General features: G+C 70.1%; 54 protein-coding genes, 2 pseudogenes and 1 riboswitch (1 of these 57 cut by a window edge). Of the genes and pseudogenes, 25 read left to right on the top strand and 31 right to left on the bottom strand.

The genetic code is table 11. The features are described 5' to 3' along the window. From AC07EJ_RS37585 to AC07EJ_RS37565, 5 genes and pseudogenes are all read left to right on the top strand, one after another. Positions 1-256, top strand: the final stretch of a protein-coding gene (locus AC07EJ_RS37585) for a sulfatase (RefSeq protein ID WP_478885940.1). The gene continues 1,511 nt to the left of window position 1, outside the view; 256 of the gene's 1,767 nt are visible here — the last part of the coding sequence; its start codon lies off the left edge, out of view; its stop codon occupies positions 254-256. 112 nt (positions 257-368) lie between these two features. Then, the gene (locus AC07EJ_RS37580; RefSeq protein WP_389486706.1) at positions 369-1,709 is read left to right on the top strand and encodes an MFS transporter; all 1,341 of its coding nucleotides are present in this window, start codon (positions 369-371) and stop codon (positions 1,707-1,709) included. A 41-nt stretch (positions 1,710-1,750) separates the two neighbouring features. Beyond that, a pseudogene (locus AC07EJ_RS37575) lies at positions 1,751-2,601 on the top strand (formylglycine-generating enzyme family protein). A 38-nt stretch (positions 2,602-2,639) separates the two neighbouring features. Next, the gene (locus AC07EJ_RS37570; protein WP_478885939.1) at positions 2,640-2,957 is read left to right on the top strand and encodes a hypothetical protein; all 318 of its coding nucleotides are present in this window, start codon (positions 2,640-2,642) and stop codon (positions 2,955-2,957) included. Further along, positions 2,840-3,469 carry an SGNH/GDSL hydrolase family protein gene (locus tag AC07EJ_RS37565; protein ID WP_478885958.1) on the top strand — a complete coding sequence of 210 codons (630 nt, stop codon included), beginning with the start codon at positions 2,840-2,842 and terminating at the stop codon, positions 3,467-3,469. The genes AC07EJ_RS37570 and AC07EJ_RS37565 overlap by 118 nt, the downstream gene beginning before the upstream one ends. Before the next feature lie 19 nt (positions 3,470-3,488). Here the strand turns inward: AC07EJ_RS37565 and AC07EJ_RS37560 are convergent, their stop codons facing one another. The 7 genes from AC07EJ_RS37560 to AC07EJ_RS37530 form a co-directional block, all read right to left on the bottom strand. Next, a complete protein-coding gene (locus tag AC07EJ_RS37560; RefSeq protein WP_478885938.1) occupies positions 3,489-4,664 on the bottom strand; it encodes an alpha/beta hydrolase in 1,176 nt (391 codons plus the stop codon). A gap of 26 nt (positions 4,665-4,690) precedes the next feature. Next, positions 4,691-5,653, bottom strand: coding sequence for an alpha/beta hydrolase (locus tag AC07EJ_RS37555; protein ID WP_389486701.1), 963 nt, complete (start codon positions 5,651-5,653; stop codon positions 4,691-4,693). A gap of 96 nt (positions 5,654-5,749) precedes the next feature. Next, the gene (locus AC07EJ_RS37550; RefSeq protein ID WP_478885937.1) at positions 5,750-6,991 is read right to left on the bottom strand and encodes an amidohydrolase; all 1,242 of its coding nucleotides are present in this window, start codon (positions 6,989-6,991) and stop codon (positions 5,750-5,752) included. After that, the gene (locus AC07EJ_RS37545; protein ID WP_389486697.1) at positions 6,988-7,779 is read right to left on the bottom strand and encodes an ATP-binding cassette domain-containing protein; all 792 of its coding nucleotides are present in this window, start codon (positions 7,777-7,779) and stop codon (positions 6,988-6,990) included. Before AC07EJ_RS37545 ends, AC07EJ_RS37550 begins: the two co-directional genes overlap by 4 nt. Further along, the gene (locus tag AC07EJ_RS37540) at positions 7,776-9,617 is read right to left on the bottom strand and encodes a dipeptide/oligopeptide/nickel ABC transporter permease/ATP-binding protein (protein ID WP_478885936.1); all 1,842 of its coding nucleotides are present in this window, start codon (positions 9,615-9,617) and stop codon (positions 7,776-7,778) included. The genes AC07EJ_RS37545 and AC07EJ_RS37540 overlap by 4 nt, the downstream gene beginning before the upstream one ends. Then, positions 9,617-10,612 (bottom strand): ABC transporter permease, encoded by a 996-nt coding sequence (locus AC07EJ_RS37535; protein WP_389486693.1) that lies wholly within the window; start codon positions 10,610-10,612, stop codon positions 9,617-9,619. Before AC07EJ_RS37535 ends, AC07EJ_RS37540 begins: the two co-directional genes overlap by 1 nt. After that, positions 10,612-12,180: an ABC transporter substrate-binding protein gene (locus tag AC07EJ_RS37530; protein WP_478885935.1), complete on the bottom strand. Its 1,569-nt coding sequence runs from the start codon at positions 12,178-12,180 to the stop codon at positions 10,612-10,614. Before AC07EJ_RS37530 ends, AC07EJ_RS37535 begins: the two co-directional genes overlap by 1 nt. Before the next feature lie 111 nt (positions 12,181-12,291). Between AC07EJ_RS37530 and AC07EJ_RS37525 the strand changes: the two genes are divergently transcribed. After that, positions 12,292-13,356 carry an Lrp/AsnC family transcriptional regulator gene (locus AC07EJ_RS37525; protein ID WP_389486690.1) on the top strand — a complete coding sequence of 355 codons (1,065 nt, stop codon included), beginning with the start codon at positions 12,292-12,294 and terminating at the stop codon, positions 13,354-13,356. Positions 13,357-13,514: 158 nt separating this feature from the next. Then, positions 13,515-14,966 (top strand): amidase, encoded by a 1,452-nt coding sequence (locus AC07EJ_RS37520; RefSeq protein ID WP_389486688.1) that lies wholly within the window; start codon positions 13,515-13,517, stop codon positions 14,964-14,966. Positions 14,967-15,206: 240 nt separating this feature from the next. Here AC07EJ_RS37520 and AC07EJ_RS37515 read toward each other — a convergent pair whose 3' ends face one another. Further along, entirely contained in the window at positions 15,207-15,449 is a 243-nt protein-coding gene (locus tag AC07EJ_RS37515) for a hypothetical protein (RefSeq protein ID WP_478885934.1), read from the bottom strand. Positions 15,450-16,010: 561 nt separating this feature from the next. Beyond that, entirely contained in the window at positions 16,011-16,646 is a 636-nt protein-coding gene (locus tag AC07EJ_RS37510) for a TetR/AcrR family transcriptional regulator (RefSeq protein WP_389486684.1), read from the bottom strand. Between the two features lie 238 nt (positions 16,647-16,884). Between AC07EJ_RS37510 and AC07EJ_RS37505 the strand changes: the two genes are divergently transcribed. The 6 genes from AC07EJ_RS37505 (at position 16,885) to AC07EJ_RS37480 (ending at position 21,873) form a co-directional block, all read left to right on the top strand. Then, entirely contained in the window at positions 16,885-17,988 is a 1,104-nt protein-coding gene (locus tag AC07EJ_RS37505; protein ID WP_389486682.1) for an alpha/beta hydrolase fold domain-containing protein, read from the top strand. A 107-nt stretch (positions 17,989-18,095) separates the two neighbouring features. Continuing rightward, on the top strand, positions 18,096-18,218 hold the full coding sequence (ykgO, locus tag AC07EJ_RS37500) for a type B 50S ribosomal protein L36 (protein ID WP_389486680.1): 123 nt from the start codon (positions 18,096-18,098) through the stop codon (positions 18,216-18,218). A 393-nt stretch (positions 18,219-18,611) separates the two neighbouring features. Beyond that, entirely contained in the window at positions 18,612-19,082 is a 471-nt protein-coding gene (locus AC07EJ_RS37495) for a tautomerase family protein (protein WP_389486678.1), read from the top strand. Between the two features lie 118 nt (positions 19,083-19,200). Next, entirely contained in the window at positions 19,201-19,584 is a 384-nt protein-coding gene (locus tag AC07EJ_RS37490) for a nuclear transport factor 2 family protein (RefSeq protein ID WP_478885933.1), read from the top strand. Between the two features lie 168 nt (positions 19,585-19,752). Next, positions 19,753-20,856, top strand: a complete 1,104-nt coding sequence (locus AC07EJ_RS37485; protein ID WP_389486674.1) for an alpha/beta hydrolase fold domain-containing protein — start codon at positions 19,753-19,755, stop codon at positions 20,854-20,856. 132 nt (positions 20,857-20,988) lie between these two features. Continuing rightward, on the top strand, positions 20,989-21,873 hold the full coding sequence (locus tag AC07EJ_RS37480) for an MBL fold metallo-hydrolase (RefSeq protein WP_389486672.1): 885 nt from the start codon (positions 20,989-20,991) through the stop codon (positions 21,871-21,873). A gap of 87 nt (positions 21,874-21,960) precedes the next feature. On the opposite strand, the gene AC07EJ_RS37475 is transcribed toward AC07EJ_RS37480, so the two are convergent. After that, the gene (locus AC07EJ_RS37475) at positions 21,961-22,356 is read right to left on the bottom strand and encodes a nuclear transport factor 2 family protein (RefSeq protein WP_389486670.1); all 396 of its coding nucleotides are present in this window, start codon (positions 22,354-22,356) and stop codon (positions 21,961-21,963) included. A 637-nt stretch (positions 22,357-22,993) separates the two neighbouring features. On the opposite strand from AC07EJ_RS37475, the gene AC07EJ_RS37470 reads away from it, so the two are divergent. Continuing rightward, positions 22,994-23,962, top strand: coding sequence for a recombinase family protein (locus AC07EJ_RS37470; RefSeq protein ID WP_478885932.1), 969 nt, complete (start codon positions 22,994-22,996; stop codon positions 23,960-23,962). Positions 23,963-24,187: 225 nt separating this feature from the next. Here AC07EJ_RS37470 and AC07EJ_RS37465 read toward each other — a convergent pair. Beyond that, positions 24,188-24,292 (bottom strand): annotated as a pseudogene (locus AC07EJ_RS37465) (HipA family kinase); the annotation flags it as partial. Between the two features lie 120 nt (positions 24,293-24,412). On the opposite strand from AC07EJ_RS37465, the gene AC07EJ_RS37460 reads away from it, so the two are divergent. After that, complete coding sequence (locus AC07EJ_RS37460) at positions 24,413-24,886, top strand: Rieske (2Fe-2S) protein (protein WP_389486666.1); 474 nt, start codon at positions 24,413-24,415, stop codon at positions 24,884-24,886. A gap of 9 nt (positions 24,887-24,895) precedes the next feature. Here AC07EJ_RS37460 and AC07EJ_RS37455 read toward each other — a convergent pair whose 3' ends face one another. Then, positions 24,896-25,540, bottom strand: coding sequence for a cysteine hydrolase family protein (locus AC07EJ_RS37455; protein ID WP_389486664.1), 645 nt, complete (start codon positions 25,538-25,540; stop codon positions 24,896-24,898). Positions 25,541-25,664: 124 nt separating this feature from the next. Between AC07EJ_RS37455 and AC07EJ_RS37450 the strand changes: the two genes are divergently transcribed. Further along, entirely contained in the window at positions 25,665-26,132 is a 468-nt protein-coding gene (locus AC07EJ_RS37450) for a pyridoxamine 5'-phosphate oxidase family protein (protein WP_362909932.1), read from the top strand. Here AC07EJ_RS37450 and AC07EJ_RS37445 read toward each other — a convergent pair. Then, a complete protein-coding gene (locus tag AC07EJ_RS37445) occupies positions 26,129-27,091 on the bottom strand; it encodes a LysR family transcriptional regulator (RefSeq protein ID WP_478885931.1) in 963 nt (320 codons plus the stop codon). The two genes, AC07EJ_RS37450 and AC07EJ_RS37445, sit on opposite strands and share 4 nt — an antisense overlap. 75 nt (positions 27,092-27,166) lie before the next feature. Here AC07EJ_RS37445 and AC07EJ_RS37440 point away from each other — a divergent pair, with 75 nt between their 5' ends. Then, a complete protein-coding gene (locus AC07EJ_RS37440; RefSeq protein ID WP_478885930.1) occupies positions 27,167-28,198 on the top strand; it encodes a DMT family transporter in 1,032 nt (343 codons plus the stop codon). Between the two features lie 66 nt (positions 28,199-28,264). Here the strand turns inward: AC07EJ_RS37440 and AC07EJ_RS37435 are convergent, their stop codons facing one another. Next, entirely contained in the window at positions 28,265-29,596 is a 1,332-nt protein-coding gene (locus AC07EJ_RS37435; protein ID WP_389486658.1) for an aminotransferase class I/II-fold pyridoxal phosphate-dependent enzyme, read from the bottom strand. Between the two features lie 35 nt (positions 29,597-29,631). On the opposite strand from AC07EJ_RS37435, the gene AC07EJ_RS37430 reads away from it, so the two are divergent. After that, positions 29,632-30,330, top strand: a complete 699-nt coding sequence (locus AC07EJ_RS37430) for a pyridoxamine 5'-phosphate oxidase family protein (RefSeq protein ID WP_389486656.1) — start codon at positions 29,632-29,634, stop codon at positions 30,328-30,330. A 77-nt stretch (positions 30,331-30,407) separates the two neighbouring features. Here the strand turns inward: AC07EJ_RS37430 and AC07EJ_RS37425 are convergent, their stop codons facing one another. The 3 genes from AC07EJ_RS37425 to AC07EJ_RS37415 all read right to left on the bottom strand — a co-directional run bounded on the left by AC07EJ_RS37425 (position 30,408) and on the right by AC07EJ_RS37415 (position 33,431). Beyond that, a complete protein-coding gene (locus AC07EJ_RS37425) occupies positions 30,408-31,340 on the bottom strand; it encodes a DMT family transporter (protein WP_389486763.1) in 933 nt (310 codons plus the stop codon). Between the two features lie 256 nt (positions 31,341-31,596). Further along, positions 31,597-32,697 carry an EamA family transporter gene (locus AC07EJ_RS37420; protein ID WP_478885929.1) on the bottom strand — a complete coding sequence of 367 codons (1,101 nt, stop codon included), beginning with the start codon at positions 32,695-32,697 and terminating at the stop codon, positions 31,597-31,599. Between the two features lie 221 nt (positions 32,698-32,918). Next, positions 32,919-33,431 carry a peptidase gene (locus tag AC07EJ_RS37415; protein WP_478885928.1) on the bottom strand — a complete coding sequence of 171 codons (513 nt, stop codon included), beginning with the start codon at positions 33,429-33,431 and terminating at the stop codon, positions 32,919-32,921. A gap of 219 nt (positions 33,432-33,650) precedes the next feature. On the opposite strand from AC07EJ_RS37415, the gene AC07EJ_RS37410 reads away from it, so the two are divergent. Then, positions 33,651-33,818, top strand: coding sequence for a hypothetical protein (locus AC07EJ_RS37410; protein WP_165914282.1), 168 nt, complete (start codon positions 33,651-33,653; stop codon positions 33,816-33,818). A gap of 120 nt (positions 33,819-33,938) precedes the next feature. Continuing rightward, positions 33,939-34,367, top strand: coding sequence for a type II toxin-antitoxin system Rv0910 family toxin (locus tag AC07EJ_RS37405; RefSeq protein ID WP_389486650.1), 429 nt, complete (start codon positions 33,939-33,941; stop codon positions 34,365-34,367). Between the two features lie 88 nt (positions 34,368-34,455). Here AC07EJ_RS37405 and AC07EJ_RS37400 read toward each other — a convergent pair whose 3' ends face one another. After that, the gene (locus AC07EJ_RS37400) at positions 34,456-35,076 is read right to left on the bottom strand and encodes a PadR family transcriptional regulator (RefSeq protein ID WP_389486648.1); all 621 of its coding nucleotides are present in this window, start codon (positions 35,074-35,076) and stop codon (positions 34,456-34,458) included. 139 nt (positions 35,077-35,215) lie between these two features. Here AC07EJ_RS37400 and AC07EJ_RS37395 point away from each other — a divergent pair, with 139 nt between their 5' ends. Further along, positions 35,216-36,025 carry a PhzF family phenazine biosynthesis protein gene (locus AC07EJ_RS37395; RefSeq protein ID WP_478885927.1) on the top strand — a complete coding sequence of 270 codons (810 nt, stop codon included), beginning with the start codon at positions 35,216-35,218 and terminating at the stop codon, positions 36,023-36,025. An 88-nt stretch (positions 36,026-36,113) separates the two neighbouring features. Here the strand turns inward: AC07EJ_RS37395 and AC07EJ_RS37390 are convergent, their stop codons facing one another. Next, positions 36,114-36,914 carry a CPBP family intramembrane glutamic endopeptidase gene (locus AC07EJ_RS37390; RefSeq protein ID WP_478885926.1) on the bottom strand — a complete coding sequence of 267 codons (801 nt, stop codon included), beginning with the start codon at positions 36,912-36,914 and terminating at the stop codon, positions 36,114-36,116. Positions 36,915-37,077: 163 nt separating this feature from the next. On the opposite strand from AC07EJ_RS37390, the gene AC07EJ_RS37385 reads away from it, so the two are divergent. Then, positions 37,078-38,847, top strand: coding sequence for a substrate-binding and VWA domain-containing protein (locus AC07EJ_RS37385; RefSeq protein ID WP_478885925.1), 1,770 nt, complete (start codon positions 37,078-37,080; stop codon positions 38,845-38,847). Positions 38,848-38,913: 66 nt separating this feature from the next. Here AC07EJ_RS37385 and AC07EJ_RS37380 read toward each other — a convergent pair whose 3' ends face one another. Beyond that, the gene (locus AC07EJ_RS37380) at positions 38,914-40,434 is read right to left on the bottom strand and encodes a glutamate-cysteine ligase family protein (RefSeq protein ID WP_478885924.1); all 1,521 of its coding nucleotides are present in this window, start codon (positions 40,432-40,434) and stop codon (positions 38,914-38,916) included. A 491-nt stretch (positions 40,435-40,925) separates the two neighbouring features. Between AC07EJ_RS37380 and AC07EJ_RS37375 the strand changes: the two genes are divergently transcribed. Continuing rightward, complete coding sequence (locus AC07EJ_RS37375) at positions 40,926-41,513, top strand: hypothetical protein (protein WP_362909905.1); 588 nt, start codon at positions 40,926-40,928, stop codon at positions 41,511-41,513. Positions 41,514-41,854: 341 nt separating this feature from the next. Then, complete coding sequence (locus tag AC07EJ_RS37370; RefSeq protein WP_165914281.1) at positions 41,855-42,052, top strand: DUF5999 family protein; 198 nt, start codon at positions 41,855-41,857, stop codon at positions 42,050-42,052. 89 nt (positions 42,053-42,141) lie between these two features. Here AC07EJ_RS37370 and gcvP read toward each other — a convergent pair whose 3' ends face one another. After that, positions 42,142-45,027 carry an aminomethyl-transferring glycine dehydrogenase gene (gene gcvP / locus AC07EJ_RS37365; protein WP_478885923.1) on the bottom strand — a complete coding sequence of 962 codons (2,886 nt, stop codon included), beginning with the start codon at positions 45,025-45,027 and terminating at the stop codon, positions 42,142-42,144. 184 nt (positions 45,028-45,211) lie between these two features. Then, positions 45,212-45,308, bottom strand: a riboswitch (glycine riboswitch). 114 nt (positions 45,309-45,422) lie between these two features. On the opposite strand from gcvP, the gene AC07EJ_RS37360 reads away from it, so the two are divergent. Further along, the gene (locus AC07EJ_RS37360) at positions 45,423-45,806 is read left to right on the top strand and encodes a PRC-barrel domain-containing protein (protein WP_389486761.1); all 384 of its coding nucleotides are present in this window, start codon (positions 45,423-45,425) and stop codon (positions 45,804-45,806) included. Here the strand turns inward: AC07EJ_RS37360 and AC07EJ_RS37355 are convergent. The 10 genes from AC07EJ_RS37355 to clsA all read right to left on the bottom strand — a co-directional run bounded on the left by AC07EJ_RS37355 (position 45,792) and on the right by clsA (position 55,909). Then, positions 45,792-47,222: a DNA polymerase IV gene (locus AC07EJ_RS37355; RefSeq protein ID WP_478885922.1), complete on the bottom strand. Its 1,431-nt coding sequence runs from the start codon at positions 47,220-47,222 to the stop codon at positions 45,792-45,794. The two genes, AC07EJ_RS37360 and AC07EJ_RS37355, sit on opposite strands and share 15 nt — an antisense overlap. A 55-nt stretch (positions 47,223-47,277) precedes the next feature. Then, on the bottom strand, positions 47,278-47,922 hold the full coding sequence (locus AC07EJ_RS37350) for a MerR family transcriptional regulator (protein ID WP_389486634.1): 645 nt from the start codon (positions 47,920-47,922) through the stop codon (positions 47,278-47,280). 194 nt (positions 47,923-48,116) lie between these two features. Continuing rightward, entirely contained in the window at positions 48,117-48,590 is a 474-nt protein-coding gene (locus AC07EJ_RS37345; RefSeq protein WP_100597640.1) for a bifunctional nuclease family protein, read from the bottom strand. Between the two features lie 86 nt (positions 48,591-48,676). Next, positions 48,677-49,420 carry a transcriptional regulator FtsR gene (ftsR, locus tag AC07EJ_RS37340; protein WP_478885921.1) on the bottom strand — a complete coding sequence of 248 codons (744 nt, stop codon included), beginning with the start codon at positions 49,418-49,420 and terminating at the stop codon, positions 48,677-48,679. A 16-nt stretch (positions 49,421-49,436) separates the two neighbouring features. Further along, the gene (locus AC07EJ_RS37335; protein ID WP_389486759.1) at positions 49,437-50,399 is read right to left on the bottom strand and encodes an FHA domain-containing protein; all 963 of its coding nucleotides are present in this window, start codon (positions 50,397-50,399) and stop codon (positions 49,437-49,439) included. A gap of 82 nt (positions 50,400-50,481) precedes the next feature. Continuing rightward, entirely contained in the window at positions 50,482-51,357 is an 876-nt protein-coding gene (locus AC07EJ_RS37330; RefSeq protein ID WP_393584304.1) for a DUF881 domain-containing protein, read from the bottom strand. A 5-nt stretch (positions 51,358-51,362) separates the two neighbouring features. After that, positions 51,363-51,695: a small basic family protein gene (locus tag AC07EJ_RS37325; RefSeq protein ID WP_100597644.1), complete on the bottom strand. Its 333-nt coding sequence runs from the start codon at positions 51,693-51,695 to the stop codon at positions 51,363-51,365. Next, positions 51,692-52,600 carry a DUF881 domain-containing protein gene (locus tag AC07EJ_RS37320; RefSeq protein WP_389486628.1) on the bottom strand — a complete coding sequence of 303 codons (909 nt, stop codon included), beginning with the start codon at positions 52,598-52,600 and terminating at the stop codon, positions 51,692-51,694. Before AC07EJ_RS37320 ends, AC07EJ_RS37325 begins: the two co-directional genes overlap by 4 nt. 89 nt (positions 52,601-52,689) lie before the next feature. Then, positions 52,690-55,185 carry a sugar phosphate nucleotidyltransferase gene (locus tag AC07EJ_RS37315; protein ID WP_389486626.1) on the bottom strand — a complete coding sequence of 832 codons (2,496 nt, stop codon included), beginning with the start codon at positions 55,183-55,185 and terminating at the stop codon, positions 52,690-52,692. A gap of 115 nt (positions 55,186-55,300) precedes the next feature. Continuing rightward, entirely contained in the window at positions 55,301-55,909 is a 609-nt protein-coding gene (gene clsA, locus AC07EJ_RS37310; RefSeq protein WP_389486624.1) for a cardiolipin synthase ClsA, read from the bottom strand. Between the last annotated feature and the right edge of the window lie 207 nt (positions 55,910-56,116).

Raw genomic sequence — 56,116 nt, 5'->3', positions numbered from 1 at the left:
CGAACGTGCCGTGGAGCCGTTGCCGCGCCTTGAGGAGTTTCCCGAGGGGCGGGTGTCGGTGCGGACACCGATGCGGACGCTGATGTCCGACCCGGTCACCGCCGTCGTACTACGCCGGCATCTGCCCAGCCTGTTCGACTCGGAACTGCTCCAGCTCCTGGGGCCCATGCCACTGATCGACGTAGCGGCGGTGGCGGCCGGGGCCATGCCCCGCGACGCGCTCATGGCGGTCGCCGAGGAACTCGTCGCGCTCTGAGCCGCAACCGGAATGGCCGGTGACGGGGTTGCCGCCCCGTCACCGGCCGTCACACCCCTTTCCCCGTGCATCTCCAGCGAAGAGACCACACACATAGAGGAAGCGAGGCGCCATGCCCGAGCTTATCCACGATCCCGGCAAGACCAGGCAGACCCCGAACACCGGCGTTCCCGGCAGGTGGCGGCAGCTGTCGCTCCTGGGCGGCGCCATGCTCGTCGACAACACCGAGGCCGGCGTGATCGGCGGGCTGTTCCCGGTGATCCGGCAGGCCCTCGGGCTCTCTCTCGGTGCCCTGGGCGTCCTGACCGCCGCGGGCAAGCTGATCGGCGTGATCACCGCACCGCTGTGGGTGTGGGCCGCCCACCGCTGGTCCCGCAAGACGGTGCTCGTCGTATGCACGGGCATGTGGGGCATCTGGGGTGTGGCCGCCGGCTTCGCCCAGAACTTCACCCAGCTCCTGCTGCTCTCGACTCTGCTCGCCGCGGGATACGCCGGGGCCCACCCGATCATCACTACCTTCGTCGGTGACCTGTTCGACAGCCCGTCCCGGGGCCGGGCCATAGGCATGCTGTTCGGGGCGACCGCGCTCGCCTCCTCGGTCTTCGCCGCGCTCAAGGGCCAGCTGGCGGGCGTCGAGGACGGCTGGCGCTGGGGCCTGTGGGCGATCGGCGCGTTCAGCATCCTCTTCGGCCTCGTGCTCTGGCGGTTCCTGCGCGACCCGGGCCGGGGCGCCGCCGAGCCCCAGCTCGCCGACCTCGACCGCGCCTCCCGGGACACCTCCGGACTGGTGAACCGGCGCCAGGTGGCCTCCCTGCTGAAGATCCCGACCCTGGTGGTCCTTCTGGTCTCCAGGCTGCTCTCCGGTCACCTGCTCGTCTTCTCCTTCGCCGTGGTCTTCCTCGTCGAGGACTACGGCTTCACCACCCAGACCGCGTCGGTCGTCCTGATGCCGATCGGCATCGGCTACTTCGCCGGGACGATCCTCGGCGGTCTGGCCGCCGACTGGGCCGCCCGGCTCAGTCCCCGCCACGGGCTGCCCGCCGTGCTCCAGGCCGCCCAGGTCCTCTTCGCCGTCCTCGCCTTCTTCGGCACCCAGTTCCACTACAGCGGCATCGGCCTGTACGCCCTGTTCTTCGGCCTCATGGGCGTCGCCCAGGGCGTCAACCCCGGTATCAACCGGCCGATGATCATGGCTGTGGTCCCGCCCGAGCTGCGTCCCGCGGCCTTCACCCTCTACGTCTCCGTCTTCGAGGCGATTGCCTGGGCCGTTTTCGGACTCGGCGCCGGTTTCCTCGGCGACGCGATCGGGCTGCGCCCCGTCTTCCTGTGGGTCCTGGTCATCCTGATGCTGGTCAACGGGGCGTTCCTGACCCTGCTGCACCGCACGTACGCCCGCGACACCGCCCGCATGCAGGCCGAGCTCGACCAGCGGCGCGAGAAGGCCCTGTCATGAAGTTGGGGCCTCTCGCGCGCGAGCAGGGCGACGAGGCGACGATGCACGTCCCCGGAGCGCCCGCCGCCTGTTGCACCCCCGCACGGTCGCCCGGCCCGTCCGCAGCACCTCTGCGGCTGCTCTCCTCACCACGGCCCCTCCGCGACACCTCGGCCGCCGGGATGGTGCTGCTGCCCGGCGGCGAGTGCCTCATGGGCACGGACGACGCGGAAGGCTTTCCCGGCGACGGTGAGGGACCCGTCAGGACGGTGCGGCTGAAGCCGTTCCTCATCGACACCTGCGCCGTCACCAACGACGCCTTCGCCCGGTTCGTCGCCGACACCGGTCATGTCACCGATGCCGAACGCTTCGACTGGTCGTACGTGTTCGCAGGGTTCCTGCCCGCCGCGGGGCGCCGGGGTGCCTCGCGCCCCGAGCGGACGCCGTGGTGGTGCCTGGGCCGGCAAACGTCTGCCCACCGAGGCCGAGTGGGAGTACGCCGCCCGCGGAGGACTGGAGCAGAAGCGCTATCCCTGGGGCGACGAGCTCGATCCCGACGGCACCTACCGCTGCAACATCTGGCGCGGGACCTTCCCCACCAAGAACACCGCCGACGACGGCTTTCGTGGCACCGCCCCGGTCGACGCCTTCGAACCGAACGGATACGGCCTGTACAACACCTCGGGCAACGTATGGGAGTGGTGCGCCGACTGGTGGACCACCGACCATCCCACTCAGCACCCACTGGTCGATCCGACAGGCCCCACCAGCGGAAATCGCGAAGGTCATCCGCGGCGGCTCCCATCTCTGCCACCGCTCGTACTGCAACCGCTACCGCGTCGGCGCCCGCACCGCGAACACCCCCGACAGCACCAGCGGCCACGCCGGATTCCGCTGCGCCCGCAGCGTCTGACCATCCCCTCACCCGCACGCACCCGCCCGGAGACCACCATGCGCAAGAGCCGTACCCTCGGCGTGCCCAGCACCCGCATCCACGCCCTCGCCGCCGCCCTCGCCGCGCTGACGACGGCGGCCCTCGGCCTCACCACCCCCGGCTCCGCACACGCCGCCCCCGCCGCGGAAGTCCACTACGTGGCCCTCGGTGACTCCTACTCCGCCGGCGGCGGCTCCTCCACCACGTACCTCAACGACTGCAACCAGAGCGTCAACTCCTACCCCTACCTCTACAACCAGCTCACCGCCCCGACACCTTCGACTTCCAGGCGTGCGGAGCCGCGAAGACCACCGACGTCCTCACCAGCCAGCTGAGTCCGCTGGACGGCACCACCACGTTGGTCAGCATGACCATCGGCGGCAATGACATCGGTCTCGGCACGGTCATGACGACCTGCCTGTTCGGCAGCGACAGCGCCTGCCTCGACGCCGTCGCCACCGCCGAAACCACCGCCCGCACCGAGCTCCCCGGCAAGCTCGACACCCTCTACGACACCGTCCGCGCCCGCGCCCCGCAGGCCCGCGTCGTAGTCCTCGGCTACCCCAGGTTCTACGACCTCGCCGTCACGGCCTGCCCCGGCATCAGCGCCACCAAGCGCACCGCGCTCAACAACGGAGCCGACGCCCTCAACACCGTGATCCGCGACGAGGTCACCCAGCACAGCGGCTTCGTCTACGAGGGCGTCGCCGACCGCTTCACCGGCCACCAGCTGTGCGACACCGCCCCCTGGCTCCATGCCCTCAACTGGCCCCTCGGACAGTCCTTCCACCCCAACGCGGCCGGGCAGGCAGGCGCCTACCTGCCCGCCCTCCAGGCCGCCGCCTGACCCGAACCTCGCCGCGCCCTCATACAGTTCGTGCGAGGAACGCGGCGAGGTGCTTGTCGTAGGTGTCGGGGTCGGCCTTCCCGGCGCCAGTGTGGCTCGCCCCCTCGACGGTCACGAGGGTGACCTTGTCCGGCCAGTCGCGCGCGAAGGCGACGCTGGTGGAGTGGGGAACGACGCGGTCGTCGGTGCCGTGGAAGAGGAGTACGGGCTGCCGGGGTCCGCCGGCCCGGCGATTCTCGGACAGGGCGTCGAGGTCGGCTCCGGATCGGAGCTCCATGAAAGTGGCGGTGATGCCGCCGACGACAGTCGGCAGGCCGAGGCCGCTCGCAATCGCGTCGATGGCGGCGCGGTAGTCGAGTGCGGGAGAGTCGAGGATCGCAGATCGGACCGCACTGGCGTCGGTGGCGCGGTGCAGGTAGGTCTCGACGATGCCGCCTCCCATCGAGAAGCCGTAGAGCACCACGTCGGCGGCACCTTGAGCGCGGGCATGGCGGACGGCGGCTTCCAGATCGCGCCACTCGCTGTCGCCGAACTGTCGGTTCCCGCCGGCGTCGTGCGGGGAGCCGGGGTCGTTGCGGTAGGTGATGTCGAGGACGGGGTAGCCCAGTGCGTGGAGCTGAGGCAGGGTGCGCAGTCCCGCGCTGCGGCCGGCCCCGAGGCCGTGGACCTGGATGACCCAGGTGCTCTTGGTGCCGGGGAGGAACCAGGCCGGCATCGGGCCGTACTCGGTGGGGTAGGTGACGTCCCGGTAGTCGAGCCCCAGTGCACGCCTCGGGTCGGCGGCCCACACGGTCACGGAGATCTTCGCTTCGGCGTCCGCGGCGGGTGGGGTGCCGTATTGGGTGAGCTCGCGGCTCACCGTGTTGGCGTCGGCCCGGACGATCGGTGCGAGGGTGCCCTGTCGGCGCTCGCCGGTGGAGTCGTCCTTCCAGATCAAGCCGTAGACGCCGGCCTGTCGGCTCTCGTCAGTGGCGGGCAGGGTCACCGTTCCTCGGCCCGCCGAGATGACGTGGGTGTTCAGCGGGGTGTCGTCGATGGGCTGTACGAACTTGCCCGTGATGAGCCACAGCGAGCCCACCCCGAGGGCGACGGCGAGCGCGAGCACGCACGCGAGTCCGGTCAGCAGGCGTCGGCGCAGACGGGACCGGGGGGCCGCCGGACGCCGAGTGGTATCGATGGGGGCGGCGTGCTGCACGGAAACCGCTGGAACGTGGTTTCTGTTCATCGTCGCCATGGCTCGTCGGGGTGCGGCAGGGGCGAGAGCACGGTCCGCGTCGGAACACGGCAGGCGTCGCTGACGAGGGCGCGGGCGGTGCGGCCTTCGGGGGTGGGCATGAAGGGGAAGACGTGCGGCATGGCGGCGGCTTCGTGATAGTCGACCGGGACTCCGGCCGCTCGGGCCTTGTCGGTCAGAGCGCGACTGTCGGTGACGAGGATGTCGTGGGTGCCGCACAGGACGGTGAGCGGGGCGAGGCCCTGCATGGTTCCGTGCAGTGGGCTGACCAGGGGGTCGGCCGGGTCGAGTCCGCCGGCGTAGAGGCGTCCGGCCTCGGCGAGTCCGGGGCGGGCGAGCATCAGGTCGAGCGGCTCGATGGCCGCCTGGTCGGGGTGGTTCGTCGTCACGTCCAGCCAGGGCGAGATGAGGACGGTACGGGCGGGCTGCAGGCCATGGTGGTCGCGCAGGTACTGGGCGGTGGCAAGTGCCAGGCCGCCGCCCGCCGAGTCACCCATGAGGATCACATTGTCCGGCCCGGCCTCCTCGACCACGCGGGCCAGGATGCCCGCGGTGGCGGGAACCAGATCGGAGGCGTGGCGACGCGGGGCCAGGGGGTAGATCGGAACGGTGACCCGCGCCGGGGTGCGACGGGCGAGCTGGGCGACGAATCGCCAGTGGGCGGGGAGGATCTCGAAGAGGTAGCAGCCACCATGCAGGTACAGCACCCGCCGGCTCGCCTCCTCCGTGGCCGGGCCGATGTCGTACAGGGGCCAGTCCCCCTGAAGGTCAACCGTGAGGGCGGTCCTGCCCTCCAGCGATTTCGGCGGCGCATACGGAGCAGGGCGCAGCGCGCGCTGGGCGACGCGGGCGCGGGTGTGGTCCGCGGATGCGAGCACCTTCTTGCCTCCGCGCAGCCGCAGGATCGTGCCGAACGCCCTGGCCTGCCAGCTGGGCCCGGCCGTCGCCATGCCGATCCCTCCCTTCCCTCAGTACTCGTGTGATCGTGTCGGGCGGTGTGGGTCAGGTCCCACGGTGGGACCGGGTAGGCACCTGCGTCGGTCCGCTCACTCCAGGCGGCTCAGCGCCGCCGACACCAGTGTCCGGACACCTGGCACGAGTACCGACAAGTCGGGGGCGAACAGCGGGCTGTGGTTGCCCGGTACGTTGCCGATCTTCTCGGCCAGGTCCGTGCCGGGGGCCGCCTCCCACACGTCGGTCGGGGTCGAGGTGACGTACCAGTAGTCGTACGGGACGCCGTCGGGTGCCAGCAGGGAGAAGTCCTCGCTGCCCATCGCCGGACCGAAGTCGAACACCGTGTCAGCACCGAAGAGTTCGCGGTGCACGGCCGCGATCTGCCCGTCGAGGGCGGTGTCGTTGACAGTGTTCGGGTAGCCGGGCCGGAGCGTGACCTCGGGCGGCGCCGGGCAGCCGGAGGTCCGGCACTCGCCCGCAACGATGCGGCGGACGGCTCCGATGACCCGGTGGCGCACCCGGGGGTCCTGGGTGCGCAGGTTGAGGGAGAGCCGGGCGTCGGCGGGGATGATGTTGTGTTTCGTACCGGCGTGGAACTGTCCCACCGTCAGTACCACCGAGTGCGCCGCCGCGACCTCGCGCGACACCACGGCCTGCAGGCGGGTGACGATGTAGGCGGCCGTCACGACCGGGTCGACCGTCGACTCGGGGCGTGAGCCGTGGCCTCCGACTCCGTGCACGACGACGTCGATGTCGTCGGTGGCCGACATGGTCAGGCCGGGAGTGTGCGGGTAAAACCCGGCCAGGCCGGGCGTGACGTGCTGACCGAGCAGCACGTCGGGGCGGGGGAAGCGAGTGTGCAGCCCGTCGGCGACCATGACCGACGCGCCGCCGCCGGACTCCTCGGCGGGCTGGCCGAGTACGACCAGCGTGCCGGACCAGGTGTCGCGGGCGCCGGCGAGCGCCTCGGCGGCTCCGGCGAGCCAGGTGACGTGCAGGTCGTGGCCGCAGGCGTGCATGACGCCGTCGACGGTGGAGGCGTACTCCAGGCCGGTGGCCTCCTGAACCGGCAGGGCATCCATGTCGCCGCGCAGCCAGACGACGGGGCCGTCGCCGTTTGCGAGGACGCCGACCACACCGGTGCGGCCGACGCCTTCGGTCACGTCGTAGCCGGCGGCGCGCAGGCGGGTGGCGAGCTTCGCGGCGGTGCGGTGTTCCTGGAAGGCGAGTTCGGGGTGGCGGTGCAGGTCCTGGTAGAAGTCCTCCAGTGCGGCGGGCTTCAGTCCGGCGGTGATCTCCCGCGTACGGCCGGCGACGGCGGTCGGCTCGCTCATGCGCGAACCTCCTTCTCCTCGAATGTCGGCACGCTCGCCAGCAGGCGGCGCGTATAGGGGTGTCGGGGCGCGCCGTACACGTCCCGCACCGGCCCCTGCTCCACCAGTTCGCCCTGGCGCAGGACGGCGACCTCGTCGCTGACATGGCGGACGACGGCCAGGTCGTGGGAGATGAACACCATCGTCAGGGACAGCGAACGCCTCAGCTCCTCAAGGAGGTTGAGCACCTCGGCCTGCACGGAGGCGTCCAGTGCCGAGGTGATCTCGTCGGCGATCACTACCTCGGGTTTCACGGCCAGGGCACGGCCCACGGCGATGCGCTGGCGCTGGCCGCCGGAGAACTCGTGGGGGTACTTGCCGGCTGCCGAGCCATCCAGCGCGACGGTCTCCAGCCACCGTTCGACCGTCGCCGCATGCTTCCTCGCGTCGGCCCGCACGGGGTCGACGGCCTCGGCGATGGCCTCACCGACGGTCATGCGCGGGTTGAGCGAGGCGTACGGGTCCTGGGAAACGAGCTGCACCCGGCGGCGCACCGCGACGAGCTCCCTCCCCTTCAGACCCGTGAGGTCTTCTCCGTCGAGGGTGATGCGGCCTGCCCGGACCGGGTGGATGCCGACGATCGCCTTGGCGATCGTCGACTTGCCCGATCCGGACTCGCCGACCAGGCCGAGCGTCTGCCCGGCCCTGACGCCGGTGGACACGCCGTGCAGCACTTCGCGGGCGCGCCGACCGTGCCCGAAAGCGACGGTCAGATCCTCGACGCCCAGCTTGTAGGGGGACGTGGTCATACGGGCTGCACCTCCTGGCGTACGGCATGGCAGGCGACGGCGTCGATGAGGTGCGGCCGTTCGGTCGCGCAGAGGCCGTCGACTACCACCGGGCAGCGGTCGGCGAACGCGCAGCCGGCCGGTCGATCGGCGGGCGTCGGCGGACGGCCCGGGATCGTGGCGAGCAGTGCGCGTTCCTCGGCGCCCGTGTCCTGAAGGCGCGGGCTCGCCGCCAACAGTGCCTTGGTGTAGGGGTGTCGAGCGCGGCCTGCCCGCAGGTCGGCCGCGGACAGCTCCTCGACGACACGGCCCGCGTACATCACCACGACCCGGTCGCACACGGTGCCGATCACGCCGATGTCGTGGGAGATGAAGAGCATGCTCGTGCCGTGCGTGCGGTTGATGTCCTTCAGGAGGTCGAGGACCTCGGCCTGGACGGTCACGTCGAGGGCGGTGGTCGGTTCGTCGGCGATGATCATCCGTGGACCGGGCAGGACGGCGGCAGCGATCATCGCGCGCTGCCGCATGCCGCCGGACAGCTCGTGCGGGTACTGCTTCACGACCCGGGCCGGGTTCTCGATCCGCACCTGCTCCAGCGCCTCGACGGCGCGCCTGTGCGACTCCGTCTTGCCCACGCGCTGGTGCACGCGGAGTGTCTCGGTCAGCTGACCGCCCATCTTCAGGGCCGGATTGAAGGAAGCAGACGGGTCCTGGTAGACGATGCCGATCTCGGTGGCCAGGCGTGCGGGGTCGGCTTCGGAGCCTGCCAGGTCGAGGTCGTCCAGGGTCAGTTCCGCCGCGTGCGCGGACAGCCCCTCCGGCGGGAGCCGGGCCACGCTCATCGCCGTCAACGACTTGCCGGAACCGGACTCTCCCACGAGCCCGACGACCTCGCCTGGCATGACGTGAAAGGAGACGTCGTCGACGAGACGGGTCCCGTCGGGCAGGTCGACGACGAGGCCGTCCACCTTCAGCAGGGCGTCCACGGGTGCCCGGAGTGAGCTCGGGGACACCGGGGCAGGGCGGCGCCTCGTCCTGGCTTTCGTGCCACCGCCGCGGGGGTCGAGTGCCGTGGCGAAGCCGTCGCCGACGAAGCCCGCGAGCACACCGGTGAGCGTGATGGCCGCCACCGGGCCGATCGCCTCCGCCGGATTGGTGTAGAGCGACTCCAGGCCGGAGTTGAGCAGCGACCCCCAGTCGTAGTCCGGCGACTGCACGCCGACCCCCAGGAAGGACAGGCCGGACAGCGCGACGAGCACGTTCGCGAAGGCCACCGAGAGCAGCACGAGCAGCGGCCCGGAGATGTTGGGCAGCAGGTGGCGGGCGAGCAGGCGGTGAGGCGGCACGCCCATCAGGCGGGACTGCGTCACGAAGTCGCGCTGGGCGACCGAGGCCGCCAGGTTCGCGGTCAGACGGGCGAACGCGGGTGCGCCGCCCAGGCCGATCGCGAGGATCGAGGCGGTGGGCCCCGTACCGAGGACCGTGGCGATCACCATCGCCAGCAGGAGCGCCGGATAGCAGATCATCACGTCGATCAGGCGCAGCCCCAGCTCGCGCACCCGACGGCCCGACACCCAGACGACGGTGCCGAGCAGGATGCCCGCCACCGAGGCGATCGCGGTCGCCGCGAGAGCCATCTCCAGGGTCAGGCGGGTGGCGACCAAGGTGCGGGCCAGCACGTCACGGCCGAGGGCGTCGGTGCCGAGCCAGTGCTCGCCACTCGCGTGTGCGCGGGCGGCGCCGCTCAGCGCGGTCGCCTCCTCCTCCCAGAGGAAGGGGGCGACGATACCGAGGAGGGCGATCAGTCCGAGGCCGCTGAGGGCCACCACCAGGGGCGTGTTCCACCGTATGCGTCGCATCAGCGGCCTCCCTTTCCGGCCAGGGTGCGCGGGTCGAGCAGCGCGAGGACGACGTCGACGAGCAGGTTGAGCAGAGCCGCGAGGAGCCCCAGGACCAGGACGCAGCCCTGGATCACGGGGTAGTCGCGCACGAGGAGGGCCTCGACGACCCGCTGGCCGATGCCGGGCCAGGCGAAGACCGTCTCGACGACGACCGTGCCGCCGAGCAGCCCCGCGAGGATCAGCCCGCCGAGGGTGAGCGTGGCGGTCAGCAGATTGGGCAGGGCATGGCGGGCGTACAGGCGCACCGCGGGCAGGCGGCGCCCTCGCGCGGTGCGCATGTAGTCCTGGGCGAGGACGTGTGCGGCCTCGGTGCGCACGATGCGGGCCATGACGCAGGTCCCGGGCAGGACCAGCGCGGCGATGGGAAGCACCATCGACGTCACCGTCTCGGCGCCCGCCGCCGGGAGCCAGCCGAGTCTGATGGCGAAGCCTAGGACGAGGAGCGTGCCGATGATGTACTCGGGTGTAGCGCCGACCAGGCCGGTGACGAAGGTGAATGCCCCGTCGGTGCGCCGCCTGCCGCGTGCGGCGACGGCGAGGCCGATCGGCACGGCGAGCAGCAGCACCGCCAGGACGGAGAGGAACGCGATCTCTGCGGTGAACGGCAGACGGCCGCCGATGATCTCGGCGACGGGCTCCTTCGTCTGGAAGGAGGTGCCCAGGTCGCCGCGGAGCAGACCGCTCGCGTACGTGCCGAACTGCGTCAACAGGGGCCGGTCAAGGCCCAGTTCATGGCGGGCCCGTTCCACGTCGGCGGGCGTCGCGTCGGAGCCCGCGACCACGCGCGCCGGGTCGCCGGGGATGAGCTGCACCATCAGGAACGTGCCGACGGCGAGGGTGACGGCGACCGCGGCGAGCCCGACAAGACGCCGGACGAGAAAGGTGCCCCAGGGGCCGAGCGCCGTCGCGCGCCCGGCGCCCGCTGCCGGCTTGCCGGTCAGTGTCGCCGCCATCAGCCGGTGACCCGGAGCGTGGCGAGGGTCAGGAGTCCGGCGGGCATCGCGAAGGAGATTCCCTTGCGGGCGACGTAGTGCACGTTGACCGTGGCGAGCGGGATCACGTCGTTCGCCTTGAGCAGCGCCTCCTGGGCCTTCTGCCAGGCGGCGCACTTGGCGCCCTGGTCGGTGGTGGACGTGGCCTCGACGTAGTTCTCGGCGTACGCCGTGTTCTTCACCGCGCCGTAGTTCTGGCCGCCCTTGGCCGGCTCGGGCCCCAGGAAGTAGCTGCCGCCGCGCGCGAGGTTCCCGCTGATCAGCGGGAAGACGGTGACGTCCCAGTCGCCCTGGTTCGCGGTGACGTCGGTGGCCCAGGTGGCGTTGTCGGCGTTGGTGAGCTTCACCTCGGCGCCGGCGGCGCGCAGGGCCTCGGCGACATAGGAGTTGCCGGCGCCGCCTGCGACGCCATTGGTCCCCTCCAGCTTGAGGGACACCCCTGTGAGGGTCTTCTTCGCCGCGGCCGGGTCGGTCGTGGTCAGCAGAGTGGTGTCGGTGGAGACACAGGCGGCCTTCTCGTCCACGTACGAGGTCATGGTCTGTCCGGCGCCGCCGAAGACCTTGTTGAACGCCTTCGCGCTGACGGCCTGCGCGACCGCCTTGCGGCCCTTGGGGTCGGCGCCCGGGTGCCCGGGGCGCTGGTTGAAGGCGATGTAGTTGCGGATGAACGGCGTCGACCTGACCGCGTACCCGGTATTCCCGGTGAACCGTGCGGCGTCCGTGCCGGTGATGGGGGCCAGGTCGAGGGCGCCGGTCTGCAGCTGGTTGGCCAGGGTCGACTCGTTCTTCGCGATCTGTATCCGCAGGGTGTCGGCCGCCTTCCCCGCGGGCATCGAGGCGTAGCGCGGATACGCGTCGAAGCCCTTGCGCAGCCGCAGTTCGTACGAGGCTCCGCGCCGCGCCGTCGCCATCTCGTACGGGCCGGAGGCCGCGCCCTTGACGGCGCCCTGGGCGAGGGCGGCGGCCCCCGCGTTGAGACCGGCCTTGCAGACGATCCCGGCGCCGGTGCTGGACAGGCCGCTGAGGACCTCACCCCACGGAGAGGCGGTGGTGATGGTGACGGTCCGGGCCGCGTCGTCGCCCGTGATCCTGGTCTTTTCGCTGGCGTTCGTGGCGCCGAAGGTGAGCAGGGCGCCGGCCGAGGTCGCCCGGTAGCGCTTCAGGGAGGCGACGACCTGCGAGGCGGTCAGCGGGGAGCCGTCGGAGCAGGTCAGGCGCTTCTTCAGGGTCAGGGTCGTCTTCTTCGGCGTGGACGTCCAGGTCTCGGCCAGACCCGCGACGAAGGTGCCTCCGTCGTCCTGGCCGATCAGCGGCTGGTACAGCAGCGACGTCATCACGTAGTCCGACGCGCTCGCGCCCTTCGCCGGGTCGAACGAGGTGACGTCGGAGGTGATCCCGACCTTGACGGCGCCCCCACTCGCGTTGCCGTTCGACGAAGGACCGCCGACGGAGCCGGCGGTGCAGGCGGAGGCCAGGAGGGACGTGGCGGCGACCGTGATGGCGCCGGCGAGGAACCGCGAACGGTGCATGGAGGACTCCCCAGAGCTGAGGGCGGTGCTGCGGTGTGATGCGGGATACAGAACAGGCCACTTTCTCCCCCATCCCGAAATTGCAAGAATCCGCACAGGGATGGTGATCACATGCACGAATCCGCAACCTTCGTTGGCCCGGTCACGGTCGACACTCCGGCTCGGGGAACACTCGATGAACTCGATCTCGCGCTCGTCAACGCCCTGCAGATGGCGCCCCGCGCCCCGTGGGCGCAGCTGGCCCGCCCGCTCGGCGTGGACGCGGCGACGCTCTCACGGCGCTGGGCCCGGCTGCGTGACTGCGGCGAGGCGTGGATCACCTGCCACGCGGCTCCCTCTCAAGTGACGTACGGCGCTCTCGCCTTGATCGAAGTGTCGTGCGTGCCCCAGGCCCGGGAAGCCCTGGCCGGGCGGCTCGCCCAGCACCCGCAGGCGATGAGCGTGGAACTGGTGGCGGGATCGTGCGACCTGCTCCTGACGGTGGCCACGGCGACGAAGCCGTTGATGACCGCGTACGCCCTCGCTCTCGGCCGCGACGAAGCGGTGACCGCCACCCGCACCCACCTGGTGCAGCGCCTGCACCAGGACGGAAGCGAGTGGCGCATGGACTCGCTCTCCCGCGACCAGCGGCGCGACCTGGCGGAGACCGAGGACAGCGCCGCCCACACCGCCGCCGCGACCCTCAGCCCCGACGACCGCGCCCTGCTGCTCGTCCTTGCCGAGGACGGCCGCCGCTCCGTCGCCTCGATCGCCGCCGAGTTGGACCGCCCCGAGTCGACGGTGCGACGGCTGCTGCACTCGCTGCTCCACGGCGGCAGAGCGGTGCTGCGCTGCGACACCGCCCACCTCTACGCGGGATGGCGCAGTTCGGCGACCCTCTGGATGTCCGTGCCACCCGCGCAACTCGCGGCGGCCGGAGAGGAGTTGACCCGACTGCGGGACACCCGCATGGCGGCGTCGGTGTCCTCCGAGGCCAACCTGCTGAGCGTCGCGTGGCTGCACGCCCTGGACGACCTCGCCCGCTACGAGGCCCAGGCCGCCGCGCGGATCCCCTCGCTGCGGGTGCTGAACCGCGCTGTCACCCTGCACTGGGTCAAACGCATGGGCCGCCTGATAGGAGACGACGGCCGCAGCACCGGCTGCGTCCCGATCGACCTGTGGCACCGGATCGCCTGAACCCCCCTCCCGAGAGGTCTGCGGTTTCCCGCACATAGCCTCCGATCATGGCGGATCCGTGCAATCCGCGGGGTGAGTGGGACCGGTACCCAAGGCTGAGGCACCACCACCGGACGGCCGACCGGCCCGCCTCAGCCCCATGACCGAGAGGGATGCCCATGCCCAGCCACCCGCCCGCCGGCGACGAACTTGTCCACCTCAGCGCCACCGAGGCCGTCCGGCTCTTCGCCCGCCGTGAGGTGTCCCCCGTCGAGCTGATGCGGGCCGTCGCCGAACGCGCCGAGAAGGTCGAACCACAGATCAACGCCTTCACCGAGCGCCTCTTCGACGAGGCCCTGGAGCAGGCCCGGCATGCCGAGGACCGCTACCTCGGCAAGAACGGTCTCGCCCCCCGCCCCCTGGAGGGCATCCCGGTCGCGGCGAAGGAAAAGCACGCCATGCTGGGCCGCACCCTGACCGAGGGCTCCCTCGCCAGGAAGGGCCAGGTCGCCACCGAGAACGCCCCCGTCGTGGACCGTATCCTCGACGCGGGCGGCATCATCCACGCCCGCACCACCACCCCCGAGTTCTCCCTCGCCACGTACACCCACTCCCGCATGTGGGGCGTCACCCGCAACCCCTGGAACCCCGACTTCTCCCCCGGCGGTTCCTCCGGCGGCGCGGGCGCCTCCCTCGCCGCGGGTACGACCCTGCTCGCCTCGGCCTCCGACATCGGCGGCTCCACCCGTATCCCGGCCGCGTTCACCGGAACCGTCGGCTTCAAGGCCCCCTACGGCCGCAACCCCGGGCTCGGCGTGCTCACGGCCGACCACTACCGCGGCGACGGTCCCATGGCCCGCACGGTCGACGACGTCATCGCCTTCCAGAACGTCCTGGCCGGCCCGGACCCCCGCGACCACACCTCGATCCGCCCGAAGCTGACCCTGCCGTCCTCGTACGAGGACGTCACCGGCATGCGGATCGCCCTGTGCGTCCGCCTCGGCGAGTACGACGTCCACCCGGAGATCGAGGCCAACACCCGCGCCGCCACCCAGACCCTCGCCGACGCCGGCGCGCACGTGGAAGAGATCACCCTCCCCTGGACCCACCTCGACCTACTGACCGCGATAGCCGGCCACTTCTCCACCATCTTCGGCGCCCTCGTCATCGAGGCCGCCGAAACCCACCGCGACCTGCTGAGCCAGTACGCGGTCGCCTTCGCCGACACCATGGCCCACGCCCGAACCCAGGTCAGCTACCTCGACTCCCTGCGCGCCGAACACCAGCTGCAACGCGCGCTCGCCACCGCCATGGACGGATTCGACGCCCTGATCTGCCCCACCACCGCCATCCCCGGCTGGCACGCGGGCGACGACCTCACGGGCGACAAGGTCGTGGTGCACGGCGAGGCGGTGACCGACACCCTCTGGAGCGCCATGACCACCCCCTTCAACATCAACAACCGCTGCCCCGTCCTCAACGTCCCCTCCGGCATGTCGAGCTGGGGAATCCCCACCGGCCTCCAGATCGTCGGCCACCCCTACGACGACCCCGCCGTCTTCCGCGTCGGCAAGGCCCTGGAAACCCTCCACCCCTGGTCGTACGCGCAGATCGAAGACCATCTGTCGTAACCACAACAGGGCACCAACTGCGCCCGCAATCGCCGACCGGCCCGGACGGGGACACGCGGATGTCCCACTCCGGGACCGGCCGTTCGGAGGCGAGCCTCCGAACCCCCTGCTGACCTCCCTGGTGGCCGACGCCGAAGACCAGCCGGCAACGCGACGGTTGCCGCCAGGCAAGCGCTCAGACGTCCCCGCCCGCGGGAATGCCCGGTCAGGCACCAGCGCAACGGCTTCACACCCAACCCGTCAACCCTCGAAAGGCAGCCCCCGTGAACGGCCGTTGGCCGTTGGCCGTTGGCCGTTGGCCAGGATCTGCCCGCTCTTGCCGACCGCGACCGACAGCACCTTGCCATCCGGGGTGAAGTGGTACTTCGTCTCCGCCCCCTCCTCCATCAGCCCCGCGGCGATCGCCCGGTTCCAAGCCGCCCACCGCTCCTTCATCGCGGCCTCGAACCACGGCGGAACCCCGTCGTCACCGCCACCGGCCACCCGCTTGCGCTTGTCCCGCCGGCCTGCTTCGCCCGCTTCGCGTCCCGTCCCACGATGGCGGTACCTCCTTGCTGGTCAGCCCCCGGCCGACCAACGACCACCGCGGTGGCCAGGATGCGAGCCGCGCCACCCGACCGGCGCAGGACCCCGGCAACTGCCGGGGTCCTGCGCGCCCAGGGCGATCGCGTCCCCGCTGGCGCTCGCGACGATCCCGCGGGAGCGCACGCTTCGGCGCTCGCTCAGCTGGGAACTCTGGTCGGCCTGCTGGCACTGACGTTTCTCTTCGAAGAGCGTGCCGCCTGGGCGGCCCGGGGCCTGCCTCGTCGTTCCGCGACCTGAACGACCCGTGATACGGGCAGCCGGGTGTGCACAGTTCAGTGTTCGGCGCTGTCAGTTCCGGCCTGCCCGGCCGCGGTTCCTCGTGTCGTGATGGTGGCTTGACCTAAGCGCAGGGGGCCGTGACGCAGCGCGCCCAACGTCAAGGCCCTCACTTGCCGGTGAAGTTGTCCAGCGCGCTTCGGGAGCGGCACGTTCGGTCGGCGACATTCAACGTACGGGCGGTCACAGCGGTGTCGGGGTGTTGGGTACGGCGTTGTGGATCAGGATCCGGGCGGCTTCGACAGCAGCGTGGCCGGGCCGGTCGCTGTCGAGGGAGGTCGACAGGGCCGTCGCGCCTTCGACGAGCACGGCGAGCTGCCAGCCCAGGTGCTGTGGGTCCTGGGCGCCCGCCTCGGCCGCGATGCCGGATAGGCGCTCGACGAACCGCTGCTTGTAGCGCTGGACCAAGCCCGTGACGTCCGGCATGGATCCGGCGGCTTCGACCGCCGCGTTGTGGAAGGGGCAGCCGCGCATCATGGAGGCCACTGATGGCGTCATGGGGTCCTCGGCCACCTTGGTGAAGACGCTGAGCAGCTGCTCCTGGGGGGAGAGGCCGCTGCCGTTCAGCAGCTCGTCGAAGTTGCGCGAGATCTGCTCGTCGAAGGTCTTCAGGTACTCCTCCACCAGGACGTTCTTGCTGGGGAAGTGCTGGTAGAAGGTGCGCGAGGACACCTCCGCCTTCTCGGCGAGGCGAGCGACGCCGGTTGCGTGGATGCCCTCTTCGTAGAAGAGTTCCGCGGCTGCTTTCAGAATGCGCTCTCGGGCTCCTCGGCCCCCGCGGCGCCGCGTGCCGGTTGCGCCGGTGGTCTGCTTCTCCATACCAGAAGTATAGCGTTTACTTTACTTAACGGCGCGGGCGTGCTAGCTTCGGGCTCAAGTAAACCGATCACCTTACTTTTAGGTGCGGGGCGGCACCTGCCGGCGCGCAGACGCCTCGGGCCCGATCGTTCCGCCGCGGCCGAGCAACGGCTCGAGCTCATCCCCCCGCGTTGCGAGCCCAGACTCCTTCGCGGGCCGGCGCACTCGCCACTTCACACGACAGACGAGGCAATCAGTAATGACGACCCCTCAGGACCGCCCGGCGGTCTCGATATCCCTGCCCGGACGCCTGGGCGATCCCGCGTCGGACTTCCGCAGCGACCGGCGCACCGATCCGCGCATGCTCGAAGGGCTCACCCCCTTCGGCATGGACCGGCATGTCCCCGCCCCGGCGACCGGGCCCGACGACACACTGGAGGACCGTCTGGCGTTCGCCGTCGAGGCCGAGGGCGGCTTTGAAGGGCTTTTCGCGGCCAACGTCGAGGGCCTGCCCGAGATCGCCGGTGTGGACCGTACGACCGAGACGATCATCGGCGTCGACGGCAACCTCATCACGCTCCACATCCACCGCCCGAGCGAGGTGAGCGGGCCCCTGCCGGCCGTCGTCTACCTGCACGGCGGCGGCATGGCACTGCTGAGCGCCGCCGGACCGCTCTACCTGCGCGTGTACGACGAGCTGGCCGCGTCGGGCTTGATCGTCGTCGGCGTCGAGTTCCGCAACGCCGCCGGCAAGCTCGGCCCCCACCCGTTCCCCGCCGGACTCAACGACTGCTTCAGCGCCCTGGAATGGGTCGGCGCCCATCGAGAGGAACTCGGCGTCACCAAGATCGCCGTCGCAGGCGACTCCGGCGGCGCCAACCTGACGCTGGCCGTCACGATCAAGGCCAAGCGCGAGGGACGCCTGGACCTCATCGACGGAACGTACGCTCTCGCCCCGTACATCTCCGGCGCCTACGGCTGGGCCGTGCAGGACAAGGCGCGCGAGCTCCCGTCCCTCATCGAGAACGACGACCACTTCATCAGCTCCGCCGTCACCAGCGTCCTGGTGAGCCTGTACGACCCTGAAGGGCTGAATGCCCGAAACCCCCTGGCCTGGCCCTACTTCGCGACCGAGGAGGACCTCACCGGACTGCCGCCCCATGTCATCTCGACCAACGAGATCGACCCCGTGCGTGACGAGGGCCTGGCCTACGCCCGCAACCTCGCCCGCGCCGGCGTCAACGTCGTCAGCCGCACAGTCAACGGCGTCTGCCACGACGGCGAACTCATCTTCGCCACCGCCCTTCCGGACCTGCATGTCGCAGCCCTGAAGGACATCCACGACTTCACGGCCGGACTGTAATCCGCGACCGGCACACCGGGCCGCGGCCATCCCCGGGACACGAACCCGGAAAGCCCCCCCCAGACAGGCGCGCGAACACGCGCCACCCGAGGGAAGGACGGCAGAACATGCAGGTACGCAACTCACTCCACGCACTGAAGAGCAAGCCAGGGGCGCAGGTCGTCCGTCGCCGCGGCAGGACGTTCGTGATCAACAAGCGCAACCCGCGCTTCAAGGCCCGCCAGGGCTGAGGCCCTCCACCCCGCCACGTCCGGCCCGCAGCGCCCTCACCCGGCCCCGGATCCACAGGTCAAGCCACTCACCGACTCCCTGGGTCCGGGGCTGCCCTCTGCCCCCTCGCGGGCCGTTGGTGCATCGGCCCGGGCCGCCCGGCGGTCCGCGCGCAACGCCTCTCCGGCTGCAGGCGGGGCACCGGGCATCGCCTCCGGGACATCAAGTAAGGCGGTCACTGTACTTTGGCGCCTCGGTCGTGCTAGCTTCGCGAATGTAAGGCGATCGCTTTACATCGAGAGCGCGAAGGTGGCCGACCCGACGGCTCCACCGTGACAGCGCCGCCGATCACCCCGCTCGACGCCAGGGCGACCACCGGACCAGAACCCTTACGGAGAGTAACCATCATGCCCATGATCGACTTGTACCTTCCCGAGGGCGCCCTGAGCCTGGAAGCGGAACGTGACCTGGTCGAAAGGATCACCACGCTGGTGCTCACGGCCGAAGGCGCCTGGCCCGCCGATGAGAGCGTGCTCGCCGGCTCCTGGGCCCTGGTCCATCACACGCAGGTCTATGCCGGCGGTGCACCGGCCGCCGAGCCCCGCTACCGGGTCGACGCCCATACGCCGCAGGGCCTGATCAATGACCCGGAAGTGAGGGAGCGCCTGGTCGCGGACATCACCGAGGCCGTCCTCGACGCCGAGGGGCCCGACCGCCCCCGGGATCCCTCGCGGGTGTTCGTCTTCCCGCTGGAGATACCCGAGCGCCGCTGGGGCTGGGGCGGCCGGCTGATCGGCCTGGAGGACGTCCTCACCATCGTCACCGGCGACGCCGAACAGGCCAGGAAGACCGCCCACGAGCGGCTCGCCGGACAGGGTCGCTGAACCCTGCCCCTCCGTGCGAACGGAGGGGCACACCCCGGCTGGACCACGGCCGGGCGCAACGCGCCAGACGATCGCCCGCCACCCGGTGCGGTGATCAGCTCGACAAGGAGAACGCACCATGTCCAACGCCGACGTCATCAAGCGCATGTACGCCGCCAAGGGCGACATCACGGTTCTCAGGGACGTCATCTCGCCGGATGCCGAGTGGGACATCACCCTGGGCTTCCCCCACGGCGGTGTCTACAACGGCCTCGACTCGATCATCAGTGACTTCTTCTCGTTCTTCGGGGACTTCGACGAGTTCTGGGCCGAGGGTGACGAGTTCTGGGAGGTCGACGACCACGTGATCGCCCTGGGCCGCTACCAGGGCAAGGCGAAGGCCACCGGCGAACGCTTCACCTCGCGCTTCGTGCACATCTACACCCTGCGCGAAAACAAGATCACCCGCCTGCAGCAGACCAACGACACGGTGCAGATCTCCCGCGCACTCGGCAAGAGCTGACCGACGTCCACGCAGCTCCACCACACGGAGCCCCGGGCAGATTTCGCCCGGGACCCCGGCCCGAGGCCCGCACGGAGGGGGCCGCGTCGCCCGCACGACCGGCCTTCCCCAGCCCACGGAATCCCCACCGAGTCCGCATCTCGGCCCGACGCAGATGAGGCAACAGGCATGAGTACGTCATCCGACCCCACCGCGACGCAGCCGGCTCTCCTCGGCCGCTACGGCGATCCCGCCTGCGACTACCGCTCCGATACGCGCAGCGATCCCCGCATGGTGGAAGCCCTCGCGGCATTCGGACTCGACACGCGAGGCGATGACACGCCCGTGACCGCCTCCGATCCGCTCGATGCCAGGCTGGAGTTCATGAACGCCGCCGAGGCCGGTTTCGAAGCACTCTTCGGCGCGCTAGCCGCGGATCTGCCTCCCTTCACAGGCGTGACGCGCAGCGTCGAGTCGGTCACCGGGGTCGACGGCAACGACATCGCCCTCTTCATCCACCGCCCCGCAGAGGCGGACAGCCCGCTGCCCGGCATCCTCTTCCTGCACAGCGGCGGCATGGCGCTGCTCGGCGCCGACGAGCCGATGTTCCTGCGCTGGTACGACGAACTGGCCGCAACCGGCCTGGTCGTCATCGGCGTCGACTTCCGCAACGCCGCCGGCAAGCGCGGCCCCCACCCCTTCCCCGCCGGCCTCAACGACTGCGTCAGCGCTCTGGAATGGGCTCACGCCAACCGTTCCGCCCTCGGCATCGACAAGCTGGTCGTCGCAGGCGACTCCGGCGGCGGCAACCTCGCCCTCGCCACGGCCCTCAAGACAAAGCGGGAGGGGAAGACCGACCTGATCGACGGCGTCTACGCCATCGCCCCGCACATCTCCGGCGCCTTCGACTGGCCCGCAGAGAAGATGGCACGCGAACTGCCGTCCCTGATCGAGAACGACGGCTACTTCACCAGCCTCGCCATGAGCCGCATCCTGGCCAGCGTCTACGACCCCGAACGCGCCCACCGCGACGACCCGCTCGCCTGGCCCTACCGAGCCACCGAGGACGACCTGGCCGGGCTGCCGCCGCACACCATCTCCACCAGCGAGCTCGACTCCGTACGCGACGAAGGTCTCGCCTATGCCCGCAGGCTGGCCCGGGCAGGGGTGAGCGTCGTCAGCCGCACCGTCGCCGGCATCGTCCACGACGGGGACGTCATCTTCGAGACGGCAGTGCCCGACCTGCACACCGCGGTCGTACGGGACATCCACGGCTTCGCCGCGGCCCTCTAGCAACAGCTGACCACCTCACCGAACTCGCCGGCTTCCAGGCGCAAAGCCCCAACCGGGCAGTCCACCCCCACCTCCCGTTTGTGACAGTGCCGGAAGGGGGCGAACTCATCCGCCATATGAAGGAGAACCACGATGACTGAGCCTGCTTCCCTGTCCTACGAGGTCCTGGTCGCGGACGGAATGCCCAGAAAGGTCGATCTGAGGCTGCCGGACGGGGGCGAGATCGTCTCCTCACCGATCTCGTCCACCCTGATCTACGGGGATCGGGATGCCGTTCTGGTGGACCCGCCGCTGACCAACGGCCAGATCGAGCAGGTCGCTGAGGGGATCGCCCGCTCCGGCAAGCGGCTCGCCTACGTCTACATCACGCACGGCCACCCCGACCACTGGTTCGGCACCGCGCCGCTCCTGGAGCGCTTCGGCGACGCCGACAGCGTCGTCTACGCGACCGAGGGCACCATCCGCCAGATGCACGAGCAGCTGAAGGGCAAGGAGGAAGGCTTCGCGAAGACCTTCCCCGGCCAGATTCCCGACAACACACCCGTCCTCGCCATCCCCGTGCCGGACGGCGGCTTCCAGCTGGAAGGCCACGTCCTGCTCCCCGTGGAGACCGGCCACACCGACACCGACGACACCAGCGTCCTGCAGGTGCCCTCGATCGGCCTCGTCGTGGCCGGGGACGTCGTCTACAACGGAGTGCACCAGATGATGCTCGAAGGCAGCGACGGCGGCCTTCAGGCATGGCTCGACAACATCGACCACATTGCCGCACTCAACCCCCGCCACGTCGTCGCCGGCCACAAGAACAAGGCCCTGCCCGACGACCCGAAGATCCTCGAAGAGACCCGCCAGTACCTGCGCGACGCCATCCGCCTCCTGGCCGGCCAGCCGACCCCCCAGGAGTTCTTCGACGAGATGATGAAACTCCACGGCGACCGGCTCAACCCCGGCCCCCTCTGGTACAGCGCCATCGGCCTGCTCAGCAATACCTCCGCCAAGAGCGAACCCAACCAGTAGGCGTCCCGGGCCAGTCGGCACTGGCGGCGAGCCACCTCTCCCGGGCTGGGGGCAGAACGAGCTCAGGACTGCTCATGGGCTCGTCCTTCAGAACATGCCGATGTAGTCGGCGTCAGTTTCGGGAACATCCTGGATAACGTCCCAGTGCTCGACGATCTTGCCGTTCTCCAGGCGGAAGTAGTCGGCCAGGGCACGGCCGGGCTTGCCCGGTTCGAGGATGAGGTGGGAGTGGGTGACGACCATGTCGCCTTCGGCGATGACCCGCTTGATGTCCAGGCGGAGCTCGGGATATTGGCCACGCATACGCGTGATGAACTGGACGACCCCCTCGGGGCCGAACTGCATATAGGGATTGTGCTGGACGTACCCCGGACCGAGGTAGTCAGCGAGCGCCTTCTCAACGTTCCCACCCATTACCGACTGGAAGTAGTCGACGACGACCTTCTTGTTCTGCTCAAGATCCGACACAGATGCTGCTTCCATTCCAGAGCTCCGAGGCTGCCTTCGACGGGGCACACGGGTCCCGTCGTGAGAGGGACCCCCTTCAGGGTTGGTGAAGGAAGAGCCCCGCGCCATTCATGGGCAGCCTGGTAGGCGACCGACACGCAGCGCCAGGTCCTGCTTGAAGCCACAACCCCGCCAGGATTGCTTCCGGTATCACCCGAATCACAGATGGCGACTCCCGGGAGGTGGAATGACCCCGCCCCCGGTCACCTGTCGTAAACCAGCCCCAGGCCCCGCCCGGATGCCGAGATCCCCAGTCCGCGGCCATGATCGATCTCGGCACTGCTGCCGCACCCGGAGCAGCTTCGGTGACCCCGAGCCACGGACTGGCTCAGTTTCGATGGCATCGGAGCGGATCGTCTGAGACGGGAACTGAACAACTTCAACCGGGACAACGACAAGATGGCGCGGGACGCAGCACACGGGCAGCACCGCCGCTGGGCGGCATGGCGCTGCCGCCGGAGCATGGCCCCTCGCATAAACGACCCTTTCCCGGAGCAAGATCAAGAACGGCTGGCGTGAGCGGCCCGAATCGCCGTTTCACTGTCACAACTCGTTCTCACGCAAAAGTGGAACCGGGCATGTTCTGGGAATGGTTTGTGACAGCATCCGGGTCATGACGGTCCCTCAAACCGTACTCGTGCCGGACGCGGACGACGTCGAGCGCCATCCCTGCCCGCGCTGCCAGACGCAGCCCGGCTCGCCGTGCCGCTCGCGCTCCGGCGCGGTTGCCGGCACCTATCACACCGGCCGCTTCACCAAGGTTCCCCGGCTCGCGAAACTCCTGCGCGTGCCGACCCCCGCAGACCGCGGCCCCGGCCAGCCCTGGCGACCCGGCACCCCGGTGCCCGCCCCGGTCGACCCGGACAGCCCCAGCGCGGACATCCGCATCGGATACGCCCGCTGTTCCAGCCTCACGCAGGAACTCCAGTCGCAGCTCGACGCGCTCGCCGAACGCGGCATCCCCCGGGACAAGATCTTCGCCGAGAAGATCAGCACGCGAGTGCGGGTCCGCCCACAGTTTGAGGCCGCGCTCGCCGCCGCCCGCGAGATCAAGGCTCACGCGCCCCACTGCCGGGTGATCTTCACTGTGAACGAGATGAAGAGCCTGGGGCGGGATGCCGCGGAGTTGACCGCGCTCGCGGACCATCTCACCGCGCACGGCCTGGTGCTGGAAATGCTAGCCGGACCCCTCCAGGGGATTTACGACCCCAGCGGGCCGGGACGCCTGCTCTTCGGGTTCTTCGCCGCGATGGCGGAGACCGAGCGGGAGAACATTCGGGAGGCGACTCTCGAAGGGCTGGACGCCGCGGCCCGCAAGGGCAAGCACGGCGGACGGCCGCCAGTCATCACCGACAACATGCTCCACACCGTGCTCCGCCGCCGTGCGAACGACGAGACCGTCGAGCAGATCCAGCCCGACCTGATCATTCCCACCGGTCGCCGCAAGGGCCAGAACGCAAGCCTGTCGAGCATCTACCGGGCGCTCGCCGAGCATGAGAAGACCCAGGCGTACCCGGAGGCCGTCGAGGCGGCGCACGCCGACTTCGCCGCCCTTCAACAGCGTGACCACATCCCAGAGTAGTTACTCAGCGCTACACGCCACCTGGCCGTAGCTATACGAGAACAGGGCCATGGCGGGGGTACTCCCTGGGGAGAATCTGGGGAGTATCACCCGCTGCTGGGGAGCGCGTGGGGAGGATCGGCTGCATAACGCAGCACGAACCTGACAGACGCTGAAAGATTCATCTACGCAGGTCAGAGACCTAGCCGACCACGTTTCCGCAGGTCAAGGCCGCCTGGTGGACGACTTCATGACGTACGGGGCGAGATCGTCGGCCTCGACGAGCCCGGGGAGCGATCCGCCCTCCCTCATCGGGGTGACATAACGGGTCGCCGTGACTTCGGTGAGCATTGCCCCAGGTTAGGCGACGCATCATCGCCGTACGAAAGTCCGTCCGGCCTTGAACGTTCCGGCCGCGCGGCCCGTACGAGTTTGGGCCACCCCCTCTCGAACCGAAGGGAAACACCAGTAATGACCGCTTCGCAGGAGTCCGTGTCCGCCCCGAGCCGCCGCACCGTCGTCGCAGCCGTGGGAGCCGCGGGCATCGCCGCCGCGCTCACCGCGTGCGGGAGCTCGGACGACTCGTCGTCCACCGAGCCGGCGGGGAACGCGACCAAGGACGGCGCGGCCAAGGACGAGGCAGGAAAGGACGGGGCAGGAAAGGAACTCGCCAAGACCGCGGACATCCCCGTCGGCGGCGGAAAGATCTTCGGCGACGCGGGCGTGGTGGTCACGCAGCCGAAGAAGGGCGAGTTCAAGGCCTTCACGAATATCTGCACCCACAAGCAGTGCCCGGTCTCCGCGATCGACGGCGGCACGATCAACTGCCCGTGCCACGGCAGCAAGTTCTCCATCGAGGACGGCAGCGTGAAGCACCCGCCCGCCGCGCAGCCCCTGGCCGCCAAGAAGATCACCGTCTCCGGCGACTCCATCACGCTCGCGTAGCGAACGGGCTCACCGGCCTCGGCGCGGGCCCTTCCAGCAGGTGAGCACGTCCTGCGTGGACGTCACGGTGGCCACGAGGGCGAGCGTGTTGCGGATCATCGCGGGGGTGTAGTCGGCAGGCACCCCCGCGATGGCGTCGGCGGGCACGGCGACGGTGTAGCCGCGGTTCACCGCGTCGAAGACGGCGTTCGGTATGGCGACGTTCGCCGAGACGCCGGTGACGATCAGCGTCCGGCAGCCGAGGTTGCGCAGCAGGGCGTCCACATCGGTCCCCGCGATGGGCGAGAGGCCGTGCAGCCGGCGTACGACGATGTCCTCGTCCGCCACCTCGACGGGTGGCGCGATCCTGACGGCCTTGGTTCCGGAGATCTGCTGCACGGGCAGGCGCGCGGCGGCGCGGAACAGGCGTCCGTTGCGGTTGGCGCCGCGCCCGTCGGGCCGCCGCTCCGCCACCGCGTGCAGGACCTGGACGCCGCTCTCGTGGGCGCCCGAGACGAGTCGTGCCACATTGCCGAGCGCCCCGGACGACCTGGCCGCCTCGGCGAGTTCGGGCAGGGCGCTGTCAGGGCCGACGACCCCCTGCTGGCACTCCACGGTCAGCAGCACCGTGGTGGCCGGATCGAGCAGTTCGGCGAGCTCTTCGTACGACGGCACGGGGTCCCCCTGTCGCAGGCGTCCTGAGCGGCGAGAGATTAGCCACCATTGCGCCATGGGGGAAGACACCGCATGCTTCTGATCTGACATACCGTCAGCCACAAGCCCGCGAAGGGGAGTACGCATGGCCGTCACACAGCGTCGGGGCCGCAGGATCATGATGACGCCGGCCGAGCTGGACGAGTTCCTGCAGTCCCAGCGCACCTGCCGCGTCGCCACGGTCTCGCCCGACGGCTCCCCGCACGCCAGCACCCTGTGGTTCGTCTGGGACGGTGCCTGCCTGTGGCTGTACTCGATCACACGCAGCCGCCGCTGGGCCGACCTCCTCAAGGACCCGAGGATCGCCGTGGTGATCGACGCGGGCGAGGAGTACGGGGAGCTGCGCGGCGCCGAGCTGTCCGGCACGGTGGAGTTCGTCGGGGAGAGCCCGCGCACGGGCGAGCCCGTGCCCGAACTCGACGTCCCCGAGCGGCTGTTCGCCCGAAAGAACTTCGCGATGGACGAGATGGTCCACGACGGCCGGCACGCCTGGGCCCGGCTCACACCGGACAAGATCGCGTCGTGGGACTTCAGGAAGCTGGCGTCGCTCTAGCTCTCACCCTCACTCGGGGAGCCATCTCCTGGGGAGCCATCTCCTGGGGCGACGTCCCCGCCCAGACTCGCGCCCGCGCTCTGGAGTTCCTTCACCGCCGCTCTGATCGACGGCCGCCGGTCCGCGTCGGCCCGCCACACGACGTAGACGTGCCGGCGTACGCGCCGGCGCACCGGCACGGTCACCACCCCGTCCGGCACGGGATCGCGCCCGAGACGCGGGGCCACGCACACACCGAGTCCGGCGGCCACGAGACCGAGCTGGGTGTGGGTCTCGGCGGCGCGATGGGCGATGCGGGGCTCGACGCCCTTGGCGCGCAGTGTGAAGAGCAGCCACTCGTGACAGAACTCGCCCTCGCCCCATGTGATCCACTCGTCGTCGGCGAAGTCCTCCAGACCCACCTCGCGGCGCCCGGCGTGGGGGTGGTCCACCGGCATCGCGACATCGGCGGGGTCGTCGAGGATCGCCGCCTTGACGAGGCCGTCGGGGAGCGGCATCGGCTTGTTGTACCAGTCGAGCACGACCGCCAGGTCCAGGTCGCCGCGCACGACTCCGGCGACCGCCAGTTCCGGCTCCAGCTCCTGCGAGCGCAGCCGCAGCCCCGGGTGCTCCGCGCGCAGGGCGGCGAGGACGCGCGGGAGGAGGCCGCGGGCCGCCGTCGGGAACGCGGAGATCCGCAGCTCCCCCACGACCTGCCCGCGGTGCGCCTCCAGGTCGGACTGCGCGAGCTCGACCTGGGACAGGATCCGCCCGGCGTGCTCGGCGAGCAGCCGCCCTGCGTCGGTGAGGCGCACCCCCCTGCCGTTCTTGGCGAGGAGCTGCTGCCCGACCTCGCGTTCCAGCTTGGCCATCTGCTGCGAGACGGCGGATGTCGTGACGTGCAGACCGGCCGCGGCGCCGCTGACGGACCCGTGACGGGCGAGTGCGTCGAGGGTGCGCAGGCGCTCCATGTTCAACATGTAAGTGATGCTAAGCGATACCAGGGAACAGATCTCGCTTGTACTAAGAGGTTGTGGGGCGGCATCGTTACGCCCATGAGCACCGTCGCCTCCTCGTCGCCCCCTGCGACTCCGCCCCCCGCGCCTTCCGGCATCCCTACCGAGTCCACCGAGTCCACCGAGTCCCCCGCCTCCGCGTCTTCCGGGACCCCTACCGAGTCCCCTGCCTCCGCCCGCCCCCGCCGCGCCCTCGACTGGCGGATCCGCTTCGGCGTCCTGTCCCTGATCTGGGGCTTCAGCTTTCTCCTCATCAAGGTCGGCACTGAGGGCTACGCGCCGTTCCAGGTGACGCTGGGGCGGCTCGCGTTCGGTACGGCGGTGCTCGCCGTGGCCATGGCGGTGAAGCGTCAGCGGCTGCCGCGCGGCATCCGGACATGGGGGCACATCGCGGTGGCGGCGCTCCTGCTCAACTCCCTGCCGTTCTCGCTGTTCGCGTTCTCCGAGCAGACGATCCCGTCGACGCTCGCCGGCATTTCCAATGCGACGTCGCCGCTGTGGGGCATGGCCCTGTCGCTGGTAGCGCTCTCCGAGGACCGGCCCACGCGCCGCCGGGTCGCGGGGCTCGGCATCGGCTTCCTGGGTGTGCTCACGGTCCTCGGGGTGTGGCAGGGCTTCCACGGCCTGGACCTGGCCGGCACGGCGATGGCTCTGCTCGCCTCGCTGAGCTATCCCGTCGGCTGGATCTACCTGCGCCGCACCCTGGCGGGGACAGGCCACTCGAACCTTTCGCTCTCCGGCGCGCAGCTCCTGATCGCCACGCTCCAACTGGCCGTCGTCACACCGGTGTTCACGACGCTCCCGGCCCACTTCCCGGTCGTTCCCCTGCTCGCGATCGTCGCCCTGGGCGCGCTCGGCACCGGCCTCGCGTTCCTCATCCAGTACGGCCTGGTGGCAGAGGTGGGGCCGACCACAGCGCAGATGGTCACGTATTTCATCCCGGTGATCGCGACGGCCGCGGGAGTCGCTCTGCTCGGCGAGTCCCTGACCTGGTCCACGCCCATCGGCGCGGTGATCGTGCTCGCGGGCGCGGCGCTCACACAGTCCCGTGCGCGCGCCCCTCGGCCTTAGGGTCTTTCGTTTGGATCAGGCCGGGCTCGCGGGGTCCGGCCTGATCCGGACGAAAGACCCTGGCGCTCAGCCGTAACGGCGCGCGGGAGCCGGCCCGGTGGCGGACGCGACGGCGTCGGCCACCGGGCCGATGTCGTCCGCGCCGAGCGTGGACACGGTGATCCGCACCCCGGGCGGCGCCCCCATCCGGAAGCGCGCTCCGGGCGCGACGGCCCACCCGGCGTGCAGCAGCCGCGCGACCGCCCCCGTCTCGTCCGGCACGGGCACCCACACGTTCATGCCGCTGCGCCCGTGCGCCTCGACCCCGCGCTCGGCGAGGGCCGCGATGAGCGCGTCGCGCCGTCGCCCGTACGACGCGGCGACGGCACCGGTGTCCACCGCCCCCTCGGTCCACAGCCGCGCGACGGCCCGCTGAAGGATGCGGCTCACCCAGCCGGGGCCGAGGCGCTGCCGCCCCTGGACCCGGTCGACCGTGACGGCGTCACCCGTCAGCACGGCGATCCGCAGGTCGGGCCCGTGGGCCTTGGCGGCGGAACGGACGAACGCCCAGTGCCGCGTCACACCGGCCAGCGGATGCAGGGGCAGGTCGACGATCCCGTGGCCGTGGTCGTCCTCGATGAGCAGGACGTCCTTGTGGGCAGCCAGGACTTTGCGCAGCGCACGCGCGCGTGGCGCGGTGACGGCGGCGCCGGTGGGGTTCTGGGCGCGATCGGTGACCACGAGGGCTCGCGCCCCCGCGCCCAGGGCACGCTCCACCTCGTCGGGCAGCGGCCCGTCGTCGTCCACGCCGACCGGCACCGTGCGCAGGCCGAGCGCCGGGACGAGGTCGAGCAGGCTGCCCCAGCCCGGATCCTCGACGGCGACGGCGTCGCCGGGCTTCAGGTGCGCGGCAAGCACTCGCTCGATGGCGTCGAGGGAGCCCGACGCGACGGCGACAGGACCCTCGGGGACCCCGTCCTCGTCGAAGGCCACGCGCGCGTGGCGTGCCAGCTCCGGCTCCAGAGGCCCGTCTCCGTAGAGGACGGGCGCCTTGTCCCCCTGAGCGGCCGCCCAGGCGAAGGCCTCGGCCAGCGGAGGCAGCAGGGCCGTATCGGGGTTGCCGTTCGAGACGTCGCGCACCCCGGCCGGCACATCGACGCGGATCCGCTCGCGGGCCGTCGTGGCCGGCTTGGACCGCACACGGCTGCCGCGGCGCCCCGCAGTCTCGATCACTCCCCGCTCACGCAGCGTGCGATAGGCGGCCGCGACCGTATTGGGATTGACCCCGAGGTGCTGGGCCAACTCCCTCATGGGCGGCAGAAGTTGACCCGGCTGCAGGTCACCCGAGCCCACCGCGCGCTCCACGCTGGCGGCAATCTCAGCTGCACGCCGTCCTTCGATCCGATACTCTCCTAGCACAAAGCAGATTATGCACTAGTGCAATGGAGATTGCAATGAGCGTGGCATCCGAGCCCGGCACCGTCGCTTCCGGGGACGCCTCCGCCTCCTACCCGGCGACCGACCGCACCGTCCCCGCCCGCAAGCGCGAGCGGACGCACTACGACCGTGAGCTCGTCCACTCGATACTCGACGAGGCGTACATCTGCCACCTCGGGTTCGTCCGCGACGACTCCCCCGTCGTCCTTCCGACCCTGTACGGCCGCGTCGGCGAGAGCCTCTACGTACACGGCTCGACGGGCGCGCGCGTCCAGCGCATGGCGGGCGTGGCCGACCCCGGTCTCCAGGTCTGCCTGACGGTCACCCATGTCGACGGTCTGGTGCTCGCGCGCTCCGCCTTCCACCACTCCCTCAACTACCGCTCCGTGGTGGTGCACGGCCTCGCCCGCCAGGTGACCGACCACGACGAGAAGCGCACGGCGCTCGACGCGATCGTCGACCACGTGGTGCCGGGCCGCTCCCAGGACTCGCGCCCCGCGAACGACAAGGAACTCGCGGCGACGTCCGTCCTGCGCCTCGACCTCGCGGAGGCCTCCGCGCGGGTCCGCGCCGGCGGCCCGAACGACGACGACGAGGACCTCGGCCTGCCCTACTGGACCGGCGTCGTCCCGCTGACCAAGGGTCACGGCTCACCGATCCCGGCCGACGACCTCGCCCCGGGCATCGCGGTGCCGGACTACCTGACGGTTCCGTAGGGCGCGCTCCTACGGCTCTTTCAGGGGCGGGCCTTCCCCGGTGAGCGTCGGCACGCGCACCGGGGAGCCCGGTCCGGCTACCTCGCTCGCGCCTCGGCCACGGCGAGCCCGGTCACCGCGGCCAGCATCAGGAGCGTGCCCGCCACCGTCGGCGCGGTCAGCCGCTCGCCGAGGAGCACGACGGCGATGACGGCGGCGCTCACCGGTTCGAGCAGCATGATCACCGAGACGGTCGCGGACCTGACGACCGCGGCGCCCGAGAAGTACAGGGCGTAGGCGAGCGCAGTAGGTACTGACGCGATGTAGACCAGCATCCCCAGTACCTGGAGCGGCTGGGAGGTGTGCGGCACCAGGCCCTCCAGCGCGCCGAGCGGCAACAGGCTCACTGCGGCGACGGCGAACGTCAGGACGGACGTGTCGAGTTGGTCGCCGGAGCGGCCGTCCCGCCCGAACCACCGCGTCAGCAGCGTCATCACGGCGTATCCGGCCGCGGAGACCAGGGCCCAGGCGACCCCTGCGGGACGCACGGCCGCGCCGCCGCCCCCGAGCACGAGCACGGCGAGGCCGGCGAGCGCGCCCAGGACAGCCAGCAGCCCGCCGCCGCCGAGCCGTTCGCCCATGATCAGGCGCGCGCCGAGGGCGATGAGTACGGGGCCCGCGCCAAGCGTGACCACGGTGGCGACGGCGAGTCCGGTCGCCTGGACCCCCGCGAAGTACGCGGTCTGGAAGACGCTCAGGGCGATCCCGGTGACGGCGATCCGCACCGCTTTGCGCAGGCGCGGTTCGGCCAGGGGCCGGGTCCGGCGCGGTCGCAGGGCCCGCGCCACGAGCAGCAGGGCGAGACCGCCCACGCAGCGCCAGAACGACAGGGCGGCGGGGCCGAGGTCGCTGGCCCGGAAGACCAGCGAGGCGGCCGCGCCCGCGGTGCCCCAGGCGGCGCCTGCGACGACGAGGTAGAGGAGCCCGCGCCCTACGGGCAGCAGCGGTGTCGCCCCTACGGGCGACGTGATGGACGAGGTGTCGGCTGAGTCAGCCGCGACAGTGTGCGACACGTGGTTCTCCACGAAGAATGGCCTCCGCGCCCCATGGACGGGGGCGGGGCAGGGACACGGACTGTCGTCTGCGGGCAGCCGTGACCCGCTCGGGGCGTCCCGAGCCGGATCTTCGTCAGATGGACCGCCGGAGGGCGAAGCTCCGGGCGGCCGCCGCCCGCGTTACGCGACCGGGGGCGGAAGCACGAGTGCGCGTGAATGCATGATCAACACCTTAGTTCGCGCTGCCTCGACGGGACAACGTCTTGTCCGGGGACTGCGGGGACTGCGGGGACTGCGGGGACGCCTCGTGCGCGGCAGTCGCGTCCGAGGCTGCCTTGTCCGGAGCGGCCTTGTCCTGGAAGGCCTCAACGCCGACAGCGACGGCGACGACCTCGGGCTTCGCCGGAGCCGACGACTGCGCGATGAACGCCCCGACCAGGACGACCGCGCCGCCCACGATCTGCGGTGCCGACAGGTGCTCGCCCAGGAGTACCCAGGCCAGCACGGTCGCGATGACCGCTTCCAGGCAGGCCACGACCCCGGCCACCTGGGGCGAGAGCCGGCGTACGGAGAGGACTCCGGTGACGTAGGCGATGACCGTCGCGATCAGGACGATCCAGCAGAGCAGCAGCCACGCGGGCACGGAGGTGCCGTTCATCGAGGCGCTGCCGCCGAGCACGGACCAGTCCATGCCCCAGGGGCGCGCCACGGCCGTCAGCACGAGGGCGCCGACGAGCAGCCCGTACGCGATCACGCCGAGCGGGTCCGGCGCCCGGTCCCCCGCGTCGCTGCCCTGGTCGGACAGGACGAAGTAGCCGACCTGGCAGCAGGCGGCGCCGAGGGCGAGCAGCAGGCCGATCAGGTCGACGCTGAGACCTGCCCACACCTCGACGACGCAGGCGAGGCCGCCGACCGCGAGGACCACGCCGAGCGCCGCGGCGCGCGTCACGGGCCTGCGCTGCACGAACCGCACCCAGCCGAGGACGAGCGCGGGGGCGAGGTACTCGATGAGGAGCGCGACGCCGACGGGGATACGGGAGATCGCGGCGAAGTAGCAGGCCTGTACACCGGCGACGGCCAGCAGGCCGAAACCGGCGAGCAGCGCGGGCCGCTGGACGACCAGGGAGCGGTGCCGCCAGGCGACGGGCAGCATGACGAGCGCGGCGCCCGCGACGCGCAGCCACACCACGTGGAGCGGGTCGAGACCCGCCTCGATCAGCGGCTTCGCCGCCACTCCCGAACCGCCGAAGGCGAGCGCCGAGACAAGGGCGAGCCCCAGTCCGACACCTCGCCCGCGGTTCGCCTGAATCCCCTGAGACGCATGCACCGGCACATCATGACAGCCGACGTCATGACCGTCATCCCCGATGACCCCTGTCTCACGTGCCGGACGCGACGGGCATGACGAACGGGGCGCGACCTCAAGAACCGCGCCCCGAACAGAGCCAGGCATCAACAGCCGAGCCTCAACACGAAGCCCCGGCCCGAACAGGCCCCCTCAACACGAAGCCGAACCTCAGCGCAGAGCCTGGCCCCGACCAGTAACCGCCCGCCTCAGCACCCGGCCTCGACATGCCGCCGGAGGCTCTCCGCATCGACACCGGCCCGTCCGAGCACCTCGACCGCACGGCACTCGCGGTCCGCCGCGAGCGAGGTGAGGAGGTCGACCCCGCGCGCCCGCGGGTCGCCGCGACGCTCGGCGCGTTCGAGCGCGGCTTCCATCGCGGCGGCCGCGGCGGGCGACCAGCCGAGCCCCGTCACGACGGGCACGGCGCCCGAGTCCTCGACCGTGCCCTGCCACTGGAGCCCGTACCCGATGCTCCGCTGCACGAGATAGCCGAGGAGCCGGGCGAGCTGCGGTCCGCCGTCGAACGCCTCGCGCACCTGCGGGTCGGTCTCCAGGAGCGAGTGCAGGAGATGCGCGGTGTCGATCTGACGGTCCCCGTCACGGACGGCTCTGCGGCGCGCGCCGGCCACCACCGAGGCGAGCTCGGGACTGAGCCTGGCGTCAACATCTGCACGATCGTGGCCGCTTGCCGCGGCCTCGGACGGGGTAGGGCTTTGCACATCTCCCACCTCATCAGCCCCTGTCCGGCCGGGCATCCCCGGCGGGAAGCATTTCCACGTCCGACACAAGGTGGGCACGCCTGACCGGGTTCTCCTCCTTACGGATGAGATCGCGCCCTTCTTACCCGGAGGGGCGCGCCGCCTTGCATCGCGCCCCTCACGCAACCGCAGACGTACCGGAACTCGTCCTTCACAAGTATGAAGAGCAGGTGCTGGCTCGTGGCCCTGCCAGCAATCGACGGCAGACAGTACGTGTACCGGGTGTACGCACCCGACGACGCGCTGCTCGCCGACCTGTTCTGGGACGCCTGGCACTGTCACGACGAGGGGCCGTTCCCGCGGGCGTCGGACCTCTTCGACGCGGCCGTCATCGAGAAACTCGGCTGACCCCGGCCATTCCCGCCACTTCTGACGGTTCATCAGTATTGAATGTTCGAGGCCCTGAGGCTACTTTCCGCGACACCACGGCTGCGCCCGCCGCAGCTCTCGTCGAGAAGGGGTGGCCGCATGGCCGAAGTCAGCGCGGAAGCACGGATCGGAGCACCCGCAGAGAAGGTCTGGGCCCAGCTCACCGACTTCACCGCGTACGGGGAGTGGAACGCCACGCACACGAGCTTCCCGAAGGGCGCCCCCACGGCGCTCGAAGTGGGCGGCACCTTCGAGGAGAACATGAAGCTCATGGGCTTCCCCGCGGAGGTGACCTGGACCGTCGAGGACCTGGAGACCACCCGGACCCTCGCCATCCGGGGCAAGGGGCCGATGGGCGTCACCGTCGGCACGCGCTACACGCTGACCGCGGACGGCGACGCCACGACGGTCCGCATCGACGGTGAGTTCACCGGCGCCGCGGTGTCCCTGATGGCGGGCAAGCTCAAGGACTCGGCGACGGCCGCGCTCAACGAGTCACTGCGCAAGCTGGCCGGCCTCGTCGCCTGAAACGCGCGCGGACACGCGAAGGCGCCCCGCACGCTCGGTGCGGGGCGCCTTCGCCTCTGCCGGTACGGGGCATCACCCCCGGCGGACCTCAGTCCTCGTCGGCGAGGATCAGGTACAGCTTCTTGCGGGCGTCATTGATGACGGTCAGCGCCTTCTCGCGCTGCTCCTTGCTGCCGGTCTTCCAGACCTGCCCGAACGCCTCCATCAGACCGAAACCGGCCTGCCGAATCTCGTTCAGGGTGTCCCAGTCGACCCCGCGCCCGGCCTCTTCCCAGGGGGCGTCGGGTCCTTCGTCGGCCGCGGAACGGCCCGACTCGGTGAGCGAGAACAGTTTCTTGCCGCCCTCGCTCTCGCTGGCGATCAGGCCCTCGTCCTCAAGCAGCTGAAGGGTCGGATACACCGAACCCGGGCTGGGCTTCCACGCCCCGCCGCTGCGCTCGGCGATCTCCTGGATCATCTCGTAGCCGTGCATCGGACGGTCCTTCAGGAGGGCCAGGATCGACGCGCGTACGTCGCCGCGCCGTGCCCTTCCGCGAGGTCCGCCGCCCCGGCCGCCGCGCCCTCCGCCACCCCAGGGTCCGGGGCCGAAGCCCGGCCCGAAGGGACCGAAGGCGGCGCGCCGCCCTTCGAAGCCGCCCCGACCTGGATGGCCGGGCCCGCACTGTCCATGCCCGTGTCCGTGTTCATGCTCGTAGCCATGGGAACGCATCGCAATCATTCCTTCCATCGTTGATCGGTCGCGATGCGTCAACGATATATCGGGACTGTTCGGGTGGCAACCCCTTGTCGGTCCAGCTCTCCCGAATTGGCCTTGGCCTGCGCGTTCGCCGTCCCCGTAGCGTCAGCCCATGCGCATTCGAATCGTGGACGCCTTCACCGACCGCCCCTTCGCCGGCAATCCGGCCGGCGTCCTGCTCCTCGACGCCTTCCCGGACGACGCCCGGCTCCAGGACATCGCCGCCGAGGTCAACCACGCCGAGACGGCCTTCGCCCACCCACTGCCCGTCGGCGGCGAAGCCGACTGGGCGCTGCGCTGGTTCACCCCCACGACCGAGGTCGACATGTGCGGCCACGGCACCCTGGCCACCGCGCACGTGCTGCACAGCACCGGCGCGGCCGACGGCCCGGTCCGCTTCGCCACCCGAAGCGGCGTGCTCGTCGCGACCCCTGGCGAGGACGGCACGATCACACTCGACTTCCCCACCGCGCCCCTGACCCGTATCGACACCCCCGAGGGCGTCGCGGCCGCCCTGGGCGCCGAGCCGCTCTCGGTCCACGACCCCGGCCGACAGGTCGGCGGCCTGCTCGTCGAGCTCGCGGACGAGAAGACCGTGCACGCCCTCACGCCCGACCTGAAGGCACTCGCCGCCCGTTCGGAGCTCGGCGTCATCGCCACCGCCCGCGCCGCGGACCCCGCCGGCGGCCACGACTTCGTCTCCCGCTGCTTCTTCCCGCGCCTCGGCATCGACGAGGACCCGGTCACCGGCAGCGCCCACACGGCCCTCGCGCCGTTCTGGTCCGCGCGCCTCGGCCGCGCCGAACTCACCGGCCTCCAGGCCTCCGCCCGCACGGGCCTCGTCCGCACCGAACTGCGCGGCACCCGCACCCTGCTGACCGGCCGCGCCGTCACGGTCATCGAGGGCGACCTGCTGGCCTAGCACGCCGCAGGGGGCGTACGAAGATCTCGTACGCCCCCTGCACCGGCACCCCGCATCAGGCGCCCTGCGTCAGACACCCGCTCCGACCTCACGCGGTGGGCAGCCACCCCACCTTCCCCGCGAGCAGCGCGTATCCGACGAACGCGCCGATGTCGAGCAGCGAGTGCGCCACCACCAGCGGCCCGACCCGCCCCCACCGCCGGTACAGATACGCGAAGACCAGACCCATCGCCAGGTTTCCGAAGAAGCCGCCGATGCCCTGGTAGAGGTGGTACGAGCCGCGCAGCACCGAGCTCGCCACGATCGCCGTGCCGGGCGTCCAGCCCAACTGACCCAGCCTGCGCAGCAGATAGCCGACGACGATCACTTCCTCCAGTACGGAGTTCTGGATCGCCGAGAGGATCAGGACCGGGTACTTCCACCACACGTCGGGCAGCGCCTCCGGCACGACCGTGAGGTTGAAGCCGAGGCCCCGGGCCGCCAGGTAGAAGGCGATGCCCGTGCTGCCGATGACAGCTGCGATCACCGCGCCGCGGGTCACGTCGAAGAGCGGTCTCGTACGGTCGAAGCCGATCGTCCGCATCCCGGCGCCCTCGCGCAGCAGGAGATGCGCGACGAGCGCGACCGGGACGAGCGCGCTCGCGATCCCGAACAACTGCCATGCCAGATCGAGCCACGGCCGCCCTGGAGCCGCCGAGGCGTTCAGGGTCGCCGCCTGGTCCTTCAGACCTCCCGGCTTGGTGACCGATCCGACGAAGCTGATCAGCGCGGACACTCCGCTCGCGCCGAGTGAGAGCGCCAGAACGAGCAGTGTCTCGTTCCGGAGAATCCGTCGCGAGAGCCGCTCACTCGGAAAAGAATCGGCCACCGCACCCACCTCCGCCTGCACACCTGCCTCCAGTTGAGTAATCCCGCCTCATCCCCCACGCCGCCCCGCTAGGGTCTCGAATACAGGTACGAAGATCGCGCGCGACAGGCCGGGGGGACGAAGGCCGTTCTTTGGTGTACCTCTCCCCTTCCGCCGGGCCAGGCCGAGGGAAGGGCACCACCGCATGGGACGTCACAGCTTGCCCGACGAGTATGGGACGGACGCGGTCGACCCCCGCCCCCGCACGCGCGGCCGGACCGTGGCCATCGCCACGGCGCTGGTCCTCGTGGTCGCCGGGGGCACGGCTCTGGCGGCCCGGAGCGGCCTGCTCTCCTTCGGCGGGGCCTGCGACGGGACGGTCCACCTCGACGTCGTTGCCTCGCCCGATGTCGTCCCCGCGCTGCGCGACGCCGCGGACCTCGCCCGCAAGAAGCATCTGACCTCCGACGGGCAGTGCCTCGACACCCGTGTGCAGGCAGGCGACTCGTACAAGGTCGCCGATTCCCTGCGGAAGGGCGGGAAGAGCACCGCGCAGTACGAGGCGTGGGTGCCGGATTCGAGTCTGTGGATCCAGCGCGCCGGCCTCGGCGAGAACGCCACCCCGGTCACGGCGATGGGCAACATAGCCTCCTCCCCCATCGGCATCAGCATGGTGCCGTCGGCCGCGAAGAGCATGGGCTGGCCCGCGAAGAAGTACACCTGGGCGCAGTTGACCGGCGCGGCGATGGAGGGCGACAAGCTGCGGCTCGGGACGGCCGACCCCGCGCGGAGCGCGACCGGTCTCCTCGCCCTGACGCAGCTGGGCGCCTCCACCAAGAAGTCCGGGTCGGGGGACGACACGCAGGCCGCCGCCATGGCCAAGGCGCTCTCGCAGCGCACCACCGACAGCGACGGACAGCTGACCGACACCCTGGCGCGCGACTCCTCCGGCACCGAGCAGGGCAATCCGCGCCGCAACCAGGCCCTGATCCTCTCCGAGCAGTCCTCGTTCCGGTACAACGCGACCGCGGGCGACAAGGACGGGCTCGAACTCTTCTACCCGAAGGACGGCTCGGCGCAGCTCGACTACCCGTTCGCCCTGGTCGACGAAGGCACCGAGTCGACGGACGAGCGGCGGGCCGCGATCCGCCTCATGACCCTGCTCGGCGAGGACGCCGGCCTGCGGATCCTGGACAAGCACGGCTTCAGGACGGACGACGAGGAGCCCTCGGACGCGCTGGTCGCCGGGGCGGGCGGCCGCAGTCCGCAGCCGTACGCGACGTCTGACTCCGAACCACCCACGGACAAGGAGCTCCAGGAGACCCTCGGCATGTGGACGATCACGGTGCAGAGCGCCCGGATCACCGTGGTCGTGGACGCCTCCGCCTCGATGGCGAACTACGTGCCGGGCCGCAACCAGTCCCGCATGGAGGTCACGAAGGCGTCGATGCTCCAGGCGCTAGCCACGTTCACGCCCGAGGACGAGATCGGCCTGTGGGAGTTCGCCACGCTCCTCGACGGGAACCGCGACTACCGCAAGCTCGTGCCCACCGAACGCCTCGGCGACCGCAAGGGCGGCGGCACCCAGCGCGACAAGCTGTCCGAGGCCTTCAGCGGCCTCCAGCCCGTCCCGGGCGGCGCCACGGGGCTTTACGACACGACGCTGGCCGCCTACGAGGAGGCCACGTCGTCCTACCGGAGCGGCAAGTTCAACGCTCTCGTGGTCGTGACCGACGGTGCGAACCAGGACGTCGGGTCGATCTCACGCAGCAGCCTCGTCTCCCGGCTCCAGGACCTCGCCGACCCGCAGCACCCGGTGCCGCTCATCGCCATCGCGGTCGGCCCGGACGCGGACAAGGACGAGGTCGAGCAGATCGCGGGGGCCACCGGCGGCTCCGGTCACCAGGTCAGCGACCCGGCCCAGATCCACGCGGTGATCCTCAAGGCGATCGTGGAGGCGGGCGCCAAGGGCTGACGGGGTGACCGGGCTGACGGAGCTGACCGGGCTGCCGGAGCCGGCCGGGCCGAACCGCCCTGCCGGTCAACCCAGTTGCACCGCCGGCGCCGGCAGCCCCACCGGCCAGGTGTGCACCGGGTCCCCGGCGTGCATCAGTTCGCAGTAGCGCCGGGTGGTCGCCGCGAGCGCCGCATCGCGCTCCAGGCCGCTCTCCAGCGCGCAGTGGAACGTCGCCGCCTGCCACGAGGCCCCGTTGACCCGTCGCCGGCAGCGCTCCTCGATCACTCCGAGATAGAAGTCACGGTCGGCCGCCTCGACCCCCCAGGCGTCGAGCCCGGCGGCGGCCAGCGGCAGCAGCTCGTCCCGTACGAGCGTCACGACGGGCACCTTCTCGACCCCGCCGAAGCGGCCCCGGCGCGGCCAGTCCAGGCGCGCGTCGATCCCGTGCCGGCACGCCTCGTCGAAGTTGCGGGCCGCGGCGTCGAAGGGCAGCCGGCTCCAGACCGGGCGGGCGTCCTCGGCCAGGGCGCGCACGACGCCGTAGTAGAAGGCGACGTTCGCGATGACGTCGGTGACGGTGGGGCCCGCGGGCAGGACGCGGTTCTCCACGCGCAGGTGCGGCTTGCCGTCGGCTATGCCGTACACGGGCCGGTTCCAGCGGTAGACGGTGCCGTTGTGCAGGACGAGCTCGCCCAGCGCCGGCACTCCGCCGTCGTCGATGACGCGCAGCGGCTCCTCCTCGTCGCACAGGGGCAGCAGCGGCGGGAAGTAGCGCAGATTCTCCTCGAACAGGTCGTACGCGCTGCTGACCCAGCGCTCGCCGAACCAGGTGCGCGGCCGCACCCCCTGGGCCTGGAGCTCGGGCGGGCGGGTGTCGGTCGACTGCTGGAACAGGGGCGGCCGCGATTCGCGCCACAGCTCATGTCCGAACAGGAACGGCGAGTTGGCGCCGACCGCGACCTGCACGGCGGCGACCGCCTGCGCGGCGTTCCACACGTCGGCGAAGCGGGCGGGCGTGACCTGGAGGTGCAACTGCACGGAGGTGCACGCCGCTTCGGTCGCTATGGAGCCCGAGGTGCAGCGCAGGTGCTCCACCCCGTCGATGTCGACCACGAAGTCCTCGCCGCGCGCGGCGAGCATCTGGTCGTTGAGGAGGCTGTAGCGGTCTACGTCCGACAGGTTCGCGGAGACGAGATCATCGGGCACGAGCGTCGGGAGAATGCCGATCATGACGATCCCGGCGTCCACCTCGTTCGCTTTCCGGTGGGCATAGGCGAGGCCGGTCCTGAGCTCCTCGGCGAGCCGGTCGAGAACCCGGCCTTCCAATCGGTGGGGGGCAATATTAACTTCCAGATTGAACATTCCGAGTTCGGTCTGGAAATCACGGCTCGCGATGCGCTCGAGAACTTGCGCATTCATCATTTTCGGCATGCCGTCGGGCCCAGCGAGATTCAACTCGATCTCCAGCCCCATCAGATTCCTCGGACGGTCGAACCGCTGCTCCTCCAGGAGCCTCGCGAGCCCCACCAGACACTGCTGCAACTTCCTGCGGTAGTGCCGTCGATCGGACAGGTCGAACGCGCCCGCCACGACCTTCTCCCCCATGGAAGCGTCCCTCCTCGCTTGGATGGCCCGGCCGTCCGGCCGCCGTGTCTCGGTGGATGATGCCCAGGCAATGTGATCGATAACGCCCCGCTCCCCGCCGTCGGCGAGTAGGCTCGCAGCAGTTGTCACGGGGCACATTCACGAGGCATGCGGCATGTCGAAGACTAGGTTCCACCTAGCCTGGTGATAAACACCGACGAGAATCAGCCGTCCGCTCGCCGTGAAGATTACGAGGTCACGGATCCAGCCCCGATTAAAATCGGGAGATTCCCCTCATTTCGATGACCGAATAACGCCTTGCCGAGTATTTTCGAGACGGCTAGCCGAAACACTGCGTGAACACGCGTCGTATAAACTCCGCGAACGAGGCAGAGAGTTGGCGCTCGCGGTACCTGCCCCCGCCCCCTCTGGCCCGGTCAGCAGACAGCGCCGTCCGCTCGTCCCGCCACGCCCTCGATCCACCGTGCCTGTCGAATGAGAGGCGACCCACCATGCCGCTGCATGTCCCTCCGGCTCCCGCGCCCGCCCTGCGCACCGTCCTCACGGCCCTCGGTTCCCCCACCGCAGTCCGCGAGGCCCGCACCCCTTCCCTGCGCTCCGCCCAAGGACCGGCGAGCCCCGAACTCCCGTTGCCCGTCCACGTACTGGACCGGGTCACGGGCAGCGCGGGCCCCTCACCCACCCGGCTCGCCGGCTGGCGCTTCCTGATCCGCTGCGGAGAGCGGGCGGTCGCCGCCGCCGACACGATCCTGACCGCCGACGGCTGGGCGTTCTCGCACTTCTTCGAGGGCCCGTACGTCGCGGCCACCGAACGCGCGCTGCGTCAGGCCGAGTCCCTGCCCGCGGCCTACCAGCCGCGCCTGCTCTCGGTCCCGGAGCTGTACATGCTCACCCTGTGGCTGCACGGGGACTGCAACGCCGACGCCTCCACGGGACATCCGGCGGCCAGCGACCTCCTGGTCCCGCTCGCGCCCGCGCCGCCCGGCATCGCCGCCCACCGCCCGCACCGGGTCGCCGAACTGCTGCCCGTCCTCACCCATCGACTGACCCCAGCGCCACTCCTGGGCTCACCCGCCTGACGCGACCGGGCCGCCTGACGCGCCCGCGCCCCGCTGCCGATGCCGACCGGTCGCGGGGCGCAGCCCTGCCCTCGCCCGCCCGTCCGGACTAGCCCGGTCAGGCCACCCCGAACCACCCGAAGGGACAGTGCAGTTGGGGTGAACCGTCCGCACGGGTGACGCGTCCTCATCCAGTGAGGACCGCTGCGACGAAATACCTGCGGATTCTCGCCCGTGGGGCAACACTGGGTTCCGGACCGACCGACAAACGGGGGGCGGCCATGAACAACGCTTCGAGCCGCAGGACAGACACCGACATCGCACCCATCACCGACATCACTCCACAGGGAAAGATCCCATCCATGTGCCAGCACCAGCCACCGTGCCCGTCCGCAGACTCCGCCGACCGGGAGGCCGCACTCCCTGTGGCCCACCACCCCGAACAGGGCTGGAGTCTGCTCTGCAACGGCGTCCTGCTCTTCGAGGACACCGGTGAGCTGCTGCCCAACGGCCAGATCATCGCTCCGCACCGCCCGGTGCACGTCGTGACCGCGGCCTGAGCGGATCCGGACGCCGACGGCGTCCCCAGTACGAAAGGGCCGGCCCCGGGAAAACCCGGAACCGGCCCTGACGCATGTCAGCGTGTGTATCAGTTCTCGTACGCGTCCATGGGCGGGCACGAGCAGACGAGATTCCGGTCGCCGTACGCCTGGTCGATGCGGCGCACCGGCGGCCAGTACTTGTCGGCGGCCACGACACCGGCGGGGAAGACGGCCTCCTCGCGGCTGTACGCGTGCTCCCACTCGCCGCCGAGCGCGGCCGCGGTGTGCGGGGCGTTGCGCAGCGGGTTGTCCTCGGCGGGCCACCGGCCCGAACCGACCTTCTCGATCTCCCCGCGAATGGCGATCATCGCCTCGCAGAACCGGTCCAGCTCGGTCAGGTCCTCGCTCTCGGTCGGCTCGATCATCAGCGTTCCGGCCACCGGGAACGACATGGTCGGGGCGTGGAACCCGTAGTCGATGAGGCGCTTGGCGATGTCGTCGACGCTGACTCCGGTCGCCTTCGAGATCGGACGCAGATCGATGATGCACTCGTGCGCGACGAGGCCGCCGGGGCCCGTGTACAGCACCGGGAAGTGCGCCTCGAGACGCTTGGCGATGTAGTTGGCGCTGAGCACCGCGACCTGCGTGGCCCGCTTGAGACCCTCGCCGCCCATGAGACGCACGTACGCCCAAGAGATCGGCAGGATGCCCGCGGAGCCCCACGGCGCCGCGGAGATCGGACCGACGCCGGTCTCGGGACCGGCGGCGGGCTGCATCGGGTGGTTGGGCAGGTACGGCGCGAGGTGCGCGCGGACACCGACCGGGCCGACGCCCGGACCGCCGCCGCCGTGCGGGATGCAGAACGTCTTGTGCAGGTTGAGGTGCGAGACGTCGCCGCCGAAGTGGCCCGGCTTGGCGAGGCCCACCAGGGCGTTCAGGTTGGCGCCGTCGACATAGACCTGACCGCCGGCGTCGTGCACCTGCGCGCAGATGTCGGCGACGTGCTCCTCGAACACGCCGTGCGTCGACGGGTAGGTGATCATCAGGACGGAGAGCTCGTCGGCGTACTGCTCGATCTTGGCGCGCAGGTCCACGACATCGATCTCGCCGTCGTCGGCCGTCTTCACGACGACCACCTTCATGCCGGCCATCACGGCGCTCGCGGCGTTCGTGCCGTGCGCGGACGACGGGATGAGGCAGACGGTGCGCTGGTCGTCGCCGTTGGCGCGGTGGTAGCCGCGGACGGCGAGCAGACCGGCCAGCTCGCCCTGCGAACCGGCGTTCGGCTGGAGCGACACGTTGTCGTAGCCGGTGACCTCCGCGAGGCGCTCCTCCAGCTCACGGATGAGCGTGAGGTAGCCCTGCGCCTGCTCGGCGGGCGCGAAGGGGTGCAGCTGGCCGAACTCGGGCCAGGTGACCGGCTCCATCTCCGTCGTCGCGTTGAGCTTCATCGTGCAGGAGCCCAGCGGGATCATGCCGCGGTCGAGCGCGTAGTCACGGTCGGCCAGCTTGCGCAGGTAGCGCAGCATCGAGGTCTCGGAGCGGTGCGCGTGGAACACGGAGTGCGTCAGGTAGTCGTCGCCCCGCAGAAGGCCCGCAGGCAGCGTGTCCTCGGCCGAGGCGTCGAGCGCCTCGACATCGGCGTCGACACCGAACGCGGTCCAGACGGCACCCAGTTGGGTACGCGTCGTGGTCTCGTCACACGAGATGGACACGTGGTCGGCGTCCACGAGGTGGAGGTTGACGCCCCCTTCACGCGCGGCGCCCACGATCTGGGCGGCCCGGCCCGCGGCCTTCACGGTCACGGTGTCGAAGTACGCGCCGTGCACGACCTCGACCCCGCCGGCCTTGAGTCCCTCGGCGAGCAGCGTCGCGTACCGGTGCGTGCGCCGCGCGATGCCCTTGAGGCCGTCGGGCCCGTGGTAGACGGCGTACATGCCGGCCATGACGGCGAGCAGCACCTGAGCGGTACAGATGTTGCTGGTGGCCTTCTCGCGCCGGATGTGCTGCTCACGGGTCTGCAGGGCGAGGCGGTACGCCTTGTTGCCGTCGGCGTCGACGGAGACGCCCACGAGGCGGCCGGGCAGGCTGCGGGCGAACTTCTCGCGGACGGCCATGTAGCCGGCGTGCGGACCGCCGAAGCCCATCGGGACACCGAAGCGCTGCGTCGTACCGACGGCGATGTCGGCGCCGAGCTCACCGGGCGAGGTCAGCAGCGTGAGGGCGAGCAGGTCGGCGGCGACCGTGACGACGGCGCCCAGCTCGTGGGCCTGCTCTATGACCGGCTTGATGTCGCGCACGGCACCCGAGGCGCCCGGGTACTGGATCAGGACGCCGACGACGCCGCGCTCGGCGACCTCGGCCGGGATGCCGTCGGACAGGTCCGCGACGACGACCTCGACACCGGTCGGCTCGGCACGCGTCTGGATCACGGCGATGGTCTGCGGCAGCGCGTCCGCATCGACCACGAAGGCGCCGTTCTTGACCTTGCCGATGCGCCGGGACAGCGCCATGGCCTCGGCGGCGGCCGTGCCCTCGTCGAGCAGCGAGGCTCCCGAGGTCGGCAGACCCGTCAGCTCGGCGACCATCGTCTGGAAGTTGAGCAGCGCCTCGAGCCGGCCCTGCGAGATCTCCGGCTGGTAGGGCGTGTACGCCGTGTACCAGGCCGGGTTCTCCATGACGTTGCGCAGGATGACGGGCGGCGTGAAGGTGCCGTAGTAGCCGAGTCCGACCATCGAGTCGAGGACCTGGTTGCGGTCCGCGAGCGAGCGAAGTTCGGCGAGCACCTCTGCCTCGGTGCGGGCCCCGGGAAGATCGAGTGCCTCGGCGCTCTTGATCACGTCCGGCACCGCGGCCGCCGTCAGCTCGTCGAGCGAGCCGTACCCGACCTGCGCGAGCATCTTGGCCTGCGCTGCTTCATCCGGACCGATATGGCGCTGCTCGAAGGGGATTCCCTGCTCCAGCTGGGAGAGCGGAATACGGTTGGCGGTCATTGCGGAGGCCTCCTGGTCATTGCGACCTGCGAGGGGCACCACGGCGCGGGTGCCCGAACGGCCTCCCCCTCTGTCATCTCAACCTGAGAGCTTCACCGGCGCGCCCCACATCACGAAGGGCATGCCGACTTTCACCGTCGGTGAGGGCGGAGGCCTGAACGCCCGCCCTGCTTTCCAGAGTGACCTCGTCCGTGCGGTACAGGGGCCTGAGAGATTCCGGGGAGGAGTTGCTCCTTCGGCGCCTCCGGTGTCATACCGGAGGACTCTCCCGCACAGGGTCAGCAGCCATCGCCAGCCTACCAGCGGCAACAATGCCCCCGGCTTCGAGTGGCCGCCGTCACCAATGTGCACTTTGGTAGTGCTTACGGATGAGTTGCGAGCAGCTGGAGGGCCCCGTGCAGACCGATGTCGATCCGCGCAACCTGATCGGCCGCAAGGCGTTCGACCGCAACGGAGCCAAGATCGGGACCGTCGACGAGGTCTACCTCGACGACGCGACCGGGGTCCCGGAGTGGGCGGCGATACGCACAGGCCTGTTCAGCCGGGACGCCTTCGTCCCCCTGGAGCCGAGCGAGCTGGTCGAAGGCACTCTGCGCATCCCCTTCGAACGCTCCTTGATCAAGGACGCCCCCGACTTCGGGGTCGGCCGTCACCTCTCCCCCGAACAGGAGCTCCAGCTCTACCACCACTACGGTCTCGACATCACGGCCCCGGACGACCCCGAGCCCCCTCAGGACCACGACTTCGGCAAGATCGCCGGCAACTCAGACGACACCTGACCCGGCATCCCCCTCCCGGGCCGGAACGAGCCCGGCCCCGCCCTCCACCAGCGGCAGCGGCTCCGCGGGCACGAGAGCGGGGTCGTCCGTGCGGAAGGTCCGCACCCGCCCCGGCTCCGAGTACGGCGTCTCGAAGCGCACCGTCACCCGCCCGAGCCCGCTGCCCTGCACCCACCCGTGCCCGAACTCCTCGTGCCGCACGTCGTGCCCGGCCACCCAGCGCCGGTCCGCGGTCTCCACGACCTCTTCCGCGGCCGAATGCCCCTTCTCCCCCGCACCAGCCGCCCCTTCCGTCTCACCCTCACCCTCGGCCGCGTGCGCCTCGGCCTCGGCCTCGGCCTGCGCCCGCGCCTGCGCGAACAGGTCCTCCTGCGTGTAGTCGGCCAGACCGGTCACCCCCACACCGAGCAGCCGCACCCCACCCGTCGTGTCCACGGACTCCAGGAGCCGGGCCGCCGCCTCCCGCACCACGGCGGGGTCGTCGGTGGGCCCGCGCAGGGTCTCGGATCTCGTCAGCGTGGAGAAGTCGTAACGCCGCACCTTGAGGACCACGGTCCGCCCGGACCGCTCCGCCCCCCGCAGCCGCTGCACGCACCGCTCGGCAAGCCGCTGGACCTCCGTCCGCACCCGCACCCGGTCATGGATGTCCACGTCGTACGTGTCCTCGACCGACACCGACTTGGCGTCCCGCTCGGCCACCACGGGCCGGTCGTCGTGCGCGAGGGCCATGGCGTAGAGCGAGGCCCCGTGCGACTTCCCCAGCAGCCGTACCAGCTCGTCCTCGCCGGCCTCGGCGATCTCCTCGACGGTCGTGATGCCGGCGCGTCTCAAATGGTCGCCGGTCGCGGGCCCCACGCCGGGCAGCGTGCGCACCGGCATGGGCCCGAGCATGGCGCGCTCGGTGCCGGGCACGATCAGCACCAGACCGTCCGGCTTCGCCTCCTCGGAGGCGATCTTCGCCAGCATCTTCGACGCCGCGATCCCCACCGACCCGGTCAGCCCGGTCACGGCCCGGATCTCCTCCCGCAGCCGCTCACCGACGAGCCGCGCCGACGCGGCGTCCCAGGCCACCTCACCGGCCTCCAGATCGACGAAGGCCTCGTCGAGGCTCAGCGGCTCCACCAGCGGCGACAGCTCCCGCAGCAGCCCCATCACCTGCTCACTGACCTCCCGGTACAGCCGGAAGCGCGGCACGAGGTACGCGGCATTGGGCGCGAGTCTGCGCGCCTGCCCGATCGGCATCGCGGAGTGCACCCCGAACACACGGGCCTCGTACGAGGCAGTGGCCACCACCCCACGAGGCCCGATCCCGCCCACGACCACGGCTTTCCCGCGCAGACTCGGCTTCGACGCCTGCTCCGCGGAGGCGTAGAAGGCATCCATGTCGAGATGCAGAATCGTGGGCGCGGTTCTCACATGTCCGATGCTGCCCTACGGCACTGACAATCCCCGACGGACGCATCGGCCGCGCTCACACCGCGCGGTTGCGCCGTCTCGCCAGCTCGTCGGCCGGGTTGTTCCCGAGGAGGGTCTCGCCGGTGTCGATGCGCTCCCCGTGCAGCTGCGACAGGGCGCTCTCGACGTCCCGCCATACCACGCCGACGGCGATGCCGAAGATCCCCTGACCGCCCTGAAGCAGATCATGGACCTCCGCCGGCGAGCTGCACTCGTAGACCGTGGCGCCGTCGCTCATGAGGGTCAGCCGCTCCAGATCGCCGAAGCCGCGCTCCCTCAGGTGCTGCACCGCAGTGCGGATGTTCTGCAGCGAGACACCGGTGTCCAGGAACCGTTTCACGATCTTCAGGACGACGACGTCCCGGAAGCTGTAGAGCCGCTGGGTCCCCGACCCGTGGGCGGGGCGCACACTCGGCTCGACCAGTCCGGTCCTCGCCCAGTAGTCCAGCTGCCGATAGGTGATACCGGCCGCCGCGCACGCGGTGGGTCCCCGGTATCCGACCTGCTCGGGCGTCGCCTCATCAGCCCCCTGAGCGACCACCGGCAACACCGTCGGCCGACGCGGAATGTGATCGGCCGCGTGGCCGTGAAGCGAGTACGGGCCGCTCTCCGCCGGACTGTGTCCGACGCCCCCAGCCGTACCGTCGCCGCTGCTTCTCACGCCGACCTCCTCATTGACCTGCCTTCTCGACGGTAGGCAGTCACCAGGGGTGCGTCAACGATCGCCACACTCGGCACGCCGAGTGATAATCACCCTACGAGTGGTTTCCCGTACCTCACCGCGGGGAAAGGCTAGCCGAATGGTCCGGCCGTGCCACCGGCGCGGCGGCGGCCGTCTTCCGACGGCCGCTCGCGTCACTGACTGTTGGTCCCGAAATCCTCGGGCGAAATCTGGTCGAGGAATTCGCGGAACTTCTCCACCTCGTCCTCCTGCTCGTCCGGGATCGCGATCCCGGCATCATCGAGCACACCGTCACTGCCGTAGATCGGCGTACCGGTGCGCAGCGCGAGCGCTATGGCGTCCGACGGGCGGGCACTGACCTCGACCCCGCTCGAGAACACCAGTTCCGCGTAGAAGACGCCTTCGCGCAGGTCCGTGATGCGTACTTCCGTGAGCTCCTGCCCGACCGCCTCCAGCACGTCCTTGAAAAGGTCGTGCGTCAGCGGGCGTGCGGGAGCCATGCCCTGCTGTGCGAAGGCGATGGCCGTCGCCTCCCCCGGTCCGATCCAGATGGGGAGGTAGCGGTCGCCTCCCACTTCACGCAGGAGCACGATCGGTTGGTTGGAGGGCATTTCGACCCGGACACCTACGACGTCGAGCTCGTTCACACAGCAACCCTAGGACGTGCCCGGCAGGTTTGGGTAGTCGGGCACCCGTCGATCGCCGGTCGCACACCGCGCGAGCGCCCCTCGAATCAGGGCAGACGCACGCCGAGCGCGGTCTGCACAAGGGCCCCGTGAAGCTTCACGGTCAGCCCTGCCAGCTCCTTCGCGCGGGCCTGGGCGTGCGCCCTGGTCTGGGGATTGCGGTGCCGTCGCAGGGGTGCGACGACCTGGTCGACCAGACCTGCCTCCCGGTCGGCCGCGGCCTTCATGGCCCGCAGATGCCGTGGCTCGATCCCGAAGCGGCCCAGTTCCATGACCAGCTCGGCGACCGTGACCGCTTCCGCGTCGTATCCGCCGTCGGGGAGCGGCGCGATGAGGCCGTACGACTCCCACTCGTCGAGCTCGGGAGACTCGATCCCGGCGGCGGCAAGCAACTCGTCACGGCCCACACGGGCCACTGTCGGGCCCTCGCCGCCCCCCAGGGCCTGACCGTCCTCTCCCTCGCCCTGTCGCGCCGGAGAGGGCAGCGTGATCGCTTCCCCCCGTTCCAGGGCGTCGAGCTGTTCCTTGATGACCTTCAGCGGCAGGTAGTGGTCCCGCTGCATGCGCAGTACGTGCGCGAGTCGCTCGACGTCGTCCGGGCTGAACTTGCGGTACCCCGAGGGGGTTCGCTGCGGCTCGATCAGCCCTTCCGACTCCAGGAACCTGATCTTGGAGATGGTGACTTCGGGGAACTCGTCGCGCAGCACGTTCAGCACGGTGCCGATGCTCATCAGCCGACTGTCCGTGAGGGCGATGCCGTGACCGGCACCGCCCTTCGGTGTTTGAAGCATGGACCTTCCTGACAGGTCAGATGCCCCGCTGGCTCGCGTAGAAGACCAGCCGGTACTTGCCGATCTGCACCTCGTCGCCGTTCGAGAGCACGACCGAGTCGATCCGCTCCCGATTGACGTACGTACCGTTGAGGCTGCCCACGTCGCTGACGGTGAAGGCGCCGTCGGCCCCGCGACGGAACTCCACATGACGGCGCGAAACGGTCACGTCGTCAAGGAAGATGTCGCTCTGCGGGTGCCGTCCCGCCGTGGTCAGCTCACCGTCGAGGAGGAAGCGACTGCCCGAGTTCGGACCGCGTCGCACCACCAGGAGCGCCGAGCCGAGCGGCAGGGCGTCGACGGCGGCCTGGGCCTCCGGGGAGAGCGCCGGCGACAGCGTCTGACCGGTGACTTCGGCGTCGTAGGCCTCAAGGCCCGAAATGGAAATCGTCGAGGTCGTCTCGGACGGACGCTCGGCTCCGGCGCGCAGAGGCGCACCGCAGTTGGAGCAGAACCGGCTCGCCTCGGCGTTGCGGTTTCCGCACCTCGTACACACCTGTGCCGACATGGACGGATCCTCCTGCCGCGGCTGCCCCGCGGGGGCATGGGACGCATACGGATCGGAGGTAAACCCTCCACCCGCACTTGAGGTTGACGGTTCCCCGAAACCTATGCGGCCGGACGCGGCATGGTCAACAGCCGACGCGCCCTGTCCGCCCGAAATGTCACCACCCTGCGGACCGACCTGATCACGGAACAGCGGACGCTCCGCCCCCTGCACCTCCGCGTCCTGGGTACGCGGTGCACGATGGCGGGCAGTGGCGTTGGCATTGCCACTGTCCTCACGTGCGCTCTTGCCGAACAACTTCGCAAACAACTTCACGGGCGATTCCCCTTGACCGAAACAGACCCGCCCGTGGGGCAGGACGAACCCTGATTGCACACACCGCCGTACATCGGCGACACAGACATCCTCACAACGTCCGTATCCGCCAAACAGTTTCCACCACGCACCCCGCTTACGGTGCGCCGACCCCCCGCAACCTCATGCCCTCGCCGGACCACCCCCATGCGCACCCGCCTCACTGGGACGACGACTGAGCGTAGTCAGGCCGCTTCGCCGGTCGCAAGGCGTCCACAACGATCTTCTGCGCCTGTGTCACGGTAGCGGTGGCCTGCTCCTTCTCCAGAGTCTGGACCACCCCACCAGGGATGTTGAGCGCCGGCTCCAGGTCCTGCGGCTTGCCGATGACCTTGAAGACGAAAGGCTCGCCGATCTTGTGACCGTCCACACTCACCCGCCCGCCGCTGGCGTCCGTCAAATACGTGTCGGCGACGACCCGGACATCGTTCACCTGGATCGCCTCCGCACCCGCGGCGCGCAGTTCCTGGATCGCATCGAGCAGCATGTCCGCCTGCACCGCGCCCTTCTTGTCGCTGATCGTCAGCGTGATCCCGGGGCCCTGCGCCGCCACGGTGCCCGCCAGAATGCCGAGTTGCCGTTCCCTCTCGACCGTCTGCTTGCGGGCCTCCTCGGCCTGGTCCGAGCTGTTCTCCAACTCGGTGCGCTGCCCCTCGAGACGCTGCTTCTCATCTCCCAGACGCTGAGTACGGTCATCCAGTTCATCGAGGATGCGTACGAGATCTTCCTGACGTGCGCCGCGCAGCGCGTTGCTGTCGCTGTTGGACCGCACCTGGATGGCCAGACCCAGGCCGAGGACGAACAGCAGAAGGGCGACGATGAGTTGCGCGCGGGAGACTCGCGGCGGCCACACCCCCTTGGCCAGTCGCTGACGTCCGGTCAGTGACGGGGCCTTCGTCTCCGCGGCCGGCGCTTCCGCCTCGTCCGCATCGTCCGCCGCTTCGGCAGCCACCTCGTCCGGCAGTTCCTTGCGCAGGCGATGCTGCTCGTGGTTCTCGTGGTTCTCGTGGTTCTCGTGGTTCTGATCCTCGGACATCGGCCTCACGCCCGGAAGATGTGCCGCCGGATGGCGGCCGCGTTGGAGAAGATGCGGATACCGAGCACCACGACGACGCCGGTGGACAGCTGCGCGCCCACGCCCAGCTTGTCTCCCAGGAACACGATCAGGGCCGCCACGACGACGTTCGACAGGAACGACACGACAAAGACCTTGTCGTCGAAGATCCCGTCGAGCATCGCCCGCAGGCCGCCGAACACCGCGTCGAGGGCCGCCACCACGGCGATCGGAAGGTAGGGCTCGACCACCGCCGGAACCTCGGGCCGGACGAACAGTCCGACCACGACTCCCACGACGAGGCCCAGTACGGCGATCACGATGTGCCCTTCTCTGTTCTCGGCTGTGCTGTACGTACGGTCACGCTCGGCGCCGCGGGCAGGCGGACGTCGTCCTGGGCGGAAATACTGGTCCGGATCCCGAAGTTCTCCTGCAGCGCGTGCAGGTACAGGCCGTCAGGGCTGTTCTGGAACCGGGTGCTCAGCCGCTGGCCGTCCCCCACCGCGAGCACCGTGTACGGCGGCACGAGCGGTCTGTTGTCGACCAGTATCGCGTCACCCGCCGCGCGGATCGCGGACAGGGCCGTCAGCCGCTGTCCGTTGATGGCGACGGCCTCGGCACCGGACTGCCAGAGCCCGTTGACGACCCGCTGCATGTCCCGGTCGCGCACCCGCCCGGTGTCCGAGAAGTCGGCGCTCTCGCGCGGCCCTCCGCCGCCCTGGTCGGCTTCCTTGGCGTCGTCGACGACCAGCTTCACTCCCGGGCCGTGCACCGCCGTGGCCCCGGAGAGCAGACCGACCAACTCGCCTTTGTCGCCGCCGTGCTTCTTCAGCGCCTCACGCTGGCGATCACTCACGTCGTTGCGGAGCGTGTCCACCTGACGCTCGAGCTCGTCCGCGGCGTCCGTCTCCCGGTCGATACGGGCGATGAGCTCCTCGCGCTCCTTCGCCACGACCGGTGCCGCGACCCGCGCCTGCGCCGCCCCCACCGTCACCACGAGCGCCGCGAGGACGAGGCCCGCAGCGAGCCCGAGTTTGGCCCGCAGGGTGCGCGGCATCCCGCCGCTGCCCTCGGCCTTCTTACGGGCCGCCGCCTCCGCGTATCCGTCGTCGAGGCTGTGGTCCATCACGTTCGTCAGCAACGACATGGAGGCATCGGGGCGCCTCGGGCTCACGGGCCGGGAGGGACTGCTCCGATCGGGGGGCTGCTGCGGCATGCCGCACATCGTCGCACGTGGTGGCCTCTACCTCCGAATGGCCCCACCGGTGTGCCGGTCGACGCCCGTGACGGGCACCGACCGGCACCTACGACGGCTCAGTGACCAGCGCTGTCGACGACTGCCGCCCACTCGTCGAGCAGCTGTCGGGCGGACGCGTCGTCGGGCCCCTCGGCCCACAGATGGGTGACGGCCTCGGCCGGGTCGGGCAGAACCATCACCCAGCGCCCGTCCGCCTCGACGACCCGCACACCGTCGGTCGTGTCGACGGACCGGTCGCCGGCCTCCTCGACGACCCGCCGCATCACGAGCCCCTTCACCGCCCACGGAGTCGCGAGGTCCCGCTTGAGCACGTGCGCCCGCGGGATCCGCGCGTCGATCTGACTCAAGGTCAGCTGCGTCCGCGCCACGAGCCCGATCAGCCGGACAAAGGCGGCGGCACCGTCGAAGACGGAGCTGAACTCCGGAATGATGAAACCGCCGCGACCGTCACCGCCGAAGATGGTTCCCTCGTCCCGCCCGACGCGCGTGAGGTCGTCGGGCGACGTGGTCGTCCACTCCACCTGCGTCCCGTGGTACGCGGCCACCTGCTCGGCGATACGCGTCGTGGTCACCGGCAGTGCGACCCGGCCGCTGCGCCGCTCGGCGGCCACCAGGTCGAGCATGACGAGCAGCGCACGGTCGTCCTCGACGATCCGGCCCTTCTCGTCGACCAGCGACAGCCGCTCGCCCACCGGGTCGAACCGGACGCCGAACGCGGCCCGCGCGGACGCCACGATCTCCCCTAGGCGCACGAGTCCGGAGCGGCGCGCGTCCAGCGTCTCGGTCGGCCGGGACTCGTCGAGCCCCGGGTTGATCGTCAGCGAGTCGACGCCGAGCCGCCCGAGGAGGCTGGGCAACACCAGACCGGCGCTGCCGTTCGACGCGTCGACGACGACCTTGAGCCCCGCCTCCGCGATCCCCGTTGTGTCGACATTGCGCAGCAAGGAACCTGTGTACGAGTCGAAGACGCTCGACGGGAAGTGCAGATCGCCGATCTCTCCGGGGAACGCCCGTCGGTACTCCTGCCGCGCGTACACCCGGTCCAGCTTCCGCTGGCTGGCCTGCGAGAGGTCAGCTCCCCGCTCGTCGAAGAACATGATGTCGACGGAGTCCGGCACTCCGGGTGTCGTACGGATCATGATCCCGCCGGCACTGCCCCGCGCGGTCTGCTGCCGTGCGACAGGCAGCGGCACGTTCTCCAGATCTCGTACGTCGATGGCGCTCGCCTGCAACGCGGAGATGACCGCGCGCTTCAAAGCTCGCGCACCACGCGAGTGGTCACGGGCCGTGGTGACGGTCGAGCCCTTCTTGAGCGTCGTGGCGTACGCCCCCGCGAGCCGCACGGCAAGCTCGGGAGTGATCTCCACGTTGATGATGCCGGAGACACCGCGGGCTCCGAAGAGATGCGCCTGACCCCTGGACTCCCAGATCACCGAGGTGTTGACGAAGGCGCCGGCCTCGATGGTCTTGAACGGATAGACCCGGACGTTGCCCTGGATAATCGATTCCTCGCCGACGAGGCACTCATCGCCGATGACGGCGCCGTCCTCGACGCGGGCGGCCCGCATGATGTCGGTGTTCTTGCCGATGACGCAGCCGCGCAGATTGCTGTGCGGCCCGATGTACACGTTGTCATGGACGACGGCCTTGTGCAGAAAGGCCCCGCTCTTCACGACGACGTTCGAGCCGATCACGGTGTGCTCGCGCAGCTCGACGTCGGCTTCGACCTTGGCGTAGTCGCCGATGTACAGCGGACCGCGGAGCACGGCGTCCGGATGGACCTCGGCCCCTTCCGCGACCCACACTCCGGGCGAGATCTCGAATCCGTCGATCTCCACGTCGACCTTGCCTTCGAGCACGTCGGCCTGCGCCTTGACGTAGCTCTCGTGCGTGCCGACGTCCTCCCAGTAGCCCTCGGCGATATAGCCGTAGACCGGCTTGCCTTCCTTCATGAGCTGCGGGAAGACGTCACCGGACCAGTCGACCGACACATCGGCCTCGACGTAGTCGAATACCTCGGGCTCCATGACGTAGATGCCCGTGTTCACGGTGTCGGAGAAGACCTGGCCCCAGGTGGGCTTCTCCAGGAAGCGCTCCACCTTGCCCTGTTCGTCGACGATGGTGATGCCGAATTCAAGGGGGTTGGGGACGCGGGTCAGGCAGACCGTGACCAGCGCGCCCTTTTCCTTGTGGAAATTAATGAGGTCGGTGAGGTCGAAATCGGTCAGAGCGTCACCGGAGATCACAACGAAAGCGTCGTCCTTAAGTGCTTCCTCTGCGTTCTTCACGCTGCCGGCTGTGCCGAGTGGCTTCTCCTCATTGGCATAGGTGAGCTCCATGCCGAGCTCTTCGCCGTCCCCGAAGTAGTTCCTGACGAGCGACGCCAGGAACTGCACGGTGACTACGGTCTCGGTGAGCCCATGCCGCTTGAGCAACCGCAGCACATGCTCCATGATCGGCCGGTTCACAACCGGCAGGAGCGGCTTGGGCATACTCGAGGTCATGGGGCGAAGGCGTGTACCTTCGCCTCCAGCCATTACGACGGCCTTCATGTCGGAAGCGTCCTCCTTGAAGAGACGACTGTCTAGCCGACTTCGCCCGTCCGGATGGGCCCGCTGATCTCAGAGTGCGGGCCGACCTGGCCTCGAATACCGCCACATGGCGAGCTCAATCGGCCGTGGAGTCCGCCCTGACCAGTCGGCGGACCTGTACTACGTAGAGGATCCCTGCCCACCAGTAGAGCGTTGTACCCCATCCTGCGAACGCCCATCCGAAAATAGCAGCGAGCGTGTTGATCCAGCCACTTCCGTCGCTCAGGAGCAACAGGGGGAACGCATACATGAGGTTGAACGTCGCGGCCTTGCCGAGGAAGTTCACCTGCGGCGGCGGATAGCCGTGCCGGCGGAGGATACCCACCATCACCAGGAGAACGAGTTCCCGGGCAAGCAGTATGGCCGTCAACCAGACCGGCAGAATCTCGCGCCAGGTGAGTCCCACCAGCGTGGACAGAATGTAGAGCCGGTCGGCTGCAGGGTCGAGAAGCCGGCCGAGGTTGCTGATCTGATTCCAGCGCCGGGCGAGCTTCCCGTCGAGATAGTCGCTGACGCCGCTCAGCATCAGGACCAGAAGGGCCCAGCCATCGCTTTTGGGCCCGCCGAACTCGGGCCTGAGGATGAGCCACAGGAACAGCGGTACGCCAAGGAGACGCGCCATGCTGAGGATGTTCGGGATGGTGAGCACCCGGTCCGTCTGGACACGGGTCTCCTGGACCTCCACCCGGGGGCCTCCTGTGGGGAAACGAGCCAACGATGCCCCCTGACCTTACCCTCAGCGCGCATGGGGCCGTGCAGAGGGGTGCACAAGAATTGCCGCACAACGCTTGGTGCACAACGCAGAAAACCCCCGTAACAGGATTCTCATCCGTTACGGGGGTTTTCTTCAAAAATAGTTCGGCGGCGTCCTACTCTCCCACAGGGTCCCCCC

It is taken from the genome of Streptomyces sp. NPDC045026 (genome assembly GCF_056432625.1).
Note: the sequence above shows the minus strand (reverse complement) of the source record. Positions and strands in the feature narration are given on the sequence as shown.

Bases quoted from the DNA above. Each gene is read 5' to 3' on its own strand.
- AC07EJ_RS37555 (WP_389486701.1), bottom strand. From the start codon at position 5,653: ATGGCGACGGCCGGGCCCAGCTGGCAGGCCAGGGCGTTCGGCACGATC.
- AC07EJ_RS37320 (WP_389486628.1), bottom strand. From the start codon at position 52,600: ATGTGCGGCATGCCGCAGCAGCCCCCCGATCGGAGCAGTCCCTCCCGG.
- AC07EJ_RS37375 (WP_362909905.1), top strand. From the start codon at position 40,926: ATGCCGCTGCATGTCCCTCCGGCTCCCGCGCCCGCCCTGCGCACCGTC.
- AC07EJ_RS37450 (WP_362909932.1), top strand. From the start codon at position 25,665: ATGGCCGTCACACAGCGTCGGGGCCGCAGGATCATGATGACGCCGGCC.
- AC07EJ_RS37330 (WP_393584304.1), bottom strand. From the start codon at position 51,357: ATGTCCGAGGATCAGAACCACGAGAACCACGAGAACCACGAGAACCAC.
- AC07EJ_RS37510 (WP_389486684.1), bottom strand. From the start codon at position 16,646: ATGGAGAAGCAGACCACCGGCGCAACCGGCACGCGGCGCCGCGGGGGC.
- AC07EJ_RS37505 (WP_389486682.1), top strand. From the start codon at position 16,885: ATGACGACCCCTCAGGACCGCCCGGCGGTCTCGATATCCCTGCCCGGA.
- AC07EJ_RS37460 (WP_389486666.1), top strand. From the start codon at position 24,413: ATGACCGCTTCGCAGGAGTCCGTGTCCGCCCCGAGCCGCCGCACCGTC.
- ykgO (WP_389486680.1), top strand. From the start codon at position 18,096: ATGCAGGTACGCAACTCACTCCACGCACTGAAGAGCAAGCCAGGGGCG.
- AC07EJ_RS37405 (WP_389486650.1), top strand. From the start codon at position 33,939: ATGGCCGAAGTCAGCGCGGAAGCACGGATCGGAGCACCCGCAGAGAAG.
- AC07EJ_RS37530 (WP_478885935.1), bottom strand. From the start codon at position 12,180: ATGCACCGTTCGCGGTTCCTCGCCGGCGCCATCACGGTCGCCGCCACG.
- AC07EJ_RS37525 (WP_389486690.1), top strand. From the start codon at position 12,292: ATGCACGAATCCGCAACCTTCGTTGGCCCGGTCACGGTCGACACTCCG.
- AC07EJ_RS37385 (WP_478885925.1), top strand. From the start codon at position 37,078: ATGGGACGTCACAGCTTGCCCGACGAGTATGGGACGGACGCGGTCGAC.
- AC07EJ_RS37430 (WP_389486656.1), top strand. From the start codon at position 29,632: ATGAGCGTGGCATCCGAGCCCGGCACCGTCGCTTCCGGGGACGCCTCC.
- AC07EJ_RS37545 (WP_389486697.1), bottom strand. From the start codon at position 7,779: ATGACCACGTCCCCCTACAAGCTGGGCGTCGAGGATCTGACCGTCGCT.
- AC07EJ_RS37370 (WP_165914281.1), top strand. From the start codon at position 41,855: ATGTGCCAGCACCAGCCACCGTGCCCGTCCGCAGACTCCGCCGACCGG.
- AC07EJ_RS37580 (WP_389486706.1), top strand. From the start codon at position 369: ATGCCCGAGCTTATCCACGATCCCGGCAAGACCAGGCAGACCCCGAAC.
- AC07EJ_RS37495 (WP_389486678.1), top strand. From the start codon at position 18,612: ATGATCGACTTGTACCTTCCCGAGGGCGCCCTGAGCCTGGAAGCGGAA.
- AC07EJ_RS37535 (WP_389486693.1), bottom strand. From the start codon at position 10,612: ATGGCGGCGACACTGACCGGCAAGCCGGCAGCGGGCGCCGGGCGCGCG.
- AC07EJ_RS37470 (WP_478885932.1), top strand. From the start codon at position 22,994: ATGACGGTCCCTCAAACCGTACTCGTGCCGGACGCGGACGACGTCGAG.
- AC07EJ_RS37570 (WP_478885939.1), top strand. From the start codon at position 2,640: ATGCGCAAGAGCCGTACCCTCGGCGTGCCCAGCACCCGCATCCACGCC.
- ftsR (WP_478885921.1), bottom strand. From the start codon at position 49,420: ATGCTTCAAACACCGAAGGGCGGTGCCGGTCACGGCATCGCCCTCACG.
- AC07EJ_RS37480 (WP_389486672.1), top strand. From the start codon at position 20,989: ATGACTGAGCCTGCTTCCCTGTCCTACGAGGTCCTGGTCGCGGACGGA.
- AC07EJ_RS37400 (WP_389486648.1), bottom strand. From the start codon at position 35,076: ATGCGTTCCCATGGCTACGAGCATGAACACGGACACGGGCATGGACAG.
- AC07EJ_RS37380 (WP_478885924.1), bottom strand. From the start codon at position 40,434: ATGGGGGAGAAGGTCGTGGCGGGCGCGTTCGACCTGTCCGATCGACGG.
- AC07EJ_RS37395 (WP_478885927.1), top strand. From the start codon at position 35,216: ATGCGCATTCGAATCGTGGACGCCTTCACCGACCGCCCCTTCGCCGGC.
- AC07EJ_RS37475 (WP_389486670.1), bottom strand. From the start codon at position 22,356: ATGGAAGCAGCATCTGTGTCGGATCTTGAGCAGAACAAGAAGGTCGTC.
- AC07EJ_RS37550 (WP_478885937.1), bottom strand. From the start codon at position 6,991: ATGAGCGAGCCGACCGCCGTCGCCGGCCGTACGCGGGAGATCACCGCC.
- AC07EJ_RS37440 (WP_478885930.1), top strand. From the start codon at position 27,167: ATGAGCACCGTCGCCTCCTCGTCGCCCCCTGCGACTCCGCCCCCCGCG.
- AC07EJ_RS37445 (WP_478885931.1), bottom strand. From the start codon at position 27,091: ATGTTGAACATGGAGCGCCTGCGCACCCTCGACGCACTCGCCCGTCAC.
- AC07EJ_RS37520 (WP_389486688.1), top strand. From the start codon at position 13,515: ATGCCCAGCCACCCGCCCGCCGGCGACGAACTTGTCCACCTCAGCGCC.
- AC07EJ_RS37490 (WP_478885933.1), top strand. From the start codon at position 19,201: ATGTCCAACGCCGACGTCATCAAGCGCATGTACGCCGCCAAGGGCGAC.
- AC07EJ_RS37315 (WP_389486626.1), bottom strand. From the start codon at position 55,185: ATGAAGGCCGTCGTAATGGCTGGAGGCGAAGGTACACGCCTTCGCCCC.
- AC07EJ_RS37540 (WP_478885936.1), bottom strand. From the start codon at position 9,617: ATGCGACGCATACGGTGGAACACGCCCCTGGTGGTGGCCCTCAGCGGC.
- AC07EJ_RS37485 (WP_389486674.1), top strand. From the start codon at position 19,753: ATGAGTACGTCATCCGACCCCACCGCGACGCAGCCGGCTCTCCTCGGC.
- gcvP (WP_478885923.1), bottom strand. From the start codon at position 45,027: ATGACCGCCAACCGTATTCCGCTCTCCCAGCTGGAGCAGGGAATCCCC.